Annotated in this window: 43 protein-coding genes and 1 pseudogene; 35 read left to right on the top strand and 9 right to left on the bottom strand. The window is 42.4% G+C overall.

Annotation, left to right across the window (positions count from 1 at the left end):
* Positions 1-27: 27 nt before the first annotated feature.
* The 6 genes from FD44_RS03475 to FD44_RS03450 all read left to right on the top strand — a co-directional run bounded on the left by FD44_RS03475 (position 28) and on the right by FD44_RS03450 (position 5,367).
* A complete protein-coding gene (locus FD44_RS03475) occupies positions 28-1,029 on the top strand; it encodes a linear amide C-N hydrolase (protein ID WP_029327517.1) in 1,002 nt (333 codons plus the stop codon).
* 96 nt (positions 1,030-1,125) lie between these two features.
* On the top strand, positions 1,126-1,740 hold the full coding sequence (locus tag FD44_RS10680; protein WP_010619452.1) for a glycoside hydrolase family 73 protein: 615 nt from the start codon (positions 1,126-1,128) through the stop codon (positions 1,738-1,740).
* Positions 1,741-1,808: 68 nt separating this feature from the next.
* Complete coding sequence (locus FD44_RS03465) at positions 1,809-2,564, top strand: TerC family protein (protein ID WP_010619453.1); 756 nt, start codon at positions 1,809-1,811, stop codon at positions 2,562-2,564.
* A gap of 1 nt (position 2,565) precedes the next feature.
* Positions 2,566-2,883 (top strand): thioredoxin, encoded by a 318-nt coding sequence (gene trxA, locus FD44_RS03460; protein WP_010619454.1) that lies wholly within the window; start codon positions 2,566-2,568, stop codon positions 2,881-2,883.
* Between the two features lie 97 nt (positions 2,884-2,980).
* Positions 2,981-3,853 (top strand): NAD(P)-dependent oxidoreductase, encoded by an 873-nt coding sequence (locus FD44_RS03455; RefSeq protein ID WP_010619455.1) that lies wholly within the window; start codon positions 2,981-2,983, stop codon positions 3,851-3,853.
* Between the two features lie 326 nt (positions 3,854-4,179).
* Entirely contained in the window at positions 4,180-5,367 is a 1,188-nt protein-coding gene (locus tag FD44_RS03450; RefSeq protein WP_010619456.1) for an MFS transporter, read from the top strand.
* Between the two features lie 54 nt (positions 5,368-5,421).
* Here FD44_RS03450 and FD44_RS03445 read toward each other — a convergent pair whose 3' ends face one another.
* Genes FD44_RS03445 through trpX form a run of 3 tightly spaced genes read right to left on the bottom strand, consistent with a single transcriptional unit; the run spans position 5,422 to position 8,082 of the window.
* Positions 5,422-6,192, bottom strand: coding sequence for an ABC transporter ATP-binding protein (locus FD44_RS03445; protein ID WP_010619457.1), 771 nt, complete (start codon positions 6,190-6,192; stop codon positions 5,422-5,424).
* Positions 6,185-7,084 carry an ABC transporter permease gene (locus tag FD44_RS03440; protein WP_010619458.1) on the bottom strand — a complete coding sequence of 300 codons (900 nt, stop codon included), beginning with the start codon at positions 7,082-7,084 and terminating at the stop codon, positions 6,185-6,187. The genes FD44_RS03445 and FD44_RS03440 overlap by 8 nt, the downstream gene beginning before the upstream one ends.
* Positions 7,081-8,082 (bottom strand): tryptophan ABC transporter substrate-binding protein, encoded by a 1,002-nt coding sequence (gene trpX / locus FD44_RS03435; RefSeq protein WP_010619459.1) that lies wholly within the window; start codon positions 8,080-8,082, stop codon positions 7,081-7,083. The genes FD44_RS03440 and trpX overlap by 4 nt, the downstream gene beginning before the upstream one ends.
* Positions 8,083-8,535: 453 nt before the next feature.
* Between trpX and FD44_RS03430 the strand changes: the two genes are divergently transcribed.
* Positions 8,536-9,528 carry a DUF916 domain-containing protein gene (locus FD44_RS03430; RefSeq protein ID WP_010619460.1) on the top strand — a complete coding sequence of 331 codons (993 nt, stop codon included), beginning with the start codon at positions 8,536-8,538 and terminating at the stop codon, positions 9,526-9,528.
* A 53-nt stretch (positions 9,529-9,581) separates the two neighbouring features.
* Complete coding sequence (locus FD44_RS03425; protein ID WP_010619461.1) at positions 9,582-12,626, top strand: autotransporter outer membrane beta-barrel domain-containing protein; 3,045 nt, start codon at positions 9,582-9,584, stop codon at positions 12,624-12,626.
* Between the two features lie 27 nt (positions 12,627-12,653).
* Here FD44_RS03425 and FD44_RS03420 read toward each other — a convergent pair whose 3' ends face one another.
* A complete protein-coding gene (locus FD44_RS03420; RefSeq protein WP_010619462.1) occupies positions 12,654-13,331 on the bottom strand; it encodes a CPBP family intramembrane glutamic endopeptidase in 678 nt (225 codons plus the stop codon).
* A gap of 162 nt (positions 13,332-13,493) precedes the next feature.
* On the opposite strand from FD44_RS03420, the gene FD44_RS03415 reads away from it, so the two are divergent.
* The 8 genes and pseudogenes from FD44_RS03415 to FD44_RS03380 all read left to right on the top strand — a co-directional run bounded on the left by FD44_RS03415 (position 13,494) and on the right by FD44_RS03380 (position 21,861).
* Positions 13,494-15,053: an ABC-F family ATP-binding cassette domain-containing protein gene (locus FD44_RS03415; protein ID WP_010619463.1), complete on the top strand. Its 1,560-nt coding sequence runs from the start codon at positions 13,494-13,496 to the stop codon at positions 15,051-15,053.
* 93 nt (positions 15,054-15,146) lie between these two features.
* Positions 15,147-15,752: a L,D-transpeptidase gene (locus tag FD44_RS03410; RefSeq protein WP_033445198.1), complete on the top strand. Its 606-nt coding sequence runs from the start codon at positions 15,147-15,149 to the stop codon at positions 15,750-15,752.
* A 252-nt stretch (positions 15,753-16,004) separates the two neighbouring features.
* Complete coding sequence (locus FD44_RS03405; protein ID WP_010619465.1) at positions 16,005-16,940, top strand: phosphate/phosphite/phosphonate ABC transporter substrate-binding protein; 936 nt, start codon at positions 16,005-16,007, stop codon at positions 16,938-16,940.
* 90 nt (positions 16,941-17,030) lie between these two features.
* Positions 17,031-17,843, top strand: a pseudogene (gene phnC, locus FD44_RS03400) (phosphonate ABC transporter ATP-binding protein).
* Positions 17,840-18,628, top strand: coding sequence for a phosphonate ABC transporter, permease protein PhnE (gene phnE / locus FD44_RS03395; protein WP_010619468.1), 789 nt, complete (start codon positions 17,840-17,842; stop codon positions 18,626-18,628). The pseudogene phnC and the gene phnE (FD44_RS03395) overlap by 4 nt, the downstream one beginning before the upstream one ends.
* Positions 18,625-19,434: a phosphonate ABC transporter, permease protein PhnE gene (phnE, locus tag FD44_RS03390; protein WP_010619469.1), complete on the top strand. Its 810-nt coding sequence runs from the start codon at positions 18,625-18,627 to the stop codon at positions 19,432-19,434. The genes phnE (FD44_RS03395) and phnE (FD44_RS03390) overlap by 4 nt, the downstream gene beginning before the upstream one ends.
* A 3-nt stretch (positions 19,435-19,437) precedes the next feature.
* On the top strand, positions 19,438-20,991 hold the full coding sequence (locus FD44_RS03385; protein ID WP_010619470.1) for a bifunctional metallophosphatase/5'-nucleotidase: 1,554 nt from the start codon (positions 19,438-19,440) through the stop codon (positions 20,989-20,991).
* A 111-nt stretch (positions 20,992-21,102) separates the two neighbouring features.
* The gene (locus FD44_RS03380; RefSeq protein ID WP_050899312.1) at positions 21,103-21,861 is read left to right on the top strand and encodes a YoaK family protein; all 759 of its coding nucleotides are present in this window, start codon (positions 21,103-21,105) and stop codon (positions 21,859-21,861) included.
* A gap of 32 nt (positions 21,862-21,893) precedes the next feature.
* Here FD44_RS03380 and FD44_RS03375 read toward each other — a convergent pair whose 3' ends face one another.
* A complete protein-coding gene (locus FD44_RS03375; protein ID WP_010619472.1) occupies positions 21,894-22,805 on the bottom strand; it encodes a proline-specific peptidase family protein in 912 nt (303 codons plus the stop codon).
* A 145-nt stretch (positions 22,806-22,950) separates the two neighbouring features.
* On the opposite strand from FD44_RS03375, the gene FD44_RS03370 reads away from it, so the two are divergent.
* Positions 22,951-23,826: a DegV family protein gene (locus tag FD44_RS03370; RefSeq protein ID WP_010619473.1), complete on the top strand. Its 876-nt coding sequence runs from the start codon at positions 22,951-22,953 to the stop codon at positions 23,824-23,826.
* A gap of 62 nt (positions 23,827-23,888) precedes the next feature.
* On the opposite strand, the gene FD44_RS03365 is transcribed toward FD44_RS03370, so the two are convergent.
* On the bottom strand, positions 23,889-26,315 hold the full coding sequence (locus FD44_RS03365) for a Xaa-Pro dipeptidyl-peptidase (RefSeq protein WP_010619474.1): 2,427 nt from the start codon (positions 26,313-26,315) through the stop codon (positions 23,889-23,891).
* 177 nt (positions 26,316-26,492) lie between these two features.
* Here FD44_RS03365 and FD44_RS03360 point away from each other — a divergent pair, with 177 nt between their 5' ends.
* From FD44_RS03360 to FD44_RS03320, 9 genes are all read left to right on the top strand, one after another.
* On the top strand, positions 26,493-28,106 hold the full coding sequence (locus FD44_RS03360) for a peptide ABC transporter substrate-binding protein (RefSeq protein ID WP_010619475.1): 1,614 nt from the start codon (positions 26,493-26,495) through the stop codon (positions 28,104-28,106).
* 234 nt (positions 28,107-28,340) lie between these two features.
* Positions 28,341-28,907: a guanylate kinase gene (locus FD44_RS03355; protein ID WP_010619476.1), complete on the top strand. Its 567-nt coding sequence runs from the start codon at positions 28,341-28,343 to the stop codon at positions 28,905-28,907.
* A 77-nt stretch (positions 28,908-28,984) separates the two neighbouring features.
* Positions 28,985-29,431 carry a Fur family transcriptional regulator gene (locus tag FD44_RS03350; protein WP_010619477.1) on the top strand — a complete coding sequence of 149 codons (447 nt, stop codon included), beginning with the start codon at positions 28,985-28,987 and terminating at the stop codon, positions 29,429-29,431.
* 105 nt (positions 29,432-29,536) lie between these two features.
* Entirely contained in the window at positions 29,537-29,971 is a 435-nt protein-coding gene (locus tag FD44_RS03345; protein WP_010619478.1) for a hypothetical protein, read from the top strand.
* A 17-nt stretch (positions 29,972-29,988) separates the two neighbouring features.
* Positions 29,989-30,858 carry a DUF6681 family protein gene (locus FD44_RS03340; protein WP_010619479.1) on the top strand — a complete coding sequence of 290 codons (870 nt, stop codon included), beginning with the start codon at positions 29,989-29,991 and terminating at the stop codon, positions 30,856-30,858.
* A gap of 247 nt (positions 30,859-31,105) precedes the next feature.
* Positions 31,106-31,846: an amino acid ABC transporter ATP-binding protein gene (locus FD44_RS03335; protein ID WP_029327521.1), complete on the top strand. Its 741-nt coding sequence runs from the start codon at positions 31,106-31,108 to the stop codon at positions 31,844-31,846.
* A gap of 20 nt (positions 31,847-31,866) precedes the next feature.
* Positions 31,867-32,700: a transporter substrate-binding domain-containing protein gene (locus FD44_RS03330; RefSeq protein WP_010619481.1), complete on the top strand. Its 834-nt coding sequence runs from the start codon at positions 31,867-31,869 to the stop codon at positions 32,698-32,700.
* Positions 32,697-33,335 (top strand): amino acid ABC transporter permease, encoded by a 639-nt coding sequence (locus tag FD44_RS03325; protein WP_010619482.1) that lies wholly within the window; start codon positions 32,697-32,699, stop codon positions 33,333-33,335. Before FD44_RS03330 ends, FD44_RS03325 begins: the two co-directional genes overlap by 4 nt.
* Before the next feature lie 12 nt (positions 33,336-33,347).
* Entirely contained in the window at positions 33,348-34,004 is a 657-nt protein-coding gene (locus FD44_RS03320) for an amino acid ABC transporter permease (protein WP_010619483.1), read from the top strand.
* 96 nt (positions 34,005-34,100) lie between these two features.
* Here FD44_RS03320 and hflX read toward each other — a convergent pair whose 3' ends face one another.
* Positions 34,101-35,372: a GTPase HflX gene (gene hflX / locus FD44_RS03315; protein ID WP_010619484.1), complete on the bottom strand. Its 1,272-nt coding sequence runs from the start codon at positions 35,370-35,372 to the stop codon at positions 34,101-34,103.
* Positions 35,373-35,709: 337 nt separating this feature from the next.
* Between hflX and FD44_RS03310 the strand changes: the two genes are divergently transcribed.
* The 6 genes from FD44_RS03310 to FD44_RS03285 all read left to right on the top strand — a co-directional run bounded on the left by FD44_RS03310 (position 35,710) and on the right by FD44_RS03285 (position 43,211).
* A complete protein-coding gene (locus FD44_RS03310; RefSeq protein WP_010619485.1) occupies positions 35,710-37,347 on the top strand; it encodes a peptide ABC transporter substrate-binding protein in 1,638 nt (545 codons plus the stop codon).
* A 31-nt stretch (positions 37,348-37,378) separates the two neighbouring features.
* Positions 37,379-39,052, top strand: a complete 1,674-nt coding sequence (locus FD44_RS03305; RefSeq protein ID WP_010619486.1) for a peptide ABC transporter substrate-binding protein — start codon at positions 37,379-37,381, stop codon at positions 39,050-39,052.
* A 123-nt stretch (positions 39,053-39,175) separates the two neighbouring features.
* Positions 39,176-40,105, top strand: coding sequence for an oligopeptide ABC transporter permease (gene opp3b / locus FD44_RS03300; protein ID WP_010619487.1), 930 nt, complete (start codon positions 39,176-39,178; stop codon positions 40,103-40,105).
* Between the two features lie 8 nt (positions 40,106-40,113).
* A complete protein-coding gene (locus FD44_RS03295; RefSeq protein ID WP_010619488.1) occupies positions 40,114-41,142 on the top strand; it encodes an ABC transporter permease in 1,029 nt (342 codons plus the stop codon).
* A gap of 15 nt (positions 41,143-41,157) precedes the next feature.
* Positions 41,158-42,249 carry an ABC transporter ATP-binding protein gene (locus FD44_RS03290; protein ID WP_010619489.1) on the top strand — a complete coding sequence of 364 codons (1,092 nt, stop codon included), beginning with the start codon at positions 41,158-41,160 and terminating at the stop codon, positions 42,247-42,249.
* Positions 42,249-43,211, top strand: coding sequence for an ABC transporter ATP-binding protein (locus tag FD44_RS03285; RefSeq protein WP_010619490.1), 963 nt, complete (start codon positions 42,249-42,251; stop codon positions 43,209-43,211). The genes FD44_RS03290 and FD44_RS03285 overlap by 1 nt, the downstream gene beginning before the upstream one ends.
* Before the next feature lie 157 nt (positions 43,212-43,368).
* Here the strand turns inward: FD44_RS03285 and FD44_RS03280 are convergent, their stop codons facing one another.
* Entirely contained in the window at positions 43,369-44,028 is a 660-nt protein-coding gene (locus tag FD44_RS03280) for a histidine phosphatase family protein (protein WP_010619491.1), read from the bottom strand.
* A gap of 203 nt (positions 44,029-44,231) precedes the next feature.
* Between FD44_RS03280 and helD the strand changes: the two genes are divergently transcribed.
* The 3 genes from helD (at position 44,232) to guaA (ending at position 49,198) form a co-directional block, all read left to right on the top strand.
* Positions 44,232-46,529 (top strand): RNA polymerase recycling motor HelD, encoded by a 2,298-nt coding sequence (gene helD / locus FD44_RS03275; RefSeq protein WP_010619492.1) that lies wholly within the window; start codon positions 44,232-44,234, stop codon positions 46,527-46,529.
* A gap of 108 nt (positions 46,530-46,637) precedes the next feature.
* Positions 46,638-47,561, top strand: a complete 924-nt coding sequence (gene coaA / locus FD44_RS03270; RefSeq protein WP_010619493.1) for a type I pantothenate kinase — start codon at positions 46,638-46,640, stop codon at positions 47,559-47,561.
* Between the two features lie 83 nt (positions 47,562-47,644).
* Positions 47,645-49,198 carry a glutamine-hydrolyzing GMP synthase gene (guaA, locus tag FD44_RS03265; RefSeq protein WP_010619494.1) on the top strand — a complete coding sequence of 518 codons (1,554 nt, stop codon included), beginning with the start codon at positions 47,645-47,647 and terminating at the stop codon, positions 49,196-49,198.
* On the opposite strand, the gene FD44_RS10675 is transcribed toward guaA, so the two are convergent.
* On the bottom strand, positions 49,161-49,358 hold a 198-nt coding region (locus FD44_RS10675), incomplete at its 5' end, for a hypothetical protein (protein ID WP_235809387.1). The genes guaA and FD44_RS10675 overlap by 38 nt on opposite strands.

Here is a 49,358-nt window from a genome sequence, read left to right as displayed (position 1 = left end):
ATTTTAATAATACGAGGAGGATTAAATATGTGCACAAGCATTCTACAAATTGCAAAGGATGGCACGCATTTACTTTCACGGACGATGGACTGGTATCGAATGGGAAGTATGCCACTTTTTACCCCCAGAGATTACAGTTGGAAAAGCGTCTACGATCATCATGAATATAAAAATAAGTATGCGCTCATTGGTGGCGGAGGTCCTCATGACGACGAAGTAGATGTGTCAGACGGAATCAATGAGTGGGGGCTTAGCGTCCAAAAGTTAACTTTTTCCAATGGATCAATCCTCTCAACTCAGCGAAACTCTGAGAAAACGCAATTGGCACCATTTGAACTTCCCTTTTATTTGTTAGGAAATTTTAAGTCAGTCGCTGAAATTGAAGCGTACCTATCGGAGATTGAACTAATGACCGATGAGTTTGCTGATCAAGCCTACGGTCACCCAGAGCTCCACTTTACTGTTCTGGACAAAACGGGACGGATCGTGGTCATTGAGCCCACGAAGCAGCCAATGGAAGTCCGGAATAACCCATTGGGAATTTTGACCAATTCACATAATTTTGAGAAACAAATTAATCAGTTAGAGGATTATATGGAATTTACGCCAGCCTTCAAGGCGGGGACGGTTCCTTTGAATACGTCTAAAGTAACAACTGGTAACTTTTCGGGGAAGAAAGTACCAACTGGATCCTTCACGCCGGGTTCCAGATTTATTCGAGCTGCTTACGATAAGGAGCGGGCAAATATTCCTGCAAATGAAGATGAAGCGGTCATTAGTAGTTGGCACCTGTTAAATAGTGTGAGTGTTCCGAAAAGTACTGATCATCAAAGGACTTATTCGATTTATCGGGCAGCAACGAGTAGTGAGTCCCTTAGTTACTATTTTGAGCCGTATGACCGGATGTCCATTGTGAAACTTCAATTGACGCCGGAAATGCTCAACTGGACAAAGCCTAAATTTTACTCAGTGATTAATGATTTGGTAGTCGATAATCTGAACAAACGGGATGAGGTTCCGGGACTGTGATTCTGTAATTTTTTAATAAGTTGACTTTAAAAAGCGTACTTTCTCCAGATGAGTCCCTATACTTCAAACCAATCTAACAAAGGAAAGAGGGTTATTGTGATTGCAAAGCGAAAAAAGAGTAATGGCGTCGTCGCGTTTGTGATTGTCGCTGTCATTGTTGTCCTGGTGTTCGGTGCGGGACTTAAACTTCGTCAATACGTGGTGAACCGATTTGACAGCAGTGCGACGGCCACAACTCAATCCACTTCTGCGTCGCAAGGCCTGACTGACGCACAACGAGCGTTCATTAAAAAGATGGCTGCTCCAGCACAACGTGTGTATAAACTAAATCGACAAGTCCTCCCCAGCATCGTGGTTGCCCAAGCAATTTTGGAGTCCAACTGGGGGAAGTCGACGCTCTACCTTGAGGCCAATAATCCATTTGGCATGAAGGGGAGCTACGAAGGAAACACCAAGGCGTTTCCAACAACGGAATACGAAAACGGTAAAAAGATAACGGTGAACGATTACTTTAGAGACTATCCCGATTTAAAGTCCGCCATTTTGGATCATGACAAAATTTTGCGAGCTAAGTTCATTCCCCAAGCAACCACTAATTATCAAACGGCAGCAGAATTTTTACAGGAAAATAATTATGCCACCGATCCAAAGTATGCCCAAAAAATTATCCAAATGATTCAAACCTACAATTTAAATCAATATGATAACTAGGGATAGCAATTCTCGTGGTAAAATGCTAGAATCAAATCAATCTGAAATTAGAAGTGGGGAATTTATCGTTGTTACATTTACTGGGTGAGTTATACGGACCCTTTTTTGATCTTCATAACTGGCAAACTGTTATTACATCAGGGAACGACTGGCTTTTAATCTTTTCATTAGTGCTGATTGAATGTCTATTATCTGTTGATAATGCGGTGGTACTTGCTGCGCAGACGCAAAGCTTGCCAACAAAAAAGCTCCAAGAAGAGTCATTATTCTACGGAATTTGGGGTGCGTACATCTTTAGGTTCCTAATTATTGGATTAGGAACTTTCCTCATTCACTTGTGGGAAATAAAGGTGATTGGCGCGCTCTACTTGGTGTTCCTAACTTTCCGTTACTTCACCAAAACGAAAGTCACGCATACGCGCCATTTAGTCGATAATAGTAAGAAGAGTCAACGCTCACTATTTTGGTCGGTCGTGGTACAAATTGAAATGATGGACATCATCTTTTCTGTTGATTCAGTTCTTGCATCACTCGCAATTTCTCCGAACCCAGTTATCGTTCTGCTAGGTGGGATGATTGGGATTCTTGCCATGCGGGGGATTGCTGAATTTATCATGAAACTAATGAAGAAGATTCCTGAACTTGAACCAATGGCTTACATTTTAATCGCATTTATCGCAATTAAATTATTTATGTCCATCCCGGCAATTGATATCGAGATTCCGGCACCCGTATTTGGTGGAATAGTGGTTGGCGCCGTTGTGGTGACGGTTCTCATTCATATGATTAGAGCGAAACATTCGAAGAGCGAAGGGAAGTCTTAATTTGGCAGTTAATTTAACGAAAGATAATATTGAAAGCCAAACTGCAGACGGGATGACAATCGTTGATTTTTGGGCATCTTGGTGTGCGCCATGTAAAATGATGGATCCCGTTTTAGAGCAGCTTGAAGATGAGTATGATGGCAAAATTAAGTTTGCAAAAATGGACGTTGATGGCAATCAAGACATTGCCATGCAATATAAGGTCATGAGCGTTCCAAGTCTCGTACTTTTTAAAAATGGTAAGGCAACTGAAAAAGTAACCGGTGTTTATCCACGTGAAAAACTTGCGGCTTACTTAGATCAAAAATTAGCTGAATAAACGTGATGAGATGGGGTGCGAATTTGGCATCCCATTTTTTTCTTGATTATTCGTCCTAAATGGCTTTAGATTAAATTAGAACAGGATGGTGACTCAGATGAATATTGGATTTATTGGAACGGGTGTCATGGGTGCTGCGATTGCGGAACATTTCATCGATGCTGGTCATGATTTAACGGTGTATAACCGAACAAGACAAAAGGCGCAAAAGCTAATTGATAAGGGTGCAAAATGGGCCGTGACGCCTAAAATTATTGCTGATCGAACGGATGTTATTTTTACCATGGTTGGATTTCCCAAAGACGTTGAGTCCGTTTATTTTGGCGCAAATGGGATCTTTGCGGGGCTAAAACCAGGGAGCATCGTCGTCGATATGACAACCAGCACGCCCTCTTTAGCAATTAAAATTAATAAAGAAGCTCATACGCATAATTCGCTGGCTTTAGATGCTCCCGTTTCCGGCGGTGATATTGGTGCTCAAAAAGGGGCACTAACCGTGATGCTGGGTGGGGATGAATCCGCCTACCAACAGTTATCTGACTTATTTGATTTGATTGGAAAACGCGTTAACTATTTTGGTGCGGCCGGCTCTGGTCAGCATACAAAAATGGCCAATCAAATCATGATTGCTGGAACCATGACGGGATTGACTGAAATGCTCGTTTATGCGAAAAATGCGAAATTGCCACTTGATCAGGTGCTTGCTACTTTGAGTAGTGGTGGCGCCGATAACTGGAGCATGGAAAACTATGTTCCGCGAATTTTAGCGCAGGATTACACTCCAGGATTTTTTGCGAAACACTTCCTCAAAGATTTACGGATTGCGCTTGATGAAGCAGATAAAATGGGACTCGATCTACCGTCAACAAAATTGGCAAAGCAACTATACGAAACGATGGTTGAACAGGCCAATCTGGGGGATGACGGAACCCAGGGCTTAATCAAAACGTATGAAAAGTGGAAAGATTAATTTTAAATTAGAGTTGACAAAGAATTATTAGAATGTTTTAATAAATGTATTCAATTCGGAAGGAGATCATCACTATGAAGCAGGCTCAACTCAAACTCAACAATTGGTATTATAACTTCTATTACTTTAGGTAACCGCATCTTCCAAGGGTGCGGTCTAACGAGATCGCATCTAAGGTGGGAGTTATTTTACAATCCAGCTAGGTGTCTATACATGCTAGCTGGTGAGCGCGATAGTCTATTTCTATTTGGATGATTTTTCAAGACGCCGGTTAGCAGATGCTAACCGGTTTTTTGTTTCAAAAATTAGAAAATGGGGTGTCACAGATGACCAGAGCAAATACAATCAGATTGAACATTATTCTCTACTTAAACTACTTCGTCCACGGTGTTGGATTAATTATTCTGACCCAAAATATGAAGGTCTTACAGGCGGGATGGCATACGTCACTTGCGACCGTTGCCTACGTTATTTCAGCATTAGGAATTGGCCGGTTGCTCGCTTACTACATTTTAGGAAGTTTGTCCGACAAATGGGGTAGGAAGCCATTTATTTACATTGGTATTTTATCGTACGCCATTTTCTTCGCCGGAATCTTAATGACGAGCAGCGTACCTGTTGCATACGGTTTAACTATTTTAGCAGGGGTTGCCAACTCCGCCTTGGATTCTGGTACTTACCCAACTTTCATGGAAATGCCGGGGCATCAGTCAGCTTCAACGGTGTTGATAAAAGCTGCTATGTCAGCTGGAGAGTTTGTTTTGCCAATCATGGTCAGCGCAATTGAACTAAATCATTTCTGGTACGGATCATCATTCGTCTTTGCATTAGCAATTTTGGCATTTAATTTAGCTATTTTACCAATGACCAAGTTTCCTAAAAAGCAATCAAGTGAAAGCGCGGCCGTTGCAACTAAGCATTTGACTAAGGGTCAGCGAATTGCTGCAGTGGGCCTCTTAATTTACGGATACGGCTCAATGGCACTGATGATCTGGTTCACACAATGGGGAACTTACTACGCCCAGTCAGTTTTGAAATTGGATAACGTTGCCGCACATGGAATGCTATCGTTGTACAGCATTGGGTCATTAACCGGTGTCTTCCTTATTTCAATTATGCTTAAAGTTGGGATTAGTCCCTTCAAATTGTTAGTTGTTTTCAATGCTGTTGCTGTCGCAGCGTTAGTTGGAATCTGTTTTGCGGGAAGTGCGACCATTGCTTTGATGGCAGCATTTACCTTTGGATTATCAGCAGCCGGCGGAATCATGCAGGTTGGCTTAAACGCTTTAAGCGAACTCTTCCCAGCAAATAAGGGCCGAATCACAGGACTTTTCTTCACATTTGGAAGTATTGCATCAGTTACGGTACCATTAATCAGTGGACGATTAGTGACCGTTAACCCAGCTTTAACGCTTCAATCCGACTTAGCAGTTGGAGTTCTATGTTTAATTGTTAGTTTGGTTGCCTTACGATTTGGAACGGTAAAGGAAACGGCTTTATCGCCAGCAGAATAAATGAAGACAAAAAATAATCCTATCTCATTTTTGAGGTAGGATTATTTTTTTGTTCTATTCAATATCTGAGAAGAACGAATACAGTTTTTCTTGGGTTAACGCTTCTTTTTCAGCGCCAGAAACATCGTAAGTAATTTGGCCATCTTGAAGAACAATTAGGCGGTTACCATACTTCAAAGCGTCTTCCAAATGATGGGTGATCATGAGGCAGGTTAACTTTTCAGTATTAATTCGATCGTTCGTGGCGGCCATTAACTGTTGCGACGTCTTAGGGTCTAGCGCAGCAGTATGTTCATCCAATAGGAGAATGTCTGGCCGTTTTAACGTTGCCATAAGGAAGCTTAAAGCCTGACGTTGACCACCGGATAGGTTACCGGTTGGCGTGTTTAACCGTTCGTCCAAACCGTTATTCATTGTTGATGTCAGCTTAGCGAACCCAGCCATTTGTTGTTTCAATCCGCGAGGGGTCAGGTGACGACTTTCACCACGCTTTTTGGCTAACAGTAGATTTTCGGCAACCGTCATTCGGGGCGCCGTTCCTAACTTGGGATCTTGGAAAACGCGACTCAAAAATCGAGTGCGATTTTCTTCTGAAAGGTGGGTAATATTTTTATCACGAAGGCTAATTTGCCCCTCATCAATTTTTAAATTACCACCAATTGCGTTGAATAAGGTAGATTTACCAGCACCGTTTGAACCTAGAATAGTAATGAAGTCGCCATCATTCACCGTTAAATTTAGGTGATTAAGAATGGTAATTTGTTCGGGTGTATTTTGATTAACATTTACGACGACATTATCGAGTTTTAGAATTGGGTTACTCATTGGTATCAAGCCCCCTCTTTAGAATATGACGGAAATTGAACTTCTTTTGGAATACTGGCAGCATCATGCAAAGTGCTAGAACGATGGCAGATAATAGGTTTAAATCATTTGCGTTGAAGCCAAGTTTTAGAACAATTAGGAGCACAAAGCGGTACAAAATTGACCCTAACGTGACGGCAACTAATCGTTGATTCATTGTTAATTCGCCAAATGCGACTTCCCCAATGATGATGGAAGCAAGGGCAATGACGATAATTCCGATTCCCATGTTGACGTCGGAGTAGCCGTTGTTTTGAGAAACTAGGGCACCACCAAGACCAATCATCCCGTTTGAAACCATCAGTCCCATGATTTTCATGTTGTCGGTGTGAATTCCAAGTGAGCGGGCCATTACTTCATTATCACCAGTGGCGATGAAGGACTGTCCCAAATCGGTTTGTAAAAAGTAAACCAATAATAGCGTCACGATTGCAATCATCACCATGCCAAGGACAACACTGTCAAAGTAGGGTGGTAATGATTGAAGAAAACGTGTTTTGAATAGGGTTGATTTGCCTAATAAGGAGAGATTTGCTCGGCCCATAATTCGTAAGTTAATGGAGTAAGCGGCCGTCATGACTAAGATTCCGGCTAGCAAAATTGGAATCCGACCCTTTGTATAAAGAAGGCCGGTGACGAGTCCTGCCAACATACCAACGCCGACAGCGATAAGGGTTGCCCAGATTGGTGAGATACCGTGTGAAATGGCGGAGACACAAGCTGCGGCCCCCATTGGAAAGGTTCCTTCAACAGTCATGTCTGGAAAGTCTAATATTCTGAAGGTTAGAAAAAGGCCTAACCCAAGGACTGCCCATAGGAGTCCTTGCCCGATTGCGGATACAACTAAATTCATTTGAATACCTCCCCGTTCTTTTCAGCTTCTTCGACAACTGACTTAGGAAGCGTAATACCAAGTTTTTTGGCTTCCTTCAAGTTAATCGTCATTTCACCACTTCGGAAGAAATGAATTGGTGTCGTTGCTGGATTGAGTTTTCCTTTAAGAATTTGTGCGGTCATTTTGCCGGTCTCAACACCCAATTTGTATTGATTAATACTGAGGGTTGCTAATCCGCCATCCTTTACCATTGAATCAACGGCAGGGAAGACGGGGACCTTAGCGAAGTTGGCGTTTGCAACCAACGTCTGCATGGCAGACGCAATTGTGTTGTCCGTTGGAACATAAACGGCATCCACGTTGCTCAGCATTTGTTGAGAAACCTGATCAACATCGTTGGTGTTTGAAATTGAATAAGCCTTAAGCGTCACGTTTTCCTTTTTGCAAAGGGCTTTGAATTGCTTATACTGTGCGGTTGCTGAATCATCACTTGAGGTATACATAATCCCAAGGGTTTTCATTTTGGGCATGATTTGCTTAATTAAATCAAGTTGAGCTTTAAGCGGTGCTTGATCAGAAACCCCAGTGACGTTGCCACCAGGTCGCTTATTATTCTTGACTAAGCCAGCTCCCTTTGGATCGGTAATTGCTCCTAACACAACTGGAATTTTATCCGATGCATTAGCGAGTGCTTGAGCTGATGGCGTTGCAATACCAATCATGGCATCAGCGTTTTCGTTCACAAAGCGAGAACTCATCGTCTTCATGTTACTTTGATCATTTTCGGCATTTTGAAAATCAACTTTTAGATTCTTGCCAGGTTTGTAGCCCTCATCGGCGAGCCCCTTCATGATCCCCTTATGGATTGTGTCCAGTGCCGGTTGGGACATTAATTGTAAAATTCCGACGGTTTGCGTTTTTTGGGTCCGCGTCGATTGTTGAGACGGTTGCTGACGAACAAATGCAAAGCCAAGAAAGACTAAAATAATAGCAATGAGTGAATAAAGTCGTTTCATTATGAATCCCCCTTATTAGTTGTTTAGTCGCTCAGGAAAATAAAAAAAGACAATCATCCGCGCAGGATAATTGTCCGATGAAAAACAAAGACCTGCTGGGTTAAAGTGTTAATCCATGCAGGCTTTTTATTAACAGAAAAGTTAGCCGACACAGACACGTACTAATGATGTCTTTCTCATCAGGCGCATCTGTGTTAAAAGATTGCCCAATTTATCGGCTTTGCCAGTCACTATTCAAATTTTGGATTGAATGATTTAGCATGCTAACTTTCCCTTCTCTGACTAATTGCTGACAATTATAAGAAATTAATGAGGACACGTCAAGCTATTCTTGTTTGAAAATGAAAATTGGGGAAGAGTGTCAGGTCCTCAGGAGTTATTATTAGCAATAACTATTAAAACCGGTTAATATCAACTTATCAAATGGTATCGTTTAGAAACGGGGGGAATGAAATGCAATGGGAGAAGCATTTAACTAACTTTACGCTGGCGTTAATTAGTTTGGGATTAATGATGATTTTGTCGCTAAGAACTGTTCAAGCTGAAGACATGAATGGCATTGCAGTTTCTCCCATTTATGATGAGACTGAACTCTCGCAGGACGGTTACTTCAACTTAAAAACGAAGGCCAACGAAACAGTCAATGTGGCGGTTCGAGTTGTGAATCAAAAAGCGACAACGCAGCAGCTGCGACTTAGTTTGAATGCAGCTTACACAAACGAGAACGGGATTATTTCTTATGATAAGGGAACGGCCCGTTCAAAAGATCAGAGCCAATTTGGTGAACTGGTCAATGGACCGCAAAAGAAGACCATCCGACTTAAAAGCGGCGAAACAAAGCGCGTTAGCTTCAGCTTGAAGATGCCAACTAACTCTTTTAGGGGACAACGCATGGGCGGAATCAGGGTTGTCAATGCGGACAACAAGCAAAAGCAAAGCATTGCCAACCAGTATGCGGTCGCCATTCCAATTGTCGTGCGCCAGAGCAACCAAACACTAAAGGGATCAATCACGACTTCAGGAGCTCGGTATAAGTTGCAAAATGGTAAGGGAATTCTGCAAATCAAAACGATTAATGATCAACCATGGGTGCTGCCAAAAGTTGTTGTCAGTGGCCAAATTGTTCGGGCAGAAGATCATCAGGTTGTTAGAAAGTTTTCTCAAAAGGAGATTGGGGTAGCGCCCCGCTCAAATTTTGATTGGCAGGTTACGCTTGATAAGCCGTTACCTGCTGGAAACTATCAATTAAACTACCGGGCGGTTGCAAACGCCACGGATCAAAAATGGCAATCGACTGAATCATTTAAGGTCAAGGCGAATCAGGTTACGATGCAAGACCAGCAAAAGACAGGGCTTAGCTGGGTGAAAATTTTGATTGGTCTATTTGTCGGATTGGCCATCGCCACAATTGGCTGGCTACTTTTTCGAATCAAACGTCCGCGTTAAGGACTAAACTACTCAAGGCACACGTCACTAGTTAGGGGACTGGGGGGACAGCGATGCTTCATAATGTTGATAAAAAATGGCTAAAAATAGGGATGTTCATTTTGAGCTTAGGCGTTGGCTTATTTGTTTTCATCGCAAACGGGTCGGCGGCTACTTTGCCAGATAATAATGATTACACCGCCTCGACTGGGACGGTTCGTTCGTCAGGTGTTTCAGATACGGGTACCTCAATTAGTACGGAATCACCAGTAGATATTAAAATTTCTGATGGCGATTTTACATTAAATTACGTGGACAAAACGGGCTACGTTTCTCCGGATGGAAGCACGAACAAAAGTGGTGTTTCCAGTCTGACTGATAGTAGTGGCAATATTAAATTAAATGATAATCAACTGATGTCAAACGGTAACCAGGCTTATACGGGTGGTTTCTTACAAGCCCGAGGAAAAATTTCAATTCGGGCCGTGTTGGCAAAGACGGATGGCGGGAACCTGGTCAGCAATATGTCTTCAGGAAACTACGGGGTTATGGTTCGCGTTGAAATGCCGGAAGATGTCGATGCCAGTGCGATGGCTAAGTCAATTGTGTGGGATCAAGCGTTCATGATGCTTCAAATTTCTGTACCAATCGCTGGCTCACCACAATTTCCGATGCAGTTTGACCACCACGTTTACCTTGATCCGGATGATCCTCACGCGTTCTTCCTTAAAGTAAAAGGAATTCCCCTTGAGCATTCGGAAAGATACCTGTTTCCTAGTAACCGAAGTACAATCAAATTAGCGCGTTTCGCACAGGATGGTCAGGACTTCAAAAATAACGTTTCTGACAATGGTGATTCAATTACCCCAACTGAACTGGGCACGAGTGCAGCGGGATCAGTTGATGCAGGTGGATCGATTATGTCGTCCTGGTACTTCCTACCACCAGTTTATGGGCCAGTTGCCTTAAATGGGACCATTGGCTACAGTTTGGCGCTGTTACAAAATGCGAACACCTTTTCTTGGCTAATTGGTTCAGGATTTGATGGAACCGCCAACATTAACTTTTACATTGATATCGCAAAGTACAATGGTAATTTGGCGGATAGCTCCCCAAATAAGCAATTAACCAAAGGAAAGCTAATGCCTTCACCACGAGCGGACGGTAAGATTAACCTAGGTTTAAAGATGTACGGAAGTAGTCAGCTAGTTGATCCTTTTAGTATCAATTCAAGTGGGACTAATTTTACGTTTGACCCCGGGAAATCACCGGTTGATTACGCACTCGTGAAAAAGGATCAAGTGAGTTCTGGGACAAATGTGCCCGTCACTTCAACCGTTAAATCTTGGAATGCCTATGCATCTCCATGGGATACTCGAAGCACCAATAAACTGAATACGACAACTTCAAGCTGGGAGTCAGTTGACGGGCAAAAGACGGAACTGCCTAACGTTTCTCAAACAGATTCACTAGTCGATCGGCTAGCGAAGCTTGATATCAAACTGGACGGACTCATGGTAAATGCCGGTAAAGGAACCGACGCCGCTGGAACCGATTATTCTGGTTCGCAGAATGGCACGGTGGGGGCAGTTGGCGCAAACCGATTTGCAAGAGTTGCGAACTACTTTGATACTTCTAAGCTGGATAGTAATGGCGAAGGGGCGTTGAGCAGTGCCAAGCTTTCGGTTGATAAAAGTAAGCTAAATTTGGCACCACTCTACAAAACCGCTGGAACGGCCGGGAAAGTAAGCCTAGCAACGGACGCGAGTTCAACGCTGCCGAACACGTCTACTGCAGCGGGACAGTACGTTTACTATGGCGGGAAATCAACCTTACCAAATGGCGATACGGCCCAAATCTTGCCGGCGCCAATGTTCTATACTCAAGGGACAATTCCTGCACCAACGACGAAATTCGATGAATCAACAGTCACAATCTACACCAGTCAACTGGCCAGCAGCAAGACGGTTACCGTCAGTGGGTCATGGGTAGATGATTACGCAAATCAGGACAGTGTGAGCGTGAAGGATAGTGTCACTGGAAATAGCGCGAACGCTGGCACCAATTTGACAGCCGCTTCTAGTAAGAACTTTGCCTTGAAATTAAGTAGTGGGAGTGTTTCTGGCGCCCTTAATCTAGGAACGGGAAGCTCATTGCTGGGAACCCATACGTTGACGGCCACAATTACCCAACCCAATGTCAAACTTAGTAATGGGCAAACGGTGACCACGGGAAAAACGGGTACGGCCAGCATGACCGTCAAAGTAGTGGATGACAGTCAGGTAGCCAACGTGTCAATGACTAAAGCGGCATTGAGCAATGGCAAGACCGTCACTAATTTAGCGGTTAAAAACGCAACGAGCAGTGCTGCGGGGGAAACGGTCACCCTGCAGAGTAAACTAACAAATGATGGAACGACCGCCATCACAACACCAGTCATTCAAAGTGATTTGGGAGCAAATCTCGGCTATAAAGGAAACCTAAGTGTGCTGGTTAACGGGGTAGCAATTACAACGGCAAGTGCAACGACTAGTGGCAACACCTTATCGATTGCGCTGGGACAGACGCTAAAAGCAAAGGACCAGGTAACGGTTCAGTACCAGGTTCAAGTGACGAGCCCGTTACCGACGACTGGCGTAACGCTGAGCGACCTTTTGATGAGTGGCAGCGTCTTAAAAGCCAAGTCAAATGCGGTCACGTTAACGCCAATTGTTTCTGGATCGCTCTCCTTGACCAGCGTGCCAGGCCCATTAGAGTTTGGCGACCACGATCTACCAACTGGTGGGGCAACATACGGTAACCAGGGAACCGGAACTCAGCTCACGGTTGTAGATGGTTTGACGAGTGGAAATGGATGGACTGTAAGTGCTGCATTGACACCATTTGCAAGTGGATCTGCTCAATTCTCATCGGCTGGAATTAAGTTTGATACAGGATTAAATCAGGTGAATGCCGATAACACAAACGTGGCGATTGCAACGCAAGCAAATGATTCAACCGGCTATTGGACGAAAGCATATCCGAATATTAAGATGGTGCTCAGTTCTGGTGTTTACGGTGCAAAGCGTTATCAAGCAACGATGACGTATACGTTAGCGGCAAATGTTAATCCAACATAAAAAACGTCCTCAATTGAGGACGCTTTTTTAAATGGAACCCAAAATATTATTAAGCATGTGTAAGGCGATATTGTAACGAATATCTTTGAAATACAAATAGGAGAACGATAGAAGCCAGCCAAGACTCGCGTAAAGCAACAACGTCCAATTAAAACTCAGTGTATGAAGATAGCCGAAAATCAAACCACTAACGAAAACGCCCAAAACATTTGAGACAAGGGTGTTCTTAGAGAAGAAAAAGTTCAGGAAGAAGCCCCGGAAGATTGTTTCCTCAAAGTAGGGTGCCGCAATACAATCATAAATGGTATTCCATAAGGGAAGCTGCATGACGCCTTGATCAACCAGCTTTTGATTTGATGGTGAGGGCAAAATGTGATGAACAATCAGCTGCGACCAAACTAGTTGAATGCCAAACATGATTGCGAATAGCAGAATAAACTGCCAAAGCCGTTTTGAAGTGAGTGGCGTATGGCCAAAGTGCCGTGGATTATTTTTGGCAAGTTGCTTTTGGTAGAGCCAATGGAAGAGCCAAAGTAGAAGTGCGGATGCAATTAGCGTTAAGCCGATGTATTTAGCTGCCAGATCAGGATTGGTTCCGGCGAGACTTGATGCAGTGCTTAAAAATGCAGTTGCCGCTTGGTAGCCAATGAATAGAAGGACAATCCAAACGATTCGGAGTATTTGACGATTGAGATAACTTCCCATAAGATTCCTCCATATTCTATTAAATGTGGAACATAATGGGATACATTATACCATTATGACCAAGTTCTGAATATTTGACCGTGCTATTCGAGCGTGGTACTCTGGTTATTACGTGATTTAAACGATCGATATAAGAAGCAAGCATTGAGAGGAGAAACAGAATTGGCATTATTAGAGGTCAGCGACTTAAGCATGAGTTTCGCTGATAAAAAATTATACGATGGCGCAAGCTTTCAATTGAATAAGGGCGAACACATGGGCATTGTTGGCCAAAATGGTGTTGGTAAATCAACCCTCATCAAGATTTTAACGGAGGCGGAATTACCACTTGAAGGATCAATCAAATGGCAAAATCGGGTTCGAGTAGGGTATTTGGATCAATACGCCGATATCCCAGAAAAAATGACGCTGATCGATTTTTTGCACACGGCATTTGCTGATCTATACGCACAAAATGACCGAATGGCCGAGCTATACACGAAGTATGCTGAAACAATGGAAGACAAATTGCTTGAGCGTGCCGGTCGAATTCAAGAGGAACTCGAAGCCCGAAACTTTTACGATATTGAAACCGAAATTGAACGAGTTATTTCTGGTCTGGGCCTTGATGATATTGGTCGTGATCACGAAGTTGCTAAAATGTCTGGTGGTCAACGATCAAAGATTATTTTGGCTAAACTATTGTTGGAAAATCCAGACGTTATTTTACTGGACGAACCAACCAACTATTTAGATGTCGCACATATTCAATGGTTGGAAGACTATTTGAATAATTACGAAGGCGCCGCAATGATCATTTCTCATGATTTTGAATTCTTACAAGAAGTGACCAACTGTATTGCCAACATTGCCTTTGGGAAAATCACTAAGTATCGTGGAACCTTCAAGAACGCCATGCGTCAACGGGCTGAAAAGGAAGAAGTTCAACGCCGCGAATACGAAAAACAACAGGTTAAGATTGAAAAAACCGAGAAATTTATTAGTAAGTTTAAGGCTGGTTCACGTTCAACTTTAGCCAAGTCACGGGAAAAGATGCTAAACAAGATGGAACGGGTTGATCCACCGTCGACTAATATTCAAGCAACGTTCAACTTCCCATATGCGGATACGGGCTCACAAAATGCGCTGGTTGTTGACCAACTGTCTGTGGGCTATGAACATCCCTTATTAAAGCCAGTTACTTTTTCAGTTAACACCAATCAAAAGGTTGGTTTTGAGGGCTTCAATGGTGTGGGTAAGTCAACGCTGATTAAAACAATCTTAGGCCAACTTAAGGCTAAGGGCGGGCACGTGGAATTCTCACCATCCGCTCGAGTAAGCTACTTTAGTCAGGATTTAGTTTGGGAAAATGATCAAATGACACCACTTCAAATCATTCAGGCGCAATATGAAAAATTACCGCAAAAGGCGATTCGGACGAAGCTTGCCAAATGTGGGTTAGATTCCGCCAACGCAATGAAGCCCATGCACCAGCTTTCTGGTGGTGAGCAGGTAAAGGTTAAGCTTGCAATGATGGAGTTTGAGCCAAGCAATTTCTTAGTTTTGGATGAGCCAACGAACCATTTGGATGACGAAACGAAGAACGCGCTCAAGGATGCTATCAAAGCCTTCCCAGGGAACGCCATCGTTGTCAGTCATGAAACGAGTTTTTATAATGGACTCGCTGATAAGATTCTGAACGTTGAGAAATTAAGTTTGCGTAAACAAAGTAAAGAGGTTTAACAATTAGATTAAATTGACGCCAAAAACGTGTCATTATTGCTAAAATATGGTTTATTAGAACTAGACGTAATTAATAAATTTAAGGGTGGCAATATGAAACGATTACTAAAGTTTTTGATGGTGATTTTTGTTTTGGGGATGGCAGCGTTTTTCATTAATCGATTTCTTGTGCAACAACATCAGGCCAAGGTTTTACAGCAACAGACTGAAAAGCTAAGCCAAACCAAAAACACGAAAAAAGTAACAAAGCCAATTAATGTAAATTGGCACAAATCCTCTCAAAAAAAGGCTTACCCTAATTTTGAGAGCATGGAAAATCCGTGGTTTAAGGTATCAATCAAGGATCAACGGGTTTACGTTATGGATGGTAGTGAGCTGAAGTACACCATGTATTGTTCAACGGGAAAGGGAAAATCAACCCCAACTGGAACGTACACGATTCAGTCAGAACGTGGGGATTCTTTCTATAACCAACAATCAGGTGAGGGTGCCAATTATTGGGTATCTTGGAAAGATCACGGAGTTTATTTATTCCACTCGGTGCCAGTTGATAAAAATGGAAACTACATTAAATCTGAGGCAGATCGACTTGGCAAAGAAGCCAATTCCCATGGCTGCGTTCGGTTGACGATTGCTGATGCAAAATGGGTTTATGAAAATGTCCCATACGGGATGAAAGTTGTTATTACAAATTCATAGACACAATATATGGACATTTAAAAATTATTAACACAAAATGTATGGGTTTAGAAGCGCTAACCGTGATGTTAGCGCTTTTTTTGTTTGTTAAAATTAGCTATCGTTCGTGTTTTAATGTCATAAATCGTTTTACCTTCGTATTTTCACTAGTTTTCAATTTAAAAGCTAACATTAGCTATTTTCATGTTGTAATAGTTCGGGGGCAAGGGTACACTTGATATGTTAAATAAAAATAAAAGGGGAGTCAGTTCGATGCGAATCTTCAAACGATTAGCAACAATTGCCAGTGCACTTTTGCTTGTTACGGTTTTAGCTGCATGCGGGAAGAGCTCAAGTAGTTCATCAAGCAGCAGTTACACACCTAAGAAGTTAACGGTCCAATTTGTTCCATCTTCAAACGCCAACACCATTGAGGCGAAGGCAAAACCATTGGAAGGCCTACTTAAGAAACAACTTGGCATTCCAGTTAAGGTTTCTGTTTCAACCGACTACAACACGATTGTTGAAGCCATGGGGTCCAAGAAGGTTGACGTTGGATTCTTACCACCTGATGCTTACGTTTTAGCCCATAAGGAGTATGGGTCAAAGGTTATCTTACAAGCTGAACGTTACGGCTATAAGCAACCAAATGATCAGGAAACAAATAAACTGGTCAAAACGTATAAATCGCAAATTTTGGTTCGTAAGAATAGTGGGATTAAGACGATTCAGGACCTTAAGGGTAAGAAGATTGCGGTTCAGGATACAACATCAACTGCCGGCTGGATCTATCCAATTGTCGAACTGTATAATCACGGCGTAAATATCAATAAGAACAATATTTCAACGGTTCAAGTTAAGGGTCATGACCAAGGCGTGATGGCTGTCTATAATGGAACTGCTGATGCAGCGTTTGTTTTTGAAGGGGCCCGTGTCTTAGTTCAAAAAGATGCGAAGGATGTTATGAAAAAGGTCGTTCCAATTTACACGACGAAGGGGATCCCAAACGACACGATTACGGTTCGTAAGGATATGAGTTCTAAGTGGGATAAGAAGATTGCCAAAGCATTTAAGGAAATCGCTAAAACTAAAAAGGGTCACGAAATTATTTCATCCGTTTACTCACATGAAGGTTATGTAGATGCAAAGGACAGTAATTTCAACGTTATCAGAAACTATGACAAGACCGCAAAGAAGATCGATAAATAAGTCTTCAATTATTAATCAAGTTATTAAGGGGAGACGCAAATTGCGTACTCCCTTTTCCTTAAACTAGATAAATGAAGGGAAATAGAGCCAATGACAGATAATAATTTCATTGAATTTAAAAATGTGGGGAAGGTCTATCCGAACGGCACGGTCGGACTGGAGAATATCAATTTCAGTATTCCCAAAGGACAATTTTTGGTCGTCGTTGGTCTATCTGGCTCGGGTAAGAGTACCTTGATGCGGACGATTAACCGAATGCACGATGTGAGCTCGGGAGATGTTTTAATTGATGGCAAATCCATTATTCACTACAAGGGCAAAGACCTGAGAAACTTGAGACGAGAAATTGGCATGATTTTTCAAAACTTCAATTTGGTGAAGCGTTCAAGTGTTCAGCGAAACGTTTTATCTGGTCGAGTGGGCTATTACTCAACCTGGCGAAGTGCGCTAGGACTGTTCAGTGCTGCAGATAAACAAAAGACGGTGGAGGCGCTGCAATGAGTGGGCTTAGGTGAAAAGCTATATTCTCGGGCTGATCAGCTTTCCGGGGGCCAACAACAACGGGTTGCGATTGCTAGAGCGTTCATGCAGGATCCTAAAATTGTGTTAGCTGACGAGCCCATCGCTTCCCTGGATCCGTTAACGACGGATTCGGTTATGAATGATTTGAAGAGCTTAAATGATGATTTTGGCATCACGGTGATTGTCAATTTACATTCAGTTCCGTTAGCACAAAAATATGCCGATCGAATCATTGGGTTGCGAGACGGCAAACTAGTTTACGATAAGATGAGTGCGGACGTCACTGAAACTGACTTAGATGATATTTATCAGCCTGGTTATGGTGAGGGAAAGATTGAAAGGATGACAACGACCGCACCCATAGAAGGGGTGGTCTCATGAACGAAATCCCCAAGCGTTCCTTTGCCCAAAAATATCATGTAAAATCACTATTTTGGCTGGCGTTATTCATTATTTTAGTTTTTTGGACGGCCAATATTACCGGCGTTAATTTTGTCATGTTCTTTGACAACTTCGGCCAGTTTACGGATTTATTAGGAAAAATGGCAAAACCGGACTGGAGCTACTCAAAACTAGTCTTTGCCCCAATTTTACAAACGATTCAAATGGCGTTGATTGGGACAACCGTCGGAACATTGGTTGCCATTCCGTTTTCAGTATTAGCGGCTAGAAACATTGTTAAAAACAAATTCTTACGTAGCGTCATTCGGTTTATTTTGAACTTGGTCAGGACGCTACCCGATTTAATGCTTGCAGCTCTTTTTGTAGCCATCGTTGGTATCGGTCCGGTTGCTGGTGTTTTCACTCTAGCTGTTTTCTCATTTGGGATGATATCCAAACTATTTTATGAAGCAATTGAAACCATTGATGAAGGCCCACTTGAAGCCTTACAGGCAACTGGCGCAAGTCGCACCCAAGTTGTGATTTTTGCGGTAATTCCACAAGTATTTAACTACTTTATTAGTTACTATCTGTATACATTTGAAATTAATGTTCGTGCGTCAACCGTCCTTGGGTACCTGGGGGCCGGGGGAATTGGGGTTTACCTACAGCGTTCATTAAACGAATTTGCTTATGATCAGACCGCGGTCATTATCATTGCGATCCTAGTGGTTGTGTTAATCATTGATACCATCAGTAATACGATGAGGGAGCGACTATTATGAAAACTGTATCCGCAACTAATCAATTGCCGCTCAAACGAAATCCATTTAAATGGCTATTCTGGGTGATCATTATTGTCATCATGTTCATTTGGGCATTTGCAGGAATTCCATTTCATGGATTACAAGACTCGGCTGCCGAAGTCTCAAAGTCGATTGTTTCTGGCATTTTCCATCCGGACTGGGCATACGTCTACGATGGAAGTGGCGAGGACTTAGTGGGTCTGACGCTTCAAACATTAGCCATGGCCTTCTTGGGAACCTTTATCTCAGCTATTTTAAGCGTTCCCTTTGCCTTTTGGGCAGCTAGAAAGGGTCACAGCAAGGTTCATATGCGTTCCACCTCTGGCAAATTAGTGCTGACGTTGATTCGAACGTTTCCTGAAATTGTCTTAGCAATTATGTTCATCAAAGCAGTTGGACCGGGTTCCTTTGCTGGGGTCCTTGCCGTCAGCATTCACTCAATTGGGATGCTCGGAAAATTGTTCAGTGAATCAATTGAGAACATGGATGGCGGACCAGCAGAAGCGCTAACCAGTAGTGGTAGTAGCCACAGTCAAACTTTAATATTTGCCACACTGCCAACCGTTATGCCGGAATTTCTTTCTTACACGCTCTATCGATTTGAAATTGCTGTTCGTTCAGCGTCAATTCTGGGGATGGTTGGTGCCGGCGGGATTGGAACGCCACTCCTGTTTGCCATTCAAACGAGAAGCTGGTCGCGAGTCGGAATAATTTTGATTGGGATTATTATCACGGTAACGTTGATTGACTTTATCTCGGGATCCATTCGGAAACGGTTGGTGTAGCGAATGAAGATTAGAATTCTGTCAACGAGTGACGTTCACGGCTATCTGTATCCGACTAATTACAGTAGTCGCGATGATCAACGAGACTATGGCTTTTTGAAGGTAGCCAGCAAAATCAATCAGTTGAAAAAGTCTGCAAAAGAAGATGAATGGGTCATTTGTATTGAGAATGGTGATTTCATTCAAGGGTCGCCGCTGACTTATTACACGGCAAAAAAGGCCGCCAAGTGGCGAAACGTTTATACCGATCTCACAAATTCAGTGGGGTATGACGCAGGAATTTTAGGCAATCATGAGTTCAATTATGGAATGGCTTATTTGGCTCAGTGCGAAGCTGGGCGCCACTATCCAATTTTGAATGCTAATTTTGAAGAAAAAAAGGGTGTTGGCATCATTGATGCGCCGTATAAAATTCTCCAAAAAGACGGAGTCAAGGTCGGCATTTTAGGACTGACGACGCACTTTATTCCACATTGGGAAAGTGCAGTGCACATTGAAGACTGGCAATTTCACTTAGCTGTCCAAGCTGCGAAGAAATGGGTGCCAGAATTGAGGAAACAAGTGGACGTACTCATTGTTGCGTACCATGGTGGTTTCGAAAGAGATCCAGATTCTGGCAAACAAACCGAACGATTAACTGGAGAAAATGAAGGGTATCAGCTGTTAGCGGAGGTCCCCGGAATTGATGCACTCGTGACGGGTCATCAACACAGAGAAATCGCTACAATGTGTCAGGGCGTTCCAACGACGCAGCCGGGTGAAAAAGGAATCTATATCGGTGAAATAACGTTAGCGTTGGATGAATCAAAAAGGATTCAAAGCGCCGTTCCAAATTTGATTGCTGTTAAGGATGAACCACTCGATCCTAAAGCAGCTTCGATTGTTACCCAACTCAATGATGAAGTCGAAAATTGGCTTGATCAGCCAATGGGGAAGGTTAGCGGTGATATGCGAATTTCAGATCCATTTGCGGCACGATTAAACGGCCACCCCTATCTGTCATTTATTAATCAGGTGCAGATGGCTGCGACTGGCGCGGATGTGTCTGGAACGGCGCTATTTAACGATGACGTATTGGGCTACGATGAAGTGGTGACAATGCGAAACATCGTCAATAGCTACGTTTATCCCAACACCCTCGTTGTTTCCAAGGTGACTGGTGCCGATTTAAAATTGGCGCTGGAAAGATGCGCGAGTTTCTTTGAAATTAAGTCGGATGGAAAAGTGGGCATTTCTTCCGCATTTAAAGATCCAAAGGTTCAGTACTATAATTACGATGTCTATAGTGGCATCCAGTATGAAATTAATTTAAGAAATCCCGTGGGTCAGCGGGTGACGAAGCTGCTGTACCATGGGCAACCAGTGACCCCTGTCCAACAAATTGAGGTCGCCTTAAACCAATATCGTGGGCTTGGTGGCGGTGACTATTCAATGTTTAGCGCCGATAAAATTAGTAAAGAAGTGCAAATCGATATGACGGAATTGATTGGTAGCTATTTTGCCGATCATCCGCTTGTGAATGCGAAGCAAGACAAAAATTTCAAAATCATTGATTGAAAAGATGCTGAATCCCTTAGCATCTTTTTAAATTTCTCTAATTTTGCGCCTAAATGGCACTGAGAATGCTAAAGTTAGCTGGGTAAACTTTGAATGAAAGGGGCTATTCAGTTGAGAACACAACACTACCCAGCTTATCAGCAATTATATTTTGGATTACTATTAGCGGCTGTTGCTGGCAGCCTGGACGCTTATACTTATTTGGAACACGGGAGCGTCTTTGCAGGACTTCAAACAGGAAATTTAATTTTACTCGGAATTAGTATCAGTAATGCAGAATGGGGAAAAGTTGGCTACTATCTAATTGCTCTATTGGCTTTTATGATTGGCACAATCATTGTAAAAGCCCTGCAGCATTTGCTAACGCAGAAGCCATTTCAGTTGTCTGCTGTCATTTTAATTTACGAATTGGTCCTAATGGCCGCCGTTATTTTGGTGGGGAGCGCGGTTTCAAACGTCATGATCATCGTTCTTTTGTCATTGGCGGCCTCCGCCCAACTCCAACAATTTCGACAATTGGAAGGGCAACCGTTTACGTCAATTATGATGACGGGCAGCATTCACGGGCTTGGTGAAGGGATTTATGAGTCCTTTATCATGGGTAACCGAGAGAAGCGCCCGCAAGTTAAAACGGGAGCGCTAGTCCTACTAAGCTTTTTGGTGGGGGCATTTCTTGCCGCAATTTTCGCACCGTGGTTGCAAAATCGCGCCGTGGCGGTACCACTGATTTTATTGATTGGTGCAGTTATTTATTTGTTTAAGCATCGACGAGATGGTCTTGAAACTGCCACGGAACCAAATTTTGAAGAATCCGACAGTTCCCAAGAGGAACCCACTAGGAGCCGAACAAGAAGTAGAAGAGGACACTAAAAAAAGCCCGCGCATTTGCGCGAGCTTTTTGATTAATCTTTAAAATTATCTGATTCAACGTCACGAATGAAAGTTGCCAAATGATCATAATACACTGGGGCATTATCAATCATATGGTGATGGCCACCCTCTGGCGTCGTTGCAAGACGCGCGTGAGGAATTGCCTTAGCCATTCGTTTAGCAGTATCAAGTGGCATTGTTTCGTGCTCACCAAAGGTTACTAACGTTGGCACTTTAATGTCCTTAAGCTTATCGGTGAAGTTCCATTCCTTCAGCTTACCAGTAACGACGAATTCGTTGTCGCCTTGGAAAACGTTGTAGACTGCCGTTGCCATTGTTGAAGCAAGGTGAGAAATGGCGGCTGGCTTTTTACGGTCAACGTAGCCATCGTTCAAGACGTCAACGTAGCTTTGGTATTTGGCATCGTCCCAGTCGCCTGAGGCCTCTTTTTCCTTCATGTAAGCAACTGCTTCAGCAGGAAGGGCTTCTTCACGAACTTGGTTGATGTGCTTTGTATAGTCATCAATATTGTCGACCATTGATGAGATGATAGCACCTTTCAAATGTTGACCGTATTTGGCAGCGTACATTTGAACGAGGGCACCACCCCATGACTGACCGATTAAATAGAATTTGTCGATGCCAAGCTTTTGGCGAACTTCTTCAACTTCATCCAAGAAGTAGTTGTAAGTGAGGTACTTGTCCGCAATCTTTGGATCATCGTAATCGGGTTGATCTGAGTAAAATGAACCAAGTTGATCATACATGTGAACCTGTACGTTCAAGCCTTGTTTCTTTAATTGTTGAGCAGTATCTTCCCAGTATTCATGGGTTCCACCAGGGCCACCGTGCAGTGCAAGCAAATGAATATCGCCTTCACCTTGTGTGTTGGTCCATAAATGGTAACCGTTGTCGAGCGTAATAATTGTCGTCCCTTGTTTCATGGTATCCCTCATTTCAGAATAGATTAGTAACAATCATATCACGAAAATGAAAATTAGGTGTGAATGGTAGCGAAATAATCGTATGAATATTTCAAAAATCTGGTAGACTAAATCTAAATGAAGCAATACCATAGGAGGATTCAATTTGAAAACGGCAGTTATCACTGACACAGCTAGCTACTTAGACCCAGCAATTGCGGAAGCAGCTGGTATTCATATTGTTTCAATTACCGTGATTTTTGGTCAACAGACTTTTCTCGAAAATGAAACCATCACGTACAAAGAATTTTATGACAAAATGCGTGCGGATAAAATTATGCCTTCAACGGCGCAGGTGACAATGGCCCAGATGCAGGAGCAATTTGACGAATTGGCAGCGGCTGGATTTGATGAGGTTGTTTGCATTAATTTATCGAGTGGCATTACCAGCTTCTTTGAGAATTTGAGTCGTTACGCAGAATCCGTGGAGAATATCAAAGTCGTGCCGTTTGATTCTAAAATGGCAAGTGAAGGTGAAGCGTGGTTGACACTACTTGCTGCGAAAATGGCGAGAGCCGGCAAAAACGCGGCTGAAATAGTCCCAGAGCTTGAAAAGCTTCGGGATTCCAACCACGTTCTGTTTGCGGTTGATAATTTATCACACCTTCTTCATACGGGACGAATTACGAACAGTTCTGCGCTCATTGGCAACCTATTGAAAATAAAACCGATTCTCACGTTTGAAAACGGGAAGATTGTGGCACTTTCGAAAGAGCGAACAATGAAACGCGCCTTCAACAAGATTAAGGAACACATTAATGAAACCCTTCCTGACATGAATTATCCGGTTAGAATCGGCGTTATTAATGGAAATAATCCTGCTGAAGAGGCCCATTGGATTGAACAACTTCAAGGAGAAAACTTAACGGCTGGGGGACAGCCGGTCGTGATTGAGGCTGGCGAAATTGGTCCTTCAATTGGTGTTCACACGGGTGAGGGTGTGATGGGAGTTGTTTGGAGTCGCGATTGGGAAAAAATGTAATATTAATAGTAGTTTAGTAAACGAAAAGTCATCGTCAGCACGGGTTGTGCTAACAATGACTTTTATTTTTCCTGTAATGGTAGCGTCAAATGACAACCACTTAAATCCAATTGATACTGAATATCTTGATTGCCGCGCACCGTCATTTCCATATCAGTTGCGTAGACGACAAGGCCAATTTGATGACCAGGTTGTACTCGGAAAACGGTTGGTTGAAGATCAATTGAAACATCAACAAATTGATTAGGCACCAGTTTTTCAGTTTGGTAACTATTTTTTTGATTCTGTAAATTAAGGTGACCAATTGAAATGAGTTTGTAGGGCGTGGCACTTGCCAATTGGAATTCTTTTAAATCGTCCTCTCGCCAATGGTAACCCTCATCCAAGGCATTCCGACTAAGTAATTGAGGACTGACGGATAGCCGCTTGGCAACACCGTAATCAATGAGTCGGAAACTCAGCATACCAACCGATTGACTTGAGGCCACCCGGAGAGAAACGGTTGCTCCGCCACCTAAAACAACTTCCTTAGTTAAGGGGTCCGTTTTGAAAATGAGGCGGTTAGCCGCCATTGGGGTCGAATCAGTCGAAACTAAATCGTGTCGCCAATTGGCGTAGTGACTTTTATAATGGGTGAAATTGGGTTCTGAAAGTTGGTCAGTAAAGGTCGAAATTGCTGATGGAGCAGCGTCCGAGGTTAATTTGTCGGCGCTAAGGTTCAGTTCGATTGGTGCTGCACTTCCGCCCCAGTCCTGATAGGCGTTCCAGGTTTCTACTTTTGTATTATCCTGGACTAAAACGTCAGGGAGAATTTCATCTGCGTTATTTTGAACGCCAAGAAGCTTGTTACATAGCCATAGGTTGACCATATCGGTGTAGTCTAACGACTGAAAATTATTAATGTAAATGTGCTGACCTTGGTGCAAAATGATTTTTTGGGTGACCGGCAAATCTTTGAGCCCTTGCCACATTTTCCACACATTCTTCGGTTTCACGTTCCAATCGTTCAACCCGTGCACCATTAAAATATCAGCCTTGATAGAAGCTAATTGTTTTCGATAATTTCGATCATCCCAGAAGCTATTGTAATTGCCAGTGCTTCGATCTTGCTCCTGTCCCATTTGGGAAAGAGCTGCCTGCCAGGCAGGTTTAATTGGCAGATAATCTGCTGCCTGCTTTTCTCTTGAAAAAGTTTCTTCCGCGAGAACGTCTGCATCTTCACCTTGAAAACCACCGGGGGCGATTACCAGTCCGTTTTCACGATAATAATCGTACCAGCTGGAAATGGCCGCTTCAGAAATAATCGTATCCAGGCCCTCAACTCCACTCGTTGCAGCTGCGATTGCAAGGGTTCCAAGGTAAGAGCGACCGGTAATGGCAACGTGGTGACTTGACCACCAAGCCTCAATCCCAATATGATCCTTCTTATTAGTAAAGGCTTGACGGTTGCCAGCCAGCCATTCGATAACGGCGACAGTCGAGGTCGTTTCCTCAGGGTCACCGGTTGTCCGAAACCCATCGGACTCCATGGTTCCGATTCCTGCAGCATAAACGACGGCGAATCCACGAGCTAAAAAGTAATCGTTTAATGTATAGGAAGATTCGCGCGAGAAACTTTGCTCGGCGTGGGAGGCGTTCCCCTTAACGTCACGCTTAGCTGGTAAGGTGGCCGGTTTCGCTTCTGACGCTTGTAAGTCCGTTAAGGTTGGACTGATGACTGGCTTTTCCGTCAACGGCACGTCAACGTTGTGGGTCAATTTTTCACCGGCTTCATCGTTAGTTCCCTGATTATAAGGGGATGCGGTATAAAGAGTGGGCACCTTTAGTCCAGTTTCAGTTTCTTCAGGGCGGAGAATTTCCACTTTAAGTAAATCAAGCTGGCCATCGTGATCAGTATCCTGGTCCGATTCGACGTAAACGACTTCCCGAATTAAGTTGTTAGTATCAAAAACGGCTTGAGCCTTCCCATTAAATAGGAATGGCTTTGGCAACTGGGTCGTTTGCAATAGTTTGGCGAAGTATCCTTTGGTCGCAAGATGATCCAGGAAACTTTGGCCATTTTTGGTGTGGGTGGTTAGTAGGAGATACCAGGCGTGCAATAGATCCTGAGTAGTGAAGTCCGCCACTGTTAAATGGGGGAGGTTAATTTCATTGAGTGCCGAAATGGGATCGCTTAGATTGAAATCGACCCCTACTTCAAATTGAAGTAACTGAAGTGCTAGATTATAGAATTGGGTAACGGTTAAAGCGTGTTCATTTTTCAAGAGTTGGGTTGCGGTTAAATTTTCAGTCGCCATTAACTGATCAATCTTAAAATCAGCGCCATTGACACTAGGCATTTCTGGATAGCAGCGCTGCAACAATGATTTTAGGACAACCATCGGGCTTTTTTCTAAAACGGATTCGTTAGCGACAAAATGACTATTGATTAGTTCACGTAGTTCAGTTTTGAACTCATTTTTAACAGTTGCAAATTGATTGATTTTCATAAAAAAGCCTCCTGGGTATTTTTATTTATTATACGCTAGAGACTTGTATAATAGGGCTTAGAAGTCGACTTAATTGACTTTGTGAATCAACAGCGATAACTTTTTAGTTGGTATGGTAAAGGGCGTGTTTAGGGAACATGCTGAAATTTACTAAATAATTTAATGATGGGTGAGATCATGAGAAAAAGGAATTTATTAGGAGTAGTTGTTGTCGCTGGGTTAGCCGTCATTTTGGCAGCATGCTCAAGTCAACAAAGCAGTAGCTCAAAAGATCAAGTCATGAAAGTTGGAACGAGCGCCAACATTGGGTCAGCTAATAGTTTGAAATATTCGGATACTGGTAGTGTTGAGGCCATTCAAAATGTTTTTGAAGGCTTGTACCGCTTTAACCAAAAGGGCCAACCAGTCAAAGCGCTGGCCAAATCGGTTTCCGTCAATAAAGATAAAACAGTTTATACCTATACCCTTCAACATGGTAAGTGGTCTAACGGCCAAGATGTGAAAGCGTCGGATTTCGTTTACGCTTGGCAACAGCTTGGGAACCCTAAGACGGCTTCACCAAATTCACAGCGACTGGATCCGTTTAAGAATGGGTATGCCGTTCGAAATGGCAAGAAACCAGTTAGTGATTTAGGAATTAAAGCGCTAGGAAAATATAAGCTACAAATTACTTTGGCGTCTCCAATTACTTATTTGCCAGAAATTTTGACCGGAGCACCATTCATGCCAATTAACGAGGCATACGCCAAGAAGGTTGGTAATAAGTACGGAATTGATTCAGCTCATTTGGTCAGCAACGGCCCTTATGTATTGAAAAAGTGGCACGGAACAAATGATACTTGGGAATACGTCAAAAACAATCAGTATTGGGACAAAAAGGATGTTAAGCAAAATAAGATTGACGTTCAAGTTGTGAAGAGTGTGGCAACTGGAGCGAACTTATTTGAAACAAAGAAGCTCGACTATACGCAGCTTTCAAATGAATACGTTTCTCGATATCAGAACAAGTCTGGCTTCCACGTCAGCAAATCCCCATCAATTGGGTATATGGGATTCAACACCAAGCGAAAAGTGACGGGAAATCGTCACGCACGACTAGCATTAGCGCTTGCATTTGATAAGAAAGCCCTCACTAAGCAAGTCATGAAGGATGGGTCAACGCCACTTAATGGAATCGTTCCAGCCAACTTTGCATACAATACGAAGACGGGGACTGATTTCCGGAAGTACAGTGGGAGTCTTGTTCCCTACAACGTTAAGAAAGCTCAGGCTGAGTGGAAAACCGCTAAGAAGCAACTGGGAATTAAGAAGGCAAACATCCAGCTGTTGGCAGCCGACACACCTGAGGCCAAGCAAGTGGTTGAATATTTGCAGGCAGAATACCAAAAGAACCTACCTGGTTTAAACGTGACGATTCATCAGGTTCCATTAAAGCAGCGTCTCCAAATGACCAGCGTCTATAACTTTGATTTTGTTTATGGAACCTGGGCACCTGATTATGCGGATCCAATCAACTTTATTGGCGATGGTGGTGCTTATCATTTAAATACGGATTACAAGAATAAGACGTATTTGAAGGATATGGCAAATGCGCGTGGCAAATACGCAACGGAACCAGTTAAGCGGTTTGCAGCATTGAAGGATGCCGAGAAACAATTGGTTCAACGAGATGCCTTTACCGCACCCGTTTTCCAAGGGTCAAATGCGTACCTCCTGAATTCAAAGATTAAGGGATTGGCAGTTTCGCCTTATGGGACGACCCTGTTCTATCGTGATGTTCAATTTAAATAACAATCTNCTTTACTATTTCCGAATATTCTTGCTTAGTCGGGTTCCAAAAGGCTGCTTTTCCGCCTAGCTACGATCAACAAACAATCCCAAGTGCAGGATTATTCGTTAATCTAGGCTATGCTCAAAAGCAAACCGCCTTTTGTCTCACCCTCTTTTTTTGGTGCACCCTTTGCCTTCACCCAGAAATACGCTAGAATAGGGGATAACTAAAACCGATTAAAGGATGGGAACCTGATGCGAGATCGAATCATCGTCATTACTGGTGCAACAGGAAGCGGCAAAACGACTGTTGGAAAATATTTAAAAGATAAATATGCTATTCCGAAGGTGATTACGCACACGACCAGAGTGCCAAGACCTGGTGAACAAAACGAAGTTGATTACTATTTTGAATCAGATGAAACGTTTAATCAGCGCCACTTTTTGGAATCCGTCAAATATGATGGTCACCGTTATGGCTCCTCTTATGAAGCCCTTGAACGGGGATGGGAGAAATCACCACTCCTGAGTGTTGTCCTGGATACGAAGGGCGCCGTTACTTATTCAGAAAAGCTAGGCGAAGAGGCGGTCATCATTTTCCTGACCGTTTCAAAAGATAATGCCCTGCAACAGCGCATTAAAGAGCGCGGTGATGACCCTAATGCGATTGACCATCGTTTAGAAAGCGACGAATATCAACGTGATATGGCATTACCAAAGGAATTACAGGGGATTGCCCACGTGATTGTGAATGATAAATTGGACAAGACAAAGCTAATGTTAGATGAAATTATCAAGGAGTTACGGAACGACCTCAATTAGTTGGCATTTACGTAATTTGTGATACACTTACTTAAAACGTAATGATTATTATTTACCGGCAATTTTGGGAGGAAAACATGCAACAAACACTTGCTGAAGCACTTGATATTTTAAAACAGCAACACTTAAAAATTACAAAACAGCGACGAGCCCTACTCGAATATTTGTTAGCCCATCAGGATCACTACCACGAAGTTACTTTGGTGGATGACCATATGCGCCAACTATTTCCAGGGATGAGTCATAATACGATTTACCGCAATCTAAAGGAATTTGAAGATGCGGGAATGGTAGAGCAGCGGGTGCAAGGTGGACAAGGGGAAGTTAAGTATCAGTGTGATTTTGCCCACATTCATCATCATCACTTTATTTGTGAAAATTGTGGTCGCGTACAAGAATTAGAAACGTGCCCAATGGACTCGTTTCAGGCACAACTGCCGGGATGTAAGATTGACACCCATCGATTTGAAATCTATGGGCTATGTGCAGCTTGTAATCGCAAGCTAGCTAAGCAACCATCATAGAATTTCCTGATAAACCTTAGTCAAATATTAAGGTTTATTTTATTGTATATTAGACTTTATTTGAGATACTAAGGACAGTGAGCTTTTAGAAAGGGGGATCAGTAATTGGCATATCGAACACCGCCATTCCTAACACCATTCGCAATTTTATCAATCGCATTGGCATTGAGTGCGACAAACGTGGTGGTCAACACGGTTTCAAAAACAAATGAAGGATCGCCAGCAACCGCTCAAGAGTCTAGCAGCAGTGTCGCGTCAGACTCTCTTAGCAGCATGAGCTCTAGTGATAGTAAGAAGAAAAAGGAAAGCGATTCTTCGGAGGATTCTAGCTCTGAGAGTAGCAGTAGCGCAAAAGAAAGTTCTACGAAAGAGTCAAGTACGACTGACACCTCTAGCGCTAAGCGGACATCTTCAACCACAAATAAAAAATCGACAAGTAAAGCGACAACAACTAATGATGACTCATCAACGGAGAGCAGTACTGCGCCAGCAACAAGTAGTTCAACCGCTACAACGACGGATGATGAAGATTCAGAATAAGTGAGGAGGGATGACCATTGTTTAGTTTTTTAGACATGATGAACCATTACTTGGGCTACTTTAACGTCAACGTTAAATTCAAAAACCGGATTTATACGGTTCTGGGGCTTCTAGGGGATGTTTACCTCTTTTACGTGGCGTTCAGATGGCTCGCAAATAAGTATTATATACGTGGCTCGTTAATCATGCTGGCGGCAATTGTACTGCTGTATTTTGCTATTATGAATATTTTCTTCTATTTCACGAAGAAAAAACCGCCATTTGATATCTCGCCAAAGATTGAACGATTTATGGGTAAGACCTTTGGATTTGATCCACAGGCCGAAGCTGAAAAGAAAGAGCGCGAGATGACGCGTGGCCGTAGCGTCAATAATATTCCGGCGAACGGATTCTTTGATCAAAAGAAAGTGCTACCGGGTAAGCTGACCGTTTCAGCACTTCAGCAAATGAATATTGATGATCTGGTTACTCGGTTACAACAAAATAATCTGCTTGATTTAGATTATAGTGGGCTTTCTGAGCGACAAATTTATCAACAATTAAAGACGGAAAATAAGCCAATTTACGCAACCGGACCGGGTGCTTTGCTACCCTATTTTGAATTACAAAACCAAAATGGACAGTTAATTGTTTTCGCCGGTATGAATCAGGCGGAAAAACGGGAAATTGGGCAGATTACATCCGTTGGGCTGCAACCCATTTCAGAGGTTAAGGACCGCGTTAAATTATACTTGGCGAGTGCCACGCTATTGGGCGGCCCCTTCAAGGTGATGGGACGAAATCAACCAATTGAGCATGATCAACCCTATACGGTGTCGGTTCAGCTGGCTTATGAAAAGAAACAAGAGGGACAACGGGAAGAGCGGCGTCAAAGATCAAGAATGTAAAGGGAAAAACGACCAAAATTGGTCGTTTTTTTTGTTCCCATTAAATTGATTGTAGGCGCGTCAATATGCGGATTGTGAATGATAGGCTTTGACCGTACTGTTGTTTTGGTTTAGAATATTCTAAGAGTCACTTTTTCGATAATGTATCGAAAATGGCTATAAAGCACGTTCACGGGGGATTGAAGAATTAATCCCCTTTGTTTTAATTAAGTAACATACGTGAGAGAAAAGGGCGGAGGGAATAGCTATGTCAATGATTGAATTTCATAACGTTCAAAAATATTATGGTGACTATCATGCATTACGCAACATTAATTTAACAATCGAGGCCGGTGAGACGGTTGTTTTAATCGGACCATCTGGTTCAGGAAAGTCGACCTTAATTCGGACAGTCAATGGGCTTGAACGAATTCAGGAAGGTCAATTAATTGTTAATGGCCAAGATTTAGCAAATCGAAAAACGGATATGAATCGAATTAGAAAAAATGTCGGAATGGTTTTCCAGCATTTTAATTTGTATGCTAACAAAACGATTTTAGAAAACATTATGTTGTCGCCCCGAATCGTCTTGAAACGCGATGAGGAAGAAAACAAGAAACTCGCTATGTCATTGCTAGATCGAGTGGGATTAGCGGATCAAGCACAAAAGATGCCTGCACAGCTTTCAGGTGGCCAACAACAACGAATCGCCATTGCCCGTTCATTAGCAATGCGACCAAAGGCCCTGTTATTTGATGAACCAACCAGTGCATTGGATCCTGAAATGATTGATGATGTTTTAAATGTTATGAAGGATATCGCACGTGATTCCTCAATGACAATGTTGGTTGTGACCCACGAAATGGGCTTTGCTCGTGAAGTGGCTAACCGAGTTATCTTTATGGCGGATGGTCAAATTTTGGAAGACGACAGTAAAGAAACGTTCTTCGATGGTCAGCCATCAAACGAACGGGCACGTCAATTCCTTGGGAAGATTATTACGCACTAATTTAGTAAGAGGGGTTTAATATGAAAAAAATCATCCGTTACATCGGCGTAATGGCAACCCTTTGTGCTGCATTAGTTGTGTTAACTTCTTGTGGTGCAAAACCGTTGTCGGAACAAAATGTTCTCAATAACGCCAAAAGTACCAACACAATTACTTGGGGTGTTAAAGCCGACACAAAGCTGTTTGGCTTAATGAATATTAAAGATAATGAAATTCAGGGCTTCGAAGTTGATGTTGCTAAAGCATTAACAAAGCAAATTTTAGGACCAAAAGGAAAAGCAAAATTTGTCCAAGTAACAAGTCAAACTCGAATTCCATTACTTACAAATGGGAATATTGATGGCATCATAGCCACAATGACCATTACCAAAGAACGGGAAAAGCAAGTTGATTTTTCGAACTCATACTTTGATGCTGGTCAGTCATTGCTCGTTAAAAAGGGCAGTCCCATTAGAAACGTTCAGGACTTAAATAAGGCTGGGACTACCGTATTAGGGGTTGTTGGGTCGAACTCTGTTGAGAACATTGGAAAATATGCGCCAAAAGCGAAGGTGCTCCAATTATCCGACTACGCGCAGGCGTTAACTGCACTGAAGTCTGGACAAGGAGACGCGTTAACGACTGATAATGGGATCCTTTTTGGGATGGCTATTGAAAATCCTGGATATGAAGTTGTTGGTGGGTCATTTACGAATGAGCCTTACGGAATTGCGATTAATAAGGGACAAACTCAATTTAAAGGAAGCATTAATCAAGCTCTAAAACACATTGAAAAAACCGGGGAATACAATAAAATTTTGTACAAATGGTTCGGAAATGTGCAAGGCTTTAACTATGGGGAGGCAAAGCGATGATTAGTATATTTGCAAATTATGGTCCAGACCTCCTCTTGGGGTTGGGCAGAACGCTCCTATGTAGTGTGATTGCGCTGTTCTTCAGTTTAATCATTGGTTCAATGTTTGCGATTTTTGAAACGACGCCAATTAAGTTTTTGCGGGTCATTGCGAGAATTTATATTGAAGTTTTTCGAAACATTCCACTATTGGTTATTACCATGTTCTTCTATGTGGTCATTCCACTAACCTTTGCGAAGGTTGATGGCTTTACCGCCGGAACTATTGGATTAACCCTTTACACGTCAGCTTTCATTGCTGAGACAGTTCGTTCAGGGATTCAGTCCGTTAATTCTGGTCAAATGGAGGGTGCCCGAGCAAACGGAATGACCTTCTGGCAGTCAATGCGCTTGATCATCTTGCCTCAAGCTTACCGGTACGTTATTCCACCACTTGGAAATCAATTCATTAATTTAGTTAAGAACTCATCAGTTCTAGCCTTTGTTGCTGGATTTGATTTGATGTACCAAGGAAACGTAATTGCGTCGAATTCGCTTGATACCATTAATACTTATATGGCAGTCGGTGTCCTGTACTTAGTGATTACCATGCCATTGAGCTACTATATGCGTCACCTGGAAAAGAAATTAGCTTAGGAGGAGAAAGCCATGTTAACTAATTTTATCAATGCTTACTCTTCCATGAATATTGTTTATTTACTTGAAGGGTTGGCAATTACGATTTTTGTTTCCGTTATTTCAATTATCGGTAGTTATATTATTGGAGCAATTTTAGGAATTATTAGATACATTAAAATTAAGTACGTTTCCGCGATCGTTGGCTTCGTTATTGACCTGATCCGGAACTTACCATTGCTGCTAATTATCTTCTTTGTTTACTTTGGCCTGCCAAACATTGGCTTGAAACCAAGTAGTGTTTGGGCAACCATTATTTCAATGATTATCTTTGAGTCAGCAATGCTTGCTGAAATTGTCCGTTCTGGGATTTTAGCAGTTGATTGGGGTCAAATGGAAGGTGCTCGTGCAAACGGGCTAACCTATTCTCAAGCAATGTGGCACATTATGCTCCCACAAGCTATGAAGAAAATGATTCCCGCAATCGTTAGTCAATTTATTTCACTGATTAAGGACACGTCATTGGCCACAATCATTGTGTTGCCTGATGTGATGCACAACGCTCAGATTGTTTATGGTCAAAATACGAATTACATTATTCCAATGTTCCTGATGTTGGCGGTTATGTACTTTGTGGTTTGTTACGCACTATCGCTATTGTCACGTTATTTGGAAAAGAGAATGGCATAGAGAGCGTGACGGCAACCGGTCTGGCTGCCTCGACAAAATTAATATAGATACTAAAAAACGAGATTCATCCATTAGTTCGGATGAATCTCGTTTTTCTTATACGACAAATTTTTCGAAACGATCGTAATCAGTTCTTGTTAATTCGACCTTCATCTTAGAGCCATCAGCCACGTACTCAGTAGAGAGGACGTTCGCATTTTCATTAAAGTACGAAACGACATCACCATTGGCAAATGGAATTAAAAAGTCCGCGGTTACGTAGTTCTTAAAAACCTTTTCACGAATCATATCGATCAAAAGGGCGATAGAGGCATCGTCCCGCGCAGACATGGTCAGGTTTTCGCCCTCACGACTGGGGAAGGAAACGTCTGTTAGGTCCGCTTTATTGTAGGCGACAATCATCGGTAAGTTAGGAACGCCGATATCCTCAAGGGTCTTCATCGTGGTCGCCATCATGCTGTCCCGATTTGGGTCAGCAGCGTCGACTACTTGAATGAGGAGGTCCGCATTTGCAGCTTCGTACAACGTTGACTTAAACGCTTCAATCAAATGGGTTGGGAGATGGGCAACGAAACCGACTGTATCACTAAGTAGCAGCTTTTTTTGATCTCCGAACGTTAACTGACGAACGCTGGTATCCAACGTTGCGAAAAGCATGTTCTTTTCGAAGACTTGCTTTTCCTCACTCGTTCCAAATTGACGAACTAATGCGTTCATGATTGTCGACTTTCCAGCGTTGGTATAACCAACTAGCGCAATCATTGGCAAGCCTTGACGTTCACGCTGTTGACGCTTCGTTTCCTCTGATTTAGAAATCTCTTTCAATTCCTGACGAACGTGATTAATTTGACGCTCAATCACTCGTCGATTCAATTCAATCTGTGATTCACCAGCACCACGGTTGGTAAAGCCACCGCCGCTACTGGTACCTGTTTGTTGGTCCAAACGTTGTGACGCACTCGTGTGAAGTCGGGGTAATTGATACTGTAGCTTTGCAAGTTGAACTTGTAGTTTGGCTTCTCGACTCTGCGCCCGATCAGCAAATATTTGGAGAATTAAACCAGTTCGATCAATGACGGCAACGTTAATGACGCCTTCTAGGTTACGAATTTGGCTGGGAGAAAGTTCATCGTTTGCGATAACCATCTCAACCTCGTCATCAATGACGATATCCTTAAGTTCCTCTACCTTACCAGTTCCAAAATAGGTTCCTGCGACTGGTCGATCTAAATTTTGAGTTACTGTTTCAACAATGTCGACGTTGTTAGCAGCAGCTAACGCACTAAGTTCTTCCATTGAGTAATCAAAGTCTTGTTGACCGGTGTTAAGCCCGATAGCAATTGCTTTGGGTGAGCTTGATTCTGACATTGAATCACCATCCTTAAATTGAATTTCTACTATATTATAGCATCTTACATCCTTGTGTGATTTTTTGTATACGGTATACATGAGTTTTATCCTCATAATTTAACGTGTTTTCTTTCAAATTTATGGCACATCGGCTTATTTATGAGTATTTATATTATTTTCTAAAAAAATATTCATTCTGTTATTCCCATTACAACAGTCATTTGCCCTGATACTGTTACTTTCATAAAAAAAGTTCATTGATTTTAATCTCTTTCTAATATACAATTAATTCAACTTTTCAAGGAAGTGCATATATATAGGTTTGAGGCCTACATAATAAAGGAGAGAGTAAAGCATGAAAATAAGTTCAGTTGCAAAGCTAGGCGCCGTTGCTGCTGCATCTTTAGTTCTGTTAGCTGCGTGTGGTTCTAAAAGCAGCGATAGCTCAAGTAAAGATTTAGCAAGTGACCAAACGTTGAATTGGTACGAGAAGTCAGAGATTCCAACGATGGATAGTTCAAAATCCACCGACGTTACAAGTGGGGAAGTTCTTAACAACGTTAACGAGGGGTTGTTACGTTTTGGAACGAACTCAAAGCTTCACCCAGGGGTTGCAAAAACTTACTCAGTTTCTAAGGATGGTAAAACATATACCTTTAACCTTAGAAAGTCTAAGTGGAGCAACGGCAAGGCTGTTACCGCAAACGATTTCGTTTACGCTTGGCAACGAACACTTGATCCAAAAACGGCATCACAATATGCTTACTTGTTTGATAACATCAAGAATGCCACAAAGGTTAATACAGGTAAATTAGCAGTTAATAAGTTAGGCGTAAAGGCTGACGGAGATTATAAACTGGTTGTTACTTTGGATAAACCACAAGCATACTTCAAGATGTTAGTTGCTAACCCATCATTCTTCCCACAACTTAAGTCGGAAGTAACGAAGTTAGGCTCAAAATACGCTTCTAACTCTTCAAGCTTAGTTTACAATGGCCCATTCAAGTTAACTAACTGGAATGGTACCAGCGATTCATGGGACTTGGTTAAGAACAAGAACTACTGGAATGCTAAGAATGTTAAATTAAAGAAGGTTCATACTCAGGTCTTTAAGGATCCTGGTACAGCACTTAACCAATTTAACAGCAAGAAGTTGGATGCAACCATCCTTTCAGGGACTCAAGTTAAGCAATACAAGAACGACAAACAATTTAAGTCTCGTAAGTCAGCTTCAACCTTCTACCTTGAAATGAACCAAAAGAAAGATAAGATTTTCAAGAATAAAAAGGCTCGTCAAGCTATCTCAATGGTTATCGATAAGAAACAATTTGTTAACCACGTGTTAGCTGATGGTTCAATCGTTGCTAACAACTTAGTATCACAAGGTTTGGCAAGCAAGAATGGTGAAGACTTCACTAAGGCTTCTGCCGTTAAGTCAGCTTCAACTAAGAACGTTGCTGAAGCACAAAAGCTTTGGAAAGAAGCGCTTAAAGAAACTGGCGAAAAATCAATTTCATTGGACTTACTTTCTGATGATACTGATGCTGGTAAGAAGACAACTGAATTCCTACAAAGTCAGTTGACTAAGTTGCCTAACTTGAAGATCACCAACCAAAACTTACCATTCAAGACTCGTTTGAGCCGTTCACAAAGTGGTGACTTTGATTTAGTTGTTTCTGCATGGGGTGCAGACTTCCCAGATCCAATTTCATTCTTATCACTCTTCACATCAAGCAACAGTTACAACAATGGTAGCTGGAGCAACAAGGCTTACGATACAGCCGTAAAGAATGCTGAAGGTAAGGATGCCAACAACTCAACAGCTCGTTGGAACGATATGGTTACAGCATCAAAGACCATCTTACAGGATCAAGGAATTGTTCCATTGTATCAACAGGTTCAACCTCAGTTGGTAAATTCAAAGGTTAAGGGATTAGTTTACTTCCCAACAGGCGCAAATTGGGATTACAGCCAAGCATATATTGGTAAATAAGTTATAAAACAACTTCTCGGGGGAGACCGGTATGAAAATTAAGCAAATTGGTGCGACGGTAGTTGTTGCAGCTGCTTCTGTACTTCTATTAGCTGCTTGCGGCAGTACGAAGGACAGCGATTCAGGTAGTAGCTCAAAGGGAAACCTGGCAACTAACCAAACGGTCAACTGGATGGAATCATCACAGTTACCAAGTATGGACAGTTCCAAGGCAACCGATCAAATTAGTTTTAACATGATGAACAACACAAACGAGGGGTTATATCGTTTGGGCAAAGACAACAAGGTTGAAGCAGGTATGGCAACTAAGACAACCACTTCAAAGGACGGCAAGACTTGGACCTTTACTTTACGTAAAGGCGCTAAATGGAGTAACGGTGCAGAAGTAACCGCAAATGATTTCGTATACGGCTGGCGTCGTACCGTTAATCCAAAGACTGCAGGCCAATATTCTTACATTTACTCTGGAATTAAGAATGCTGATGCCATTGTTGATGGTAAGAAGGCCGTTAATAGCTTAGGTGTTAAGGCTGATGGCAAGTACAAACTTGTTGTTACGTTGGAAAAGAACATTCCATACTTCAAACTCCTAATGGGCTTCGTCCCATTCTTCCCTCAAAATCAACAATTTGTTGAAAAAGAAGGTAAGACATACGGAACTAAAGCAAGCGCTGTTCTTTACAACGGTCCTTACACGTTGAAGGGCTGGACTGGGACTAACGATTCTTGGTCATTGGTCAAGAACAATAAGTACTGGGACAAGAAGAACGTGACGTTGAAGAAACTCAACGATCAAGTTGTTGCTGATTCCAATACTGCTTTGAACCAATTCCAGAGTGGCAAATTAGACGCCGCAACATTGACTGGCCAACAAGTTAAGAACATGTTGTCTAACAAGTCAATGAAGGTTCGTCCAATGGCCCGATTAGCTTATCTTGAGTTTAACCAAAAGGATAAGAAAGTCGGCAAGGCATTCCAGAACAAGAAAATTCGTCAAGCCATCTCTTACGCATTACAACGTAAACAAATGGTTAAGAATGTCCTAGCTGATGGGTCAATTGCTGCTCCTGGATTTGTAACGAAGGACTTGGCAAAGAATCCTAAGACGGGTGCCGATTTCACTAAGGATGCCGATAGCGATGGCGTTGGAATTTCATACGACAAAGCTAAGGCTCAAAAGTTGATGAAAGAAGGTCTTAAGGAAGTTGGTTTGAAGAAGTTAACCTTTACTTTGATGGCTGATAACACGCCACAAGAAAAGAACGCGGCTGAGTATATTCAAAGCCAAATTCAAAAGGTATTGCCACAAGTGAAAGTTGAAAACTTGAACTTACCATATAAGACACGTTTGCAACGTTCCGCTGCTGGTAACTTCCAAGCTGTCATTACACTTTGGGGTGCTGATTACTCAGATCCTTCAACTGATTTAAACATTATGACAAAGGATAACCCACAAAATAATGGTAGTTGGACCAACAAAGCTTTCAACAACTACATGGACAAAGCCAATGACGCTTCTGCCGATCAAACACAGCAACGTTGGGATAATATGGTTAAAGCTGAAAAAGAATTAATGAAGGACCAAGGTGTCGTTCCATTATTCCAGACTAGCCAACCACAAATGATGAATTCTAAGGTGAAAGGTATCATCTACAACACCGCTGGAACACCATTTAACTTTAAAAATATGTATGTAGCTAAATAATCTAGACTATAAGTAAGGATTAACTTAGTCGTTAACCCTTACTTTTACATATTGAAGTGCATTGATTATACGGTTATTATGGTTTTATTAGGACTAATTTAGTTAGAAATGAGAGGAAAGAATATGGCAAGATATCTAGGTAAACGAATTTTCTATCTGGTATTAACACTTTTCATCGTTACCACGTTAACGTTCTTCTTGATGAAGTTAATGCCAGGTACGCCACTGACCAACCAGGAGAAACTTTCGCCTTCTCAAATCCATTTGATTTACAAACAATATGGGTTGGATAAGCCAGTATGGCTGCAATACATCGAGTATTTGATTAACGCAACTCATGGTGACTTCGGAACTTCCTTCCAATTCAGTGACCAACCAGTTTCATACTTGATTTCAAGTCGAATTGGCGCCTCAATTCAATTAGGGGTTCAAGCAATGGTTCTTGGTGTTATTGTTGGAATCGTCATTGGTGCCTTTGGTGCCGTTAAACGAAACACTTGGATGGATAGTGCAACAACCATTATCTCAATCTTGGGAATTTCAATTCCAAGTTTCGTGTTGGCCGTTGTTCTTCAGTACTTTATCGGATTGAAATTGGGTTGGTTCCCAATTGCCGATTGGGGTGGCTTTAGTTACACGGTGCTACCGACGCTTGCGTTGGCAATGGCGCCGCTGGCTGAATCCGCGCGATTCGTCCGGACGGAAATGGTTGATGTGTTGAGTTCGGATTACATTGAACTTGCTCGGGCCAAAGGAATGAGCAAAACAGGTGTTATTTATCACCATGCGCTCCGGAATAGTTTGATTCCGTTGGTCACCATCATTGGACCCGTTGCGGTTAACATCATGACCGGTTCGATGGTTATTGAAAACATCTTCTCAATCCCTGGTATTGGTAACCAATTCGTTCAATCCGTTTTGACGAATGATTACCCAACCATTATGGGACTGACAATCGTTTATTGTTTCATGTTGACGGTCGTGTTGCTTCTTACGGATATCGTATACGGCATCATTGATCCACGAATCCGAATTACGGAAAACAGGGGGTAAAAATAAATATGGCTGATGAAATTAAACTCCCTGCAGGTAGTTTTGATAAACTAACAAAGGGCGATAATCTAGATAGTGAAAAGATTGCTGCGCCATCATTGACGTTTGCTCAAGATGCTTGGCGTCGTTTGAAAAAGAATAAGGGTGCCGTTATTTCAATGTGGATCCTGGTTTTCTTCTTCATTCTGGCATTTGGCTCACTCATTTGGTCTCCACATAACCCAAATGCTGTTAATCCACAATTTGCGAACTTACCACCAAAATGGCCGGGAGTTGGCATAAACGGATTTAACGGAACTTTGGTACAGGCGGGACACCGAGTTAATGCGTACGCACAAGCAGGCGCTGGCTCAAGCATTCATTACTGGCTTGGAACTGACTACTTAGGTCGTGACCTCTTATCAAGAATTTTATTTGGGACACGAATTTCCTTAATCATTGCCGTTGTTGCAACGTTCTTTGATTTAACAATTGGTGTTACTTACGGAATTTTCTCAGGTTGGAAGGGTGGCCGTGTCGATACATTCATGCAGCGGGTAATCGAAATCATTTTGTCGATTCCTAACTTGGTTGTTATCGTGCTGTTAATCTTGATCTTGAAACCTGGTATGACGTCAATTATCTTGGCAATTGCCTTTACTGGTTGGACGACAATGGCGCGTCTTGTACGGGCCCAAACCCTTGAAATTAAGGAACAAGAATACGTTTTGGCCGCTGAAACTTTGGGTGAAAGCTCATGGAAAATTGCGTTCAAACATTTGTTGCCAAACCTTTCAAGTGTCATTATTATTCAAACAATGTTTACGATTCCAAACGCAATCTTCTTCGAAGCGCTACTTTCGTACATTGGGATTGGTATCAGTTCTCCTAAAGCATCACTTGGTACTTTGCTGAATGATGGCCAGAAGAACTTCCAATTCTTGCCTTATCAAATGTGGTATCCCGCAATCGTTCTTTCAATCATTATGATTGCCTTTAACCTATTTGGTGATGGTCTACGAGATGCCTTTGATCCACAGTCACAATCGAGAGGGTAGGTGAACTAACGAACTATGGAAAGTAAAGAAAAAATTCTAGAAGTTAAAGACTTAACGATTAATTTCAATACTTATGCTGGAACAGTTAAGGCCATTCGTGACGTTAGTTTCGACCTCAATAAGGGTGAAACGCTCGCAATCGTTGGTGAATCTGGTTCAGGTAAAACAGTTACAACCCGTTCAATCATGGGCTTAAACGCTTCGAATGCCGATGTTGCGAAAGGTAGCATTATGTTCCATGATAAAGACATTTTAAAGATGAGCGATAAGGAAATTGAAGCCATGCGTGGTGCCGAAATCGCTGAAATCTTCCAAGATCCGATGACTTCATTAGACCCAACCATGAAGATTGGTCGGCAAATTGCCGAACCGCTCATGATTCATAAGGGTATGAAGAAGGATAAGGCAATGTCACAAGCGTTGGAAATGATGAAGTTGGTTGGAATCACTGATGCGGAACACCGAATCAATGACTATCCTCACCAATTTTCAGGTGGGATGCGTCAACGAATCGTGATTGCGATTGCGTTGATTAACTACCCAGAAATCATCATTGCTGATGAACCTACAACTGCTTTGGATGTGACGATTCAAGCTCAAATTTTACGTTTGATGAAGGAACTTCAAGATAAAATTTCAACTTCAATTATTTTCATCACCCATGACTTGGGTGTTGTTGCTGGAATGGCCGATCGGGTTGCCGTTATGTATGCAGGTAAAATTGTTGAATTTGGAACCGTTGACGAAATATTCTACGATCCAAAGCACCCATACACATGGGGACTATTGAATTCAATGCCAACGATGGACACTGCCGACGATTCATTACCATCAATTCCAGGAACGCCTCCTGATTTATTGGATCCACCAAAGGGAGATTCGTTTGCGCCACGGAATGCGTACGCCATGAAGATTGATACGGAACAAGAGCCACCATTCTTCAAGGTATCCGATACACACTACGCTGCTACCTGGTTACTTCATCCAGATGCACCAGAGGTAACGCCTCCTGCTCAGATTATTGAGCGTCAAAAGAAGTATAAAGAAATGCAACAAGAATTAGCTGAAGAGGCTAAAAAGCCTGTCAAAGAAGAGGAGGAGCTATAATGGTCGATTACGATGATAGTAAAAAAGTACTAGAAGTCAGCCATTTGAAGCAATACTTCAACGTTGGTAAGGCAGACGAAGTTCGTGCCGTCGATGATATCTCGTTTGATATTTACGAAGGTGAAACTTTTGGTCTCGTTGGTGAGTCTGGATCTGGTAAGACGACAATTGGTCGGGCTATCATTCATTTGTACACACCAACTGCAGGTTCTATTAAATTTCATGGCAAAGAGATTGTTGGCCTGAAAAAGGGTAAAACGATGTCAGATCTTCGTCGTGACATGCAGATGATTTTCCAAGATCCCTACGCTTCTTTGAACCCTCGGATGAAGGTTAAAGATATTGTGGCGGAAGGAATCGACATTAATAACCTTGCCAAGAACGATGAAGAACGAAGCAAACGAGTCGAAAACTTGCTCGAAACGGTTGGTTTGAACAAGGACCACTCAAGTCGTTATCCTCACGAATTCTCTGGTGGACAACGTCAGCGGATTGGTATTGCGCGTGCCTTGGCCGTTGAGCCAGACTTCATCATTGCTGATGAACCAATTTCAGCCTTGGATGTTTCTATCCAAGCCCAGGTTGTCAACTTGTTGAAGGATTTACAGCGTGAACGTAAGTTGACCTACCTTTTCATTGCCCATGACCTTTCAATGGTTAAGTACATTAGTGACCGAATTGGGGTTATGCACTATGGCAAAATGCTTGAAATTGCGGATGCAGATGAGATTTACTCTCATCCATTGCATGACTACACAAAGAGTTTAATTTCTGCTGTGCCAGTTCCTGATCCTGAGTACGAGCGGACTCGTCAACAACTTGATTACGATGCTAAACTCGAACATGATGATAAGGAACGTAAGATGGTTGAAATTTCACCACGTCACTGGGTTCGTGCCAGTGAGGATGAAATTCCAATGTATCAGAAGCGAGCACAAGCGGAGTCGCTGGTGAAGGATTAGACCTTTAACGATCTCTTATCCTCGGATGACTAAGCTAACGAGTACCACTTATTTAAGAAGTCATATTTTCACATAGCAACATCTCATTTCTAAACTAAACCAATGCACACTAAAAGCGCCTGAGACCTAATCTCAAGCGCTTTTAGTTTTGGAAAAATTAATCGATAGGTTGGTCCACGTTGTTAAAGTACACAACGGAAATTTTGCCATCTTCGACTTTTAATTTAGTAACGGAGCCGTTAATTGCGGAGACCGCTACGTTGATGTCGGAAAATTTGGAAACGACGCTTCGAATTAAGGTACCATGAGTGGAAATGAACACCTTGTCGCCGTCCTTAGCGTCCTTGATGATTCGATCAAATCCTGGTTGAAGTCGACCCCAGAACGTTGCGTTGTCTTCTGCATCATGGTAAGGATCAGCATCGTGCAACATATCCTTCGTTTTTTCAATGGAGAAGGTATCAATCATTTCGTGGAAGTTGTTTGTCCCATGAGGGCTCCCCACCATATGCCAAGTTGCGTAGTCATCGTTCCCCTCAAAGTAACCAAAGTTTTCTTCCCGGAAGGCAATATCAATTTCTGGTTCCTCAAGCTTGCCGTTATTCTCAGCTAAAATATACTGAGCGGTCTGCTTGGCACGACGCGCATCACTAGAAATCGCTCTGTCGAAGACAACGTTCTGTAGTCGTTCTCCAGCACGTTTGGCATCCTTGACGCCGTTGTCTGTCAGTGGGGTATCTGCCCAGCCTTGAATTCGGTGATATTTATTAAGGTAGGTTTGACCGTGACGAACCATATAGATGTTAAAAGTTGTCATGTGAAATTCGCTCCTCGCAATTCATTTTTATAAAGCTAACAGCTTTATTCTATCATAATTGAAAACGCTTTATTGCAAACTTTCAGTTTTTCTCGGCAATTTTTGAAAAGACGTTAGAAAACAATCGTTATGAAACAATAAGATGGCTTATGTCCCCAAAAAGTGGTAAACTTTATACTCGAATTTGAGAATGGAGGGGTTTTATGCCAGGTTCCATCAAAGAGCAAGAACAGCAGCATTTAGACGGTGTTGTTAGCAAGATTAAAGATGCCCAGGTTGAAGCAAAACGGCGGATTAACACTGCCGAAAGCGATGAAACCGGAATCCGCAATAATTTTCAAAATGATCTACGAATTAAGACGGATTCTTACACTGGAATGATGGAAACCGCAATTTCAGTTCGGCAACAACAACAAATGCTAGCTGAGCGTCAAAATAGTTGGCAGCATGCAACTTCTCAATTAGCGACTTTAAAAAGATTACAAAAAACGCCTTATTTCGCGCGAATTGATTTCCACGAATTAGGCGAGCCAAAGAGTGAAACAATCTATATTGGATTAGCTTCATTTTCGGACAAGCCCGACCACTTTTTAGTCTATGATTGGCGTGCGCCCATTTCGAGTGTCTATTACGATGGCGGAATTGGCGAGGTCACTTATCAGACACCAGATGGTGAGCAGGCGGTGGACGTCAAGCTCAAACGACAATTCCAAATTGAAGACAGCAAGATTAAGACTGTTTTCGATACGGAAGAGGCAGTTGGCGACCAAATGTTGTTGGATGCCCTAAGCGAGCAATCTGATACCAAAATGAAGAGCATCGTGACCACGATTCAAAAGGAACAAAACCAAATCATTCGGGATACAAAGTCAGATTTACTCTTTGTTCAGGGATCTGCTGGTTCAGGTAAAACAGCGGCAGTGCTCCAACGAGTCGCCTACTTGTTGTACCGCTATCGAGGCCATTTGACGGCGGGACAGGTTATCTTGTTCTCACCCAACCAACTATTTAACGACTATATCGATCAAGTGCTCCCTGAATTAGGCGAGCACAACATGGTTCAGATGACGTACTACCAGTTCTTGGGACGTCGGGTGCCCAACATGAAAGTGGAAACCTTGACTGAGCGATTTGCAGAAAATGAATCAACGTCTCAAAAACGAATTAATGATGTCATCAACAGTTTGGCGTTCTTCAAGGCGGTCACGACTTACTCCAATCATTTGGGGAAAGAGGACATGATCTTCCGGAACATTCCATTTAGAGGAAAGAACTTCATTTCGGCAGAACAAATTAGCGAAATTTACTATAGCTTTAACGAAAACTATCGGCTGTCTAATCGTCTTCAAGGCACGAAAGAGCGGTTGATTAAACAATTAAATCGCCGAATCACCTCAGAAATGAAGACGAAGTGGGTTGAGCAGGCTGTTCAAGATTTGAGTCAGGAACAAATTAATGATATGTACGCTGGGGAAGCCAAAGAGAGCGACTCTGATGACAAGGAATTTAAATTCTTGGCACGCAAAATTGTGGTGAAGGAATTCCAATCAGTCCGAAATGCGATTATGAAGAATCGGTTCCTCAGCATCAATTCCCAGTTTGTCCATTTCTTACGAAGTGTTCCCCAGATTATTAATTTGGAAAAGTATGGGATTTCGCGTGAAGACTGGCAAGAAAAGATTAAGCAGTCTATCGACCATATTAAGGATCGCCACGTTCGGTTATCTGATATTTCGACTTACCTATACTTGTACGATTTGATGACGGGTAAAAAGGGTGAGCGGGCCATGCGTTACGTCTTTATTGACGAAATTCAAGATTATACACCTTTCCAACTTGCTTATTTAAAGTTTAGTTTTCCAAAGGCTCGATTTACATTGCTGGGCGATTTGAACCAGGCAATTTTCACCAAAGAAAATAGTAAGACGCTGTTGGAAGAGTTGAGTACGATGTTTGATAAAGACAAGACACGCGTCATTCAGTTAACGAAGTCCTATCGGTCAACTCAACAAATTACCGACTTTACTAAACACATCTTGACGAATGGTGAGGCAGTTGACTCGTTTGCTCGGGAAGGCGCGCTGCCAACAGTGAGCGTTCAACCAAGTATGGATCAGGCGTTGGATCGCTTGGAAGCCCAACTTGCCTTCAATGATAGTGAACGAGAAACGACCGCAATCATTGGAAAAAATCTAGAGGATTGTCGCGCCCTTGCGGATCAGCTGAATGGGCGCGGCGTAAAAGCCACCCTCATTCAATCTGAGAACCAGCGACTTGCCCCAGGGACCATCATTGTGCCATCGTACCTCGCCAAAGGGCTAGAGTTCGATGCAGTGGTCGTTTGGGAAGCTTCCAAGGTAACTTATCATGATGATGACGAACGTCAGCTGATGTACACCATTTGCTCACGGGCGATGCACCAACTTTCCGTCATTGCGATTGGTGAGTTATCACCATTATTTGATCAAGTTCCAGAAAAAGATTATGAAATTGTGAAGTAACAAAATGGCGACCATTATTGGCCGCTATTTTTGTGTCTTTATCGGGTGAAAAGAATGCTATAATATAACAGTTCAATTTAATTTTCATACAGAGGATAGGAAAAGCAAATGGCAGAGTTGATCAACTACGATTCTTTCACCAAGGAGCAGTGGAAACAGTTTTATCAAGAAGCACGTGTGCCAATGTCTCAAGAAAGTTTGCAACAAATTCAGGCGTTTAATGATCAAATTTCGTTGCAAGACGTGCAGGATATTTATATTCCGCTGGTTTATTTGCTTTCCTTGAAGTTGGCTCAGTTCAAACGCTGGCAAGTTGTGCAAGCAAACTTCTTGAAAAAGGAAGCCCACGACGTTCCCTTTATTATTGGAATTGCTGGAAGTGTTGCGGTCGGAAAGAGCACAACTGCCCGTTTGCTAGCCGTTTTACTTCAACATTTTTTTACCTCTGAACGAATTGAGTTGATTACGACTGATGGGTTTCTCTACCCCAACAAAGTGTTGGAGGAGAAGGGGATTATGGACCGTAAAGGGTTCCCCGAAAGCTATGACATGAAGACGTTGATTCAATTTTTAAATGACGTCAAAGCTGGAAAACCAAACGTCGAAGCACCAACCTATTCGCACCAAATATACGATATTGTGCCTGATCAATCTCAAATAATTGACCGACCCAATGTTTTGATTGTTGAGGGGATTAATACCCTTCAACTGCCCAGTAACGAGCAGGTTTATGTTTCGGATTTTACTGATTTTTCGATTTACGTCGATGCCAATCCACAACTGGTGGAGCAGTGGTACCTGGAGCGATTTAAGGCGTTGCTAGATACAGCCTTTCAGGATCCAAAAAATTATTATTATCCATACGCGACCGGTAATCGTGACGATGCCATCATGATGGCGGAACGGGTTTGGCGCGAAGTTGATTTAGTGAACCTGAACGAGTTTATTTTGCCGACTCGCTCACGGGCAGATTTAATTATTCATAAGACCAATAACCATTTGATTGACCGATTATTACTCCGGAAGTACTGATGAGAGTTTCCTCATAGTAATTGACCGGAACAATTGAGATGGGTATGATTGTTTAAATACATTATTTTGAAAGGGTGAACGCAGTGGCCAACGTAGATCTATCGACATTTGATAAAATTATCGTGCTGGATTTTGGTAGTCAGTATAACCAATTGATTACGCGACGAATTCGAGACCTCGGAATTTATTCTGAACTCAAGTCGCATAAGCTCACGGCTCAAGAAATAAAAGAAATTAATCCAAAGGGAATCATCTTCTCTGGTGGACCCAACAGTGTTTACGCTGATGGCGCGCTCCGTGTTGACCCAGAAATTTTTAAGCTTGGCATTCCAATTTTAGGAATTTGTTATGGGATGCAATTGATGGCGTACTCTCTTGAGGGCGGCGATGTAAGTTCTGATAACGGACAATACGGTCGTGCAGAGATTAGCATTACTTCTGATGATGCCAAATTATTCAAGGGCACGCCAAAGACGCAAAACGTTTGGATGAGTCACGGTGACTTGGTAACCAAGGTACCTGAAGGATTCGAACGAGTTGCAACAAGTGACGACTGCCCAATTTCTGCTATGCAGGATACGGCACGTAACTTCTATGGAATCCAATTTCATGCTGAAGTTCGGAATACGGACTATGGTAATGACATTTTGAAGAACTTTGCGTTTGACGTTTGTCAGGCTGAAGCTAACTGGTCAATGGACGACTTTATTGATCTTCAAATTCAATCCATTCGTGAAACAGTTGGTGACCGCAAAGTGTTACTTGGCCTTTCCGGTGGCGTTGACTCTTCAGTTGTTGGGGTTTTACTCCACAAAGCGATTGGGAATCAGCTGACCAGCATTTTTGTTGATCATGGCCTTTTACGTAAGGGTGAAGCTGACCAAGTGATGGCCAGTCTTAAAGGTAAGTTTGGCTTGAACGTTGTGCAAGTTAACGCGCAAGAACGATTCTTATCAAAACTTGCTGGCGTGAGTGATCCAGAACAGAAGCGGAAGATTATCGGTAAAGAGTTTATTGAAGTTTTCAATGATGAAGCTCAAAAGCTTGATGGAATTGACTTCTTAGCTCAAGGTACTCTGTACACTGATGTTATCGAAAGTGGAACCGACACTGCTCAAACGATTAAGTCGCACCATAATGTGGGTGGCTTACCTGATGACATGCACTTCCAATTGATTGAACCACTGCGTTCACTTTTCAAGGATGAAGCGCGTGAATTAGGTGAAAAGCTGGGGATGCCGTCAGACCTCGTTTGGCGTCAACCATTCCCAGGTCCAGGTCTTGGAATTCGAGTTCTTGGTGAAATTACACCTGAAAAGCTTGAAATCGTTCGGGATAGTGACTTAATTTTACGTGAAGAAATTAAAAAAGCTGGTTTAGACCGCGATATTTGGCAGTACTTTACGGTACTTCCAGGTATTCGATCAGTCGGCGTAATGGGTGATAGTCGAACTTACGACTACACCGTTGGTATTCGTGCAGTTACCTCGATTGATGGGATGACTGCTGACTTTGCTCATATTCCTTGGGAAGTATTAAGTGATATTTCCGTCCGAATTGTAAACGAAGTGAAGCATGTCAATCGTATCGTGTATGATGTTACGAGTAAGCCACCTTCGACAGTGGAATGGGAATAGGACTTAAATATTCCCTGAAGAGAACAAACCGATTGGTGCTGTTGAGTGGATGCATCTTGACTGAGATTGATAGATGAAATAGATTCATTGGAAACTTAATATCACAACTAAAAACAACGTCTCCCTCAATCGGGAAGATGAAGTGAACCCCAAATATTGG

The sequence above is a fragment of the Secundilactobacillus malefermentans DSM 5705 = KCTC 3548 genome, from assembly GCF_001436395.1.
In the GTDB taxonomy this organism is placed as follows: domain Bacteria; phylum Bacillota; class Bacilli; order Lactobacillales; family Lactobacillaceae; genus Secundilactobacillus; species Secundilactobacillus malefermentans.
Note: the sequence above shows the minus strand (reverse complement) of the source record. Positions and strands in the feature narration are given on the sequence as shown.

What these genes read in the sequence shown, in the direction of transcription:
- FD44_RS03475 (WP_029327517.1), top strand. Translation starts at nt 28, where the DNA reads ATGTGCACAAGCATTCTACAAATTGCAAAGGATGGCACGCATTTACTT.
- FD44_RS03455 (WP_010619455.1), top strand. Translation starts at nt 2,981, where the DNA reads ATGAATATTGGATTTATTGGAACGGGTGTCATGGGTGCTGCGATTGCG.
- FD44_RS03450 (WP_010619456.1), top strand. Translation starts at nt 4,180, where the DNA reads ATGACCAGAGCAAATACAATCAGATTGAACATTATTCTCTACTTAAAC.
- FD44_RS03445 (WP_010619457.1), bottom strand. Translation starts at nt 6,192, where the DNA reads ATGAGTAACCCAATTCTAAAACTCGATAATGTCGTCGTAAATGTTAAT.
- FD44_RS03440 (WP_010619458.1), bottom strand. Translation starts at nt 7,084, where the DNA reads ATGAATTTAGTTGTATCCGCAATCGGGCAAGGACTCCTATGGGCAGTC.
- trpX (WP_010619459.1), bottom strand. Translation starts at nt 8,082, where the DNA reads ATGAAACGACTTTATTCACTCATTGCTATTATTTTAGTCTTTCTTGGC.
- FD44_RS03430 (WP_010619460.1), top strand. Translation starts at nt 8,536, where the DNA reads ATGCAATGGGAGAAGCATTTAACTAACTTTACGCTGGCGTTAATTAGT.
- FD44_RS03425 (WP_010619461.1), top strand. Translation starts at nt 9,582, where the DNA reads ATGCTTCATAATGTTGATAAAAAATGGCTAAAAATAGGGATGTTCATT.
- FD44_RS03420 (WP_010619462.1), bottom strand. Translation starts at nt 13,331, where the DNA reads ATGGGAAGTTATCTCAATCGTCAAATACTCCGAATCGTTTGGATTGTC.
- FD44_RS03410 (WP_033445198.1), top strand. Translation starts at nt 15,147, where the DNA reads ATGAAACGATTACTAAAGTTTTTGATGGTGATTTTTGTTTTGGGGATG.
- FD44_RS03405 (WP_010619465.1), top strand. Translation starts at nt 16,005, where the DNA reads ATGCGAATCTTCAAACGATTAGCAACAATTGCCAGTGCACTTTTGCTT.
- phnE (WP_010619468.1), top strand. Translation starts at nt 17,840, where the DNA reads ATGAACGAAATCCCCAAGCGTTCCTTTGCCCAAAAATATCATGTAAAA.
- phnE (WP_010619469.1), top strand. Translation starts at nt 18,625, where the DNA reads ATGAAAACTGTATCCGCAACTAATCAATTGCCGCTCAAACGAAATCCA.
- FD44_RS03385 (WP_010619470.1), top strand. Translation starts at nt 19,438, where the DNA reads ATGAAGATTAGAATTCTGTCAACGAGTGACGTTCACGGCTATCTGTAT.
- FD44_RS03375 (WP_010619472.1), bottom strand. Translation starts at nt 22,805, where the DNA reads ATGAAACAAGGGACGACAATTATTACGCTCGACAACGGTTACCATTTA.
- FD44_RS03365 (WP_010619474.1), bottom strand. Translation starts at nt 26,315, where the DNA reads ATGAAAATCAATCAATTTGCAACTGTTAAAAATGAGTTCAAAACTGAA.
- FD44_RS03360 (WP_010619475.1), top strand. Translation starts at nt 26,493, where the DNA reads ATGAGAAAAAGGAATTTATTAGGAGTAGTTGTTGTCGCTGGGTTAGCC.
- FD44_RS03355 (WP_010619476.1), top strand. Translation starts at nt 28,341, where the DNA reads ATGCGAGATCGAATCATCGTCATTACTGGTGCAACAGGAAGCGGCAAA.
- FD44_RS03350 (WP_010619477.1), top strand. Translation starts at nt 28,985, where the DNA reads ATGCAACAAACACTTGCTGAAGCACTTGATATTTTAAAACAGCAACAC.
- FD44_RS03335 (WP_029327521.1), top strand. Translation starts at nt 31,106, where the DNA reads ATGTCAATGATTGAATTTCATAACGTTCAAAAATATTATGGTGACTAT.
- FD44_RS03330 (WP_010619481.1), top strand. Translation starts at nt 31,867, where the DNA reads ATGAAAAAAATCATCCGTTACATCGGCGTAATGGCAACCCTTTGTGCT.
- FD44_RS03325 (WP_010619482.1), top strand. Translation starts at nt 32,697, where the DNA reads ATGATTAGTATATTTGCAAATTATGGTCCAGACCTCCTCTTGGGGTTG.
- FD44_RS03320 (WP_010619483.1), top strand. Translation starts at nt 33,348, where the DNA reads ATGTTAACTAATTTTATCAATGCTTACTCTTCCATGAATATTGTTTAT.
- hflX (WP_010619484.1), bottom strand. Translation starts at nt 35,372, where the DNA reads ATGTCAGAATCAAGCTCACCCAAAGCAATTGCTATCGGGCTTAACACC.
- FD44_RS03310 (WP_010619485.1), top strand. Translation starts at nt 35,710, where the DNA reads ATGAAAATAAGTTCAGTTGCAAAGCTAGGCGCCGTTGCTGCTGCATCT.
- FD44_RS03305 (WP_010619486.1), top strand. Translation starts at nt 37,379, where the DNA reads ATGAAAATTAAGCAAATTGGTGCGACGGTAGTTGTTGCAGCTGCTTCT.
- opp3b (WP_010619487.1), top strand. Translation starts at nt 39,176, where the DNA reads ATGGCAAGATATCTAGGTAAACGAATTTTCTATCTGGTATTAACACTT.
- FD44_RS03295 (WP_010619488.1), top strand. Translation starts at nt 40,114, where the DNA reads ATGGCTGATGAAATTAAACTCCCTGCAGGTAGTTTTGATAAACTAACA.
- FD44_RS03290 (WP_010619489.1), top strand. Translation starts at nt 41,158, where the DNA reads ATGGAAAGTAAAGAAAAAATTCTAGAAGTTAAAGACTTAACGATTAAT.
- FD44_RS03285 (WP_010619490.1), top strand. Translation starts at nt 42,249, where the DNA reads ATGGTCGATTACGATGATAGTAAAAAAGTACTAGAAGTCAGCCATTTG.
- FD44_RS03280 (WP_010619491.1), bottom strand. Translation starts at nt 44,028, where the DNA reads ATGACAACTTTTAACATCTATATGGTTCGTCACGGTCAAACCTACCTT.
- helD (WP_010619492.1), top strand. Translation starts at nt 44,232, where the DNA reads ATGCCAGGTTCCATCAAAGAGCAAGAACAGCAGCATTTAGACGGTGTT.
- coaA (WP_010619493.1), top strand. Translation starts at nt 46,638, where the DNA reads ATGGCAGAGTTGATCAACTACGATTCTTTCACCAAGGAGCAGTGGAAA.